This window comes from Curtobacterium sp. MCSS17_008 (genome assembly GCF_003234185.1).
Lineage (GTDB): Bacteria > Actinomycetota > Actinomycetes > Actinomycetales > Microbacteriaceae > Curtobacterium.
Map to the genome: position 1 here is coordinate 1 of NZ_QKSM01000015.1, position 57,336 is coordinate 57,336.

Consider the following 57,336-nt stretch of genomic DNA (forward strand, 5'->3'; position numbering starts at 1 on the left):
TAGCGAGAGGGAAACGCCCGGTCACATTCCGAACCCGGAAGCTAAGCCTCTCAGCGCCGATGGTACTGCAAGGGGGACCTTGTGGGAGAGTAGGACGCCGCCGGACTCAACCTTCGCAACACCAGGAAACCCCTGACCATCACCGGTCAGGGGTTTCCTGCGTTCCCGGGGGAGCATGATCCGTCGGAGGCGACGCCGGTAGGATCGGAGCGTCATGACTGCGCCATTCACCACCGCCACCGGCTCCGACATCCGAGTCCGTTTCTGCCCGAGCCCGACGGGGACCCCGCACGTGGGGCTCATCCGGACCGCGCTCTTCAACTGGGCGTACGCGCGCCACAACGGCGGCAAGCTCGTCTTCCGCATCGAGGACACCGACGCTGCCCGCGACAGCGAGGAGTCGTACCAGCAGATCCTCGATGCGCTTCGGTGGCTCCGGCTCGACTGGGACGAGGGCGTCGAGGCCGGGGGCCCCCACGGTCCCTACCGGCAGTCGGAGCGCTCGGATGTGTACGACGAGGTGATCGCGAAGCTGAAGGCCTCCGGTCACGTGTACGAGTCGTACGTCACCCCGGAGGAGATGGAGGCCCGCAACAGGGCCGCCGGACGGGACCCGAAGCAGGGCTACGACAACCACGAGCGCGACCTCACCGAGGCCGAGCGCCAGGCGTTCCGGGACGAGGGGCGGCAGCCCGCGCTGCGACTGCGTGTGCCCGACCGTGACCTCAGCTTCGACGACCTGGTGCGCGGCGAGATCACCTTCAAGAAGGGGACCTTCCCCGACTTCGTCGTGGTGCGCCCGAACGGCAAGCCCCTGTACACCTTCACGAACCCGGTGGACGACGCGCTGATGGGCATCACGCACGTGCTCCGCGGTGAGGACCTGCTCTCGTCGACGCCGCGGCAGATCGCCCTGTACGAGGCACTGTACGAGGTCGGCGTCGCCGAGTTCATCCCGCTCTTCGGGCACCTGCCGTACGTGATGGGCGAGGGCAACAAGAAGCTCTCGAAGCGCGACCCCGAGTCGAACCTCTTCCACCACCGCGCCGCGGGCATGGTGCCGGAGGGACTCCTCAACTACCTGGCGCTGCTCGGGTGGTCGATCGGCCCGGACCGCGACGTGTTCTCCTCCGAGGAGATGGTCGCCGCGTTCGACGTCGTCGACGTGAACCCGAACCCGGCCCGCTTCGACCACAAGAAGGCCGAGGCGATCAACGGGGACCACATCCGTCGCCTCGACGCGGACGACTTCCGGGGGCGCCTCGTGCCGTACCTGTCGGACTTCCTGTCCGAGCCCCTGACGGCCGAGCAGGAGCGTGTGCTGAGCGAGGCCGCCCCGCTGGTGCAGGAGCGCATGCAGCTCCTCGGCGAGGCCCCGGGCATGCTCGGCTTCCTGTTCACCGACGACGACGCCCTCGTCGTCGAGGACGACGCCCTCGTCACCCTCAAGGCCGACGCCGGCGACGTCCTCCGCGCCGGCGTGCGCGCGCTCGAGGACGTCACCGACTGGTCGACCGCGTCGATCGAGACCGCCCTGCGCGATGCCCTGATCGACGGCATGGGGCTCAAGCCGCGCCTGGCGTTCGGGCCGTTGCGCGTCGCGGTGTCGGGGCGTCGTGTGAGCCCGCCGCTGTTCGAGTCCATGGAGATCCTGGGCAAGGACTCCACGCTGACGCGACTCCGTCGCCTCGCGGGCCGCTGACGCGACCGTGGTGACCTCCGTGGGGGAACCCGCCGCCGACGCCGTCCTGTCGGTCGACGTCGCGGTGATCGGTGCCGGGCCGGCCGGGTTGAGCGCGGCGCTCAACCTGGTCCGTGCCCGCCGCACGGTGCTGCTCGTCGACGCCAACCGGCCGCGGAACGCCGCCACGCTGCGGTCGCACGGGTTCATCACGCGCGACGGCGTCTCCCCGCTCGAGCTCCGCAGGCTCGGGCGTGACGAGGTCGCCGGGTACCCGGAGGCCACGGTCGTGCAGTCCGTCGTCGACCGGGTGGCGCGCGAGGGCGGCGCATGGACCGTGCACGGCACCTGGCGTGGCACGGAGCTGGACGCCCGTGCGCGTTCCGTCGTGGTCGCGACGGGACTGCGCGAGGAGTTCCCCGCGTTCCCGTCCCTCAGGGCGTTCTACGGCACCTCCGTCCACAGCTGCGTGGAGTGCGACGGGTACGAGCACTCCGGCGCACCGCTGGCGTTCCTGTGCGAGACCGCCGACGTCGTCGACCGCGCCCTGCTGGTGGCGACGTGGACGGACGACCTGGTGGTCTACACGAACGCTGCTGCCGTCCTCGACGACCGTGCACGGGCTCGCCTGGCCGCCGCGGGGGTCGGCCTCGACGAGCGCCCCGTCGCCGACCTCGAGGGGGACCGCAACGGGCTGACGGGCGTCCGTCTGGCGGACGGCGACGTGCGGGCCCACACGGGCGCGTTCGTCCGGCCACGCTGGCACGCGGACCTCGACTGGATCGAGGCCCGGCTGGACCGCGACGCCGACGGACTCGTGCGCGTCGACCGGCTCGGTCGGACGGGTGTCGCCGGGCTGTACGCGGTGGGCGACGTCACGCCGCCGGGACCCGAACAGCTCGTCGTGGCTGCCGGTCACGGCGCGGTGACGGCCGCTGCGGTGCACCGCGACCTGGTGAGTGGTCTCGAAGACCTCCGGGATGCTGTACAGTAGTTGATCGTGCCCCGGACAACGGGGAACGAAGGCCGACAGGCCTTTTGGGGTATGGTGTAATTGGCAACACAGCGGTTTCTGGTACCGTCGTTCTTGGTTCGAGTCCAGGTACCCCAGCTCGAGAAAGGCCCCCGGGACATCCCGGGGGCCTTTCGCGTTGTCGGAGCAGGTGCCGGCGTCCGCGGGTGCGTCCGAGCGGCAGCGGACGGGCCGGGCGTCGTCCTGGCTCGTGACGCGACCGAGGCGACCGCACGCGGTCCCCGAGGGCCTGACACGCCCGAGTTGCTGACCGAGGCGGGATCCGACCGAGGTCGACCGAGGGCACCGACGCCGTGTGCTCAGCCGGCCTGCCGGTACGCGACCACCCAGTCGACGAGCACGTGCCCGTCCGACTCCACGGGGACCTGCTCGTCGTCGATGGTCGTCTCCGCCTGCAGGGTCACCCGCATCGGGACGGTCGGCACCGCTCCGGTCGTGCTGGCCACCAGGCGGTCGTCCCACCAGAAGCGGACGGCGTCGGCGGTCCACTCGACCGTGGCGACGTGCCAGTCGTGCTGGCCGCCGGGGAGCACCGGAGCGTCCTCGGGCAGGAAGGTCATCCTCCCCGTCGCGGTGTCGTAGCTGCCGGGCACGGCGGACACCGGCCGGACGCCCCCGCCCAGGTCGCCCTCGGGCCAGTCGATCTCGCCGTCGTTCCAGTCGCCGGACTCCGGCCAGAGGATCATCACGAACTTGTAGCCGGGGGCGTCGTCGGCCCGGTAGCGGATCGAGACACGCTGGTGCGCGTAGGACCGGTACCCGGCAGGCAGCACCGTCGCGACGAGCGGTTGGCCGCCCTCGGATCGCAGGTGGAGGTCGAGGACGGAGTCGTGCACCGAGACGACCTCGTCCGGGTGGTAGAGCCCCTTGCCCGAGGTGTCACGGATGCCGGTGTACTGGGCCATCGCCGGGTACACCGCGAGGAGCGATCCGTGCGCGGCGTCGCGGTCGAAGTCCTCCGCGAGGTAGGGGATCCAGCGCACGTCGCCGGACTCGTGGGGCCCGGTCGGCATGCGGTCCGCCCGGGCCTGCTCCGAGCGGCGTCCGGACGTCGGGAGCACGACGGCGGCCGTCCCGCCGAGCGCGGCGGCGCCGATGACGCCCGCGACGACCACGCCGCGCCGCAGCACCGCACGGCGCGAGGGCGTGTGGTGCCGGGCACCGGGCTCATGCTGCACGGGCGACCTCGTACACGCGCACCCCGTCGCGGTCGTAGCGGAGGACCCCCTCGGCGGCGACCGAGCGCTCCATGCCATCGACCTCGGCGCCGGTGAGGACGCCGCGTCCGACGACGTCGGCACGCTGGGCGTCGGAGAACACGAACCAGGCGTCACCGCCGTGCGAGCGGTCGACGACCGACCGGCCCAGGTCCGCCGGTGTCATGCCGTCGGGGAACCAGGCCGTCGTGTCCGCCAGGGACGCGACCTGCCCCCAGTGCTGCAGGTAGGCCGGGTAGTCGGCGCCGATGATCGCCGGGAAGGCGCCGACGGTGGTGAGCGTGTCGTCGGCGGTGAACCGACCGTCGAGCCAGCGTGCGGCGGCCACGTCGCCCGCCGGGGTCTGGTTGGCCTGCTCCGCCTGGAAGGTCGTGCCGACGAACAGCACCGTCGTCGCGGTCACCAGCGCGGCGGTCCCGGCGAGCCGCCAGCGGCGACCGTGCAGGGCGTGCGCCGCCGCGATCGCCAGGAACGGCGCCGAGAACAGGACGACGCGGAACTTCGCCTCGCCCCCGTAGCTCTGGCCGAGCACGAGCACGACGGGGCAGGCCGCGAGCCAGAGCACCAGGAGCGCACGGTGGCCGTGTCCGGCGCGGACCAGGCGGACGAGTCCGATGACGGCGACGAGCGCGACGATCGCGGTGAGCGCGAGCACGCCCCTGCTCTGCAGGGTGGTCGCGAGGGAGGGGATCGCGATCGACGTCGACGCGGCGGTGACGTTGCCCACCGGGTCGAAGCCCGTCGTCAGACCGAACTTCTCCTGCACGTAGTCGAGGTTCGGCAGCAGGTACAGCAGCGGGGCCGCCGCGACCGGGAGCGCCGTCCACCACGGCCGGACGACCCCGATGACGACGAGCGGCGCGAGCGCGGCGACGAGCACGAACGGGGTGAGCTGGTGCGACGCGGTGATGACGGCCTGCAGCAGGACGACGAGCACGACCGCCGTGACCGTCGCGGTCCGGGTGACCGGCGCCGCCGGTGGGACGACCGGTCCGCGTCGGGCACGGAGGAGCCTGCCGACACCGCCGACGATCCCCCGACCGATCGCGTTCGGGCTGCCGCGGAGCGTCGTGGTGACGACGAGCACGGCGGCGAGGAAGAGTGCGAACGCGAGGGCCTGGGGGGAGTAGTAGTCCTGCCCGACCCAGTTCGCGACGCTGAAGAGCACGGCGGCGGTGACGGCCCAGCGGCCGCGCAGACCCAGCGCCCTGGCGATCCCGTACACGAGGGCGCCGTCGAGCAGGGCGAACGCCACCTCGACGAAGCGCACCGGCGCAGCGGCGTCGAGGTGGCCGGTCGCGGACCCGAGGAAGGCGCTCACCGCGAAGAACCCCGGCCAGCGGTTGTAGATGTCGATCGTCGGGTCGACGGTGCCGTGCTGCTGGATGTACGCGGTGACCGCGATGTGCTTGAACACCCACGGGGGGCGCGGCTCGGCGGCCACGAGGTTCGCCGTGCCGTACACGACGACGACGAGCACGGCGGCCGATGCGGTGCGGAGCGCCGCGGGGAAGCGGCGGTCCACCAGCGCGACGACGGTCACGGCGAGGACCGCCCCGGCGCCGAGCCACCACGAGGGGCCGACGGCGGTGAGCAGCCCCCACTCGCCGAGGCCGGTCGCGTCGGTCCGCGCGGTCCCGACGGCCCAGAGCGCGACCCCGGTCGACAGGACGCCGCCACCGACCACGAGCCGCACGGCCGTGCCCTCGTGACGGGCCCGCCACGCGGCGCGGACGGCGCCGGTCGTCGTGACGCGCTCACCGGAGCGGACGGCGACCACCCCGTGCGCCAGGGCCGCCCACCCGCTCACGACGAGGACGAGGCCGGCGGCGGGAGCGGGGGCCCAGTGGTCCGCCCACACCATGGCGAGCGCGACGACGGCGTCCACGGCGACGCTCGTCGCGACGACGAGCGCGGCACGCCCGACCGGCTCCGTGCGCCGCAGCGGCCGCACGACGGCGAGACCCGGGACGACCAGGAGCGCGGTGAGCACGACGACCGTCTGCACGCCGCCCGTCGAACCCGTCGCCAGCAGGGCCGTCGCGACGAACGCGAGCGCCGCCGCGACCAGGGCCGGCGCGGGGGAGCGGGGGATCCGGTGTGCCTGCCGGAGCGACACCCGGGTCGGGGTGGTGGTCGCGGTCACAGTGCGACCGCCGGGGTCGTACGACGCATCGGGCGTTCCTTCGTGTCGGGTGCCGCTCGCCGCCGTCGGCGACGCGGTGCGACCGGCGGCGCCGGCGGCGCGGGCGGACCGACCCTGCGGGCAGGTCCGGCGGCGTGTGCTGGAACGGTAACCAGCGGCGCGACCGCCCGACGAGGGCCGCGACCGGGTTGTGCGGGTGCCCTGCGGCATTGCGGCATCGCGCACACGGCGAGCGGGCGGAGCGGGCGAAACCGCACGCTCGCCGCACCGGCGTTGACGACCGGTCGAGCCCCCGGTGACGGTGGGACCATGACCCACACCGCCCCGCGCCCGTCGCCGTCCCGCCTCGTGCTCGAGCGCACGATGGCGAGCCCGGAGCCGCCGACGTGGCCCGGCGCCGTCTGGGTCGGCGCCGTCGACGCGCAGGACGTGCCCGTCGGCCACGAGCGGATCGTGCTCGCCGACGCCTCCGGGCACCGGACGGCCCGGCTCCTCGTCCGCGAGGGCACCGCGCCCCGCGGGTTCGTGGACCTGTCCGTCGACGCGGACGGCACGGTCGACGCCGCCGAACTGCGCGCCGCGGTCGCCAGGCTCCCCGCCGCCGAGCACCCGCCGGTCCCCGTCCGGCTCCCGAGCACGAGCGTCGTGCTCTGCACCCGGGACCGTGCCGACCAACTCGCCGAGGCCCTGCGGTCCGTGCTCGCCCTCGACCACCCCGACCTCGAGGTCGTCGTCGTCGACAACGCCCCCTCGGACGACGCGACGCGCCGCCTCGTCACCGCACCCGGTACCGACCCCCGGGTCCGGTACGTGCTCGAGCCGGTCCCCGGGCTCTCGAGCGCCCGGAACGCGGGTGTCCGTGCCGCCCGGGGCGAGGTCGTCGCGTTCACGGACGACGACGTCGTGGTCGACCGGGGCTGGCTCCGTGCCGTCGCGTCCGGCTTCGCCCGCGGCGAGGACGTCGTCTGCGTGAGCGGGCTCGTCGCGAGCGGCGAGCTGCGCACGCCGGCCCAGCGCTGGTTCGACGAGCGCGTCACCTGGTCGCGGAACCTGGTGCCGCGCGTCTTCCGGCTCGCCACGCCACCGACGGACCGCCCACTGTTCCCGTTCTCGGTGGGGGACTACGGCACGGGCGCGAACTTCGCGATGCGTCGCGAGGCCGTCCTCGCGCTCGGCGGCTTCGACGAGGCGCTCGGCGTCGGCACGGCGACCGGCGGGGGCGAGGACATCGACATGTTCGCCCGCGTGGTCCTCGGCGGGGCCGCGCTCGTCGTCGAGCCCTCCGCGCTCGTCTGGCACCGCCACCGCGCCGACGTCGCCGCGCTGCGGACGCAGGCCGTCGGGTACGGCACCGGCCTCGGTGCGTGGCTCACCAAGACCGCCATGCGACCGCGGACGCTCGGCCTGGCGCTGGTCCGTGCGCCGCGTGCGCTCCGCCACCTCCTCGCCGGTCCCGTCACGCCGGTCGTCGACGCCGCGGGGGGCGCCGCCGCCACGGCTCCCGTCCGCACGGCCGGCGACGCCGCCTTCGACCGTGAGGTCGCCGCCGTGCGGGGCGTCGAGCTCCGCGCCGTCGTCCGTGGCGTCGTGCGGTACGCGCGGTCCCGTCGCACGGTCCGCGCACGTGCCGCGGCCGCCCGCCGGACCGCCTGACCACGCCCCCACGAGCGTCCGACTCCGCGGTCCGGACCGCGTACCGGACGGGAGGCCCGTAGCGCGCTCGGACCGTGCCTCCCGTCCGCCGGACACGCTGTCCGGAGGTGCGGCGCGGCGTCCGCGCGGCGCCGGGCGGACCGTTCCGTGCACCGGCGGGATCCGCGTCCTGTTGCGGGTTTCCGTATCCGCCGTGGCGGGTCCGCAACCCACTCCGCCCTGCATTGACCGACGGCGCCGGCCCCGACGAAGGTGGGAACGCCCAGGGAACGGCGTACCCCCGTTCCGGACGGCCGCCGAGGCCACCGAAGGACCTCGCCGCCGGAAGCTCCACGTCTCCCCGTCGCCCACCCAGCGCCGGGACCGCGAGACACCGCCACCGCAGCCTGAACCCGACAGGAGCACCATGACCACCACCGTCCGGCCCCGCGACCCCCGCGTCTCGGTCGTCATCCCCGCGAGGAACGAGGCCCGCAACCTCGAGATCATCCTCCCGATGCTGCCGCCCGTGTACGAGGTGATCCTCGTCGACGGCAACTCGGTCGACGACACCATCGCGACCGCGCAGCGCCTCATGCCGTCGATCACGGTCGTGCAGCAGACCCGCAAGGGCAAGGGCAACGCCCTGGCGTGCGGCTTCGAAGCCGTCACCGGCGACGTCGTCGTGATGTTCGACGCCGACTGCTCCGCCGACGCCGCCGAGATCCCGCGCTTCGTGGAGGCCCTCGTCGCCGGCGCCGACGTGGCCAAGGGCACCCGCTACGCCCCCGGTGGTGGCAGCGACGACATCACGATCGTCCGCAGCCTCGGCAACCGCGGGCTCAACCTGCTGTCCAACCTGCTGCTCCGCGCCCGGTACACCGACCTCTGCTACGGCTACAACGCCTTCTGGGCGGACACGCTGCCGACGGTGGGACTGCTGTCGTCGACCCTGCCGCAGCCGTCCGACGGTTCGATGCGCTGGGGCGACGGCTTCGAGATCGAGACGATCCTGACCTGCCGCTGGTCCGCGGCCGGCTTCGCGATCACCGAGGTGCCGAGCCACGAGAAGCTCCGCGTGCACGGCGCCAGCAACCTCAACGCGATCAGCGACGGCATCCGCGTGCTCACGTCGATCGTGCACGAGCGCCGCCGGGCCCGTGAGGCCGCCGCCCGGTCCCGCCTCGCCCCGGTCCCCGCCCGCGTGGTGCCGGAGCCCGTGGCGGTCCTCGACGAGGAAGCCGCGGCGTGACGCTCCCCACGGTCGCGGTCGTCATCTGCGCCTACACGCAGCAGCGCTGGGGCGACCTGCAGGCGGCCGTCGAGTCGGCGAAGCGACAGCCCGAGGCGACCGAGGTCGTCGTCGTCATCGACCACGAACCGGAGCTGCTGCTCCGTGCCGCGGCCCGCTGGCCCGAGCTGCGCGTGGTCGCGAACGCCGAGGAGCGCGGACTCTCCGGAGCGCGGAACACGGGTGTGGAGCTCGCAGGGTCCGACGTCGTCGCGTTCCTCGACGACGACGCGGCGGCCGACCCCGACTGGCTGGCGCACCTGGTCGAGGCGCTCGACCTGCCCGACGTCGTGGGCGTCGGCGGGCGTGCCACCCCGTCGTGGCCCGACGTCACCGGGGCCGGGCCGTACCCGGACGAACTGCTGTGGATCGTCGGCTGCAGCTACACCGGCCTGCCCACCGCGGCCGGCGACGTCCGCAACGTCATCGGGTCGAGCATGGCGTTCCGGCGGGACGTCCTGCTCGCCGCCGGAGGCTTCCGGTCCGGCATCGGTCGGGTCGGGAACCAGCCGCTCGGCTGCGAGGAGACGGAGCTCTGCATCCGGATCGCCCAGATGCGTCCGGAGGCGCGGATCCGCTACGAGCCGCGGTCGAACGTGTCGCACCGGGTCTCGCCGGACCGGGTCTCGATGCGGTACGTCCGTCGGCGCAGCTACTACGAGGGCATCTCGAAGGCCGTCCTGAGCCGTCGTGTCGGCGCGAAGGACTCGCTCTCGAGCGAGAGCACCTACCTGACCCGGGTGCTGCCGGGCGCGCTGCTCCGCGAGCTCGGGGCGGTCGGTCGGGGCGGCGGCGTCCGAGCCCTCGCGATCGTGACGAGCGTCGTCGCGACCGTCGCCGGGTACGCCGTCGGCCGGACCCTCGGCGCCGTCGTGGTCCGCACGCCGGCAGCGGCACCCGTGCCCGAACGCGTCGACGCCTGACGCGTCCCCCGGACCCCCCGCGCTGTGCACCCGGGGCGGCGGCACCGGCCCGGCGCCGGTGCCTCCGCGCGCTTCCCGGACGTCGGCGTCAGCGCCGCGCGTGCTCGCGCAGCGTGCGCAGCAGCGCCGTGACGTGCTGGTGCCGTCCGTGGTGGTCCCGCACGAACGCCCGGGCGCGCTCGCCGAGCGCGGGACTGTCGAGCGCCTCGTCGAGGGCGTCGACGACGACCCGCGCGAGGGCGTCGGTGTCCTCGGGGTCGACGGTGAACCGAGCCCACCCGTCGGCGAGGATCTCGCCGGTGCCCCCGGTGGCCGCGGCCACGACGGGGACGCCGGCGGACATCGCCTCGACCACCGTGCGGCCGAACCCCTCGGGCTCGATGGACGGTGCGACGACGAGGTCGGCGGCGTGCAGGAGCGGGACCACGTCGTCGCGCTCGGGCAGCACGAGCACGGAGCCCGACGGCAGCGCGGCCACGGCTCGGCGCACCGCCGCGTCCTCACCGGGCAGCATCGCGCCGGCCAGGACGAGCAACGGACGCTCCCGCTGGTCGTGCTGCGACCCGCCGGACCGGCCGACGGGGCCGGAGGCGACCGGCTGTCGGACGTCGGCGGCGTCGAGGACGTGTCGCCACGCCTCCAGGAGGGCGAGCACGCCCTTCGCCCGCGTGAGGCGCCCGTAGTACAGCACCGCTCGGGCGTCCGGCGCGATCCCGAACGTCTCGCGCGCGCGCAGGCGGTCCGCCGCGGACGCCGCGGGGAAGGCCGCGGCGTCGACGCCGTTCGGCACGACGCTGATCCGGTCCGTGGGCACCCCGACGTCCGCCCATGCGCGGGCCATCGTCCGCGACACGGCCGCGAAGTGCGTCCGTCCGCGAGCGAGCGGCGCGACCCGGCGGTAGTTGGGTGCGTGGTGCAGGTGCACGACGAGCGGGACGCCGGCCAGCACCGACACGACGCGTCCCCACGGCAGGTGCTCCGGCCGGTTCAACCAGACCACGTCGGGGCGCTCGCTCCGCAACCGCAGCCCGTCGCGGGCGAACCGGGCGACGTCGCGGAGCGCGCTGCGGACGCCGAAGCGCTGGTCCCCGATCGACCGCAGCGTCACGCCGAGGGCCCGGAACGGTGCCTCCGGCGCGTCAGTGGTCTCCGTCGCGTCGTCGGCGACCGGCCGGGAGGGACGGTGCCAGACCGACACGGTGTGTCCCGCCGCGACGAGCTCGCGGGTGTCCTCGAGGACGCACCGCTCGACACCGCCGGTGAGCGCGAGCCCGCCCGTGACGACCGCGACACGCAGCCGTCGGTCCGTGCCGTCGCCGGTGGGCGCGGAGCGGCTCGGCCGTGCTGCGGCGCTCACCGGGAGCCTCCGCGCGCTGCGCGGAGCCGCTGGACGAACCAGGGCAGGCACGCGAGGACGCCGACCACCCGCACGACGTTCCAGACGACGTCCTGCGGCGCGAGGAGGGACGCCGCGGCGAGGAGCACCGCGGGCACGACGACGAGGACCACCCGGCGTCCGGGCCCGCGCCACTCGCGTCGGTCGGGCAGTGCCGCCTGCTGGAGCACGGCGAGCACCGCGTAGGCCACGACCGTGGACAGTCCGGCACCGGCGATGCCGAGCGGCGGCACGAGGAGCAGGTTCGCGCCGATGTTCACCACGCCCGCGACGGCGGCGATGACCCCCACCGCGACGCCGCGGCGCTCGACCAGGAGCAGACGACCGGTGGCACCGCTCGCCACGACCGGGAAGGCGGTGAGGGCGACGACGAACACGACGACCGTGAGCTCCTGCACCCGGTACGACGCGGGCGCCAGGACCGGCAGCGCCACGGGGGAGACGAGGGTGACCGCGAGCAGCACCGGTGCCAGGAGCAGGTAGAGCTCGTCGCGGGCGTGCATCGCGAGCCGGCGTCGGGCGACGGCGTCGCGGAGCGCGGCGAAGTGCGGGGCCCAGGCACCGTTCGTGAAGGTCAGCAGCAGGATGACCGCGGAACCCACGACGTAGGCGATCTGGTAGCGGGCCACCTCGTCCGGTCCGAGCAACCGCTGCACGATGATGCGGTCGCCGGCGTTGAGCACGAAGTACGACAGGTTGCCGAGGGCGATCGGGACACCGAGCCGGAACGCCCGCGCCGTCGTGGCACGGTCGAACAGCCCGCGGAACCGCGGTCGGACGGCGATGACCCCGATCGTCATCGCGGCACCCTGGGCGACCACGCCGCCCCACGCGTAGGTCGTGGCGTCGGCCTGCACGAGCACGAGGAGCCCCAGGCCGACGAGGGAGCCGCCGACCGAGGACAGCAGGCTCGTGACCGCGAACACGCGGATGCGGTCCTGCGCGACCAGGAGGGCGAGGGACATCTGCACGACGGCGGCGGGCAGCGTCCAGAGCACCGCGACGAGGAGCAGCGGGTGCTCGCCGACGAAGCCGGCGGCGTCGCCCCAGAGCGGGACCGACCCGAGCGCGGCCAGCGTGACGACCGTCGCCAGGACGGCGCCGACGGCGACCAGGCCGCGGGCCTTCCGCTCGTCACCGTCCTCGGCGCGCTGGAGGACCGCGGCCTGGTCGAGTCCGGCCAGGGCGAGCACGCCGAGCGCCTGGTAGAGCGCGATCGCCGAGGCCAGCACACCGAACTCCGACGGCGGCATGAGGTGCGCGAGCACCGGTGAGACGAGCGAGCTGACGACGAGCTGCATCGACCACACGACGACGTAGAGCATGCCCCGGCCGAAGAGCACCGACGCCCCCTGCTGGACGGCGGTGCTGCCGGTGTCGGTGGCGGGCGCGGACGCGGCGCCGGCCGCGTGTCGACCGGAGGGCCGGACCCGTTCGGGTGCCGGGGTGGTGGCGGGCGAGGTGGTGTCGGGCGGGACGGTCACGGGGCGGTCACCTCCGGCTGACGGTGCCGCCGGTGGTGGCGCAGACCGACGGCCGCGTCGACGAGGTCGAGCAGGTCGGCGCTCCTGGCGGTCGAGAACTTGCGGGCGAACAGGTGGGGCGGGCCGTCGTGGCGTGCGGTCCACCGCTCGAGCAGACGTCCGGCGTCCTCGGTACCGAGCCACGGCGGACTCTTCATCCGTGTGCCGTCCCACCCGATGAACCACGGGGAGTGCTCGACGTGCTCCTCGGCGAACCCGGGCACGAGCGCGGGGGACCCCAGGATCGACGGCACGAGGGACTCGTCGGCGATCCACACCCGCCGCCAGAAGCGCACGAGGTCGGGGCGGGCGTCGACGACGTCGACCACGGCGCGGGCGTGCTCGCGGCTGATGAGCTTCATCTGCGACCCGCCGGTCAGGACGACGTCGCGGGGCAGCCGGCGCGGCACCGGCAGGCGCAGCATGTGCTTGCGCCAGGCCCAGTGGCGGTAGCGGAACCGCGCCCAGCCGCCGTTCCGCCAGTCCGGGTGCGGCAGCGGGTGCGTGATGAGGAAGGACCGGCCGCGGTGGGCGTCGAGCAGCGTGCCGATCTCCTCCGGCGTCGCGAGGGGGTAGTCGCTCCCGGTGAGGACGGCGATGTGGCTCGCATCGGTCTGCGCGAGGGCGGCCCGGTAGCCGTTCAGCTCGGCGGCGGCGTTCTCCCACCGGGCCCAGCCGGTCCGGCGGCGGGCGAGCAGGCGGACGCGGGACGGCAGGTCCTCGGTCATCGCTCGGTGCACCGCGTCCGTGGTGCGCACGTCGCAGTGCAGGAACACCGGGAAGGGGTCCAGCGCCTCGACGAGTCGGCGGACCTGCACGGGGTCCTCGTGGGCGAGGACGACGCAGGCGGGTGCCGCGGTGGGGGTGGCCATGACGCGACGCTAACGGCGGCGTTCCGGGGCGGACAAGGCGGTCCGGGGCGGCTGCGGGGATGCGGCGGTTTCCCGCACGGGCCCGCCGTCTGCGCCCGCGGGCCGTCGGTCGTCGGGCCGTCGGTCGTCGGGCCGTCGGTCGTCAGCGCTGCCGACGGAAGCGCGGGCAGTCGCAGAGCGCGCAGTCCGAGCCCGGGCGGTAGTGCTCGTGCGCCTCGTGCTGGTGCCCGCAGACGCACGTCGCGGTGTCGGCCGCGGTACCGGCGGCCTCGTCGCGTTCCTCCGGCACGGCGTCGCCGTGCGGCGGCACGAGCGTCAGCGCCGGGGTCACCGTGTCGAGGACTCCACGGCGCTCCGTGTCGGTGCCCAGCAGCATGCGTCCTCCTCGTGCCCGGCGCACGATCGCCGGGTCGTCCCGATCCTACGGGGACGACCGGGAGCACGACCGCACGGCTCAGCCGGCGTGGAAGCGACCGGCCTCCACGTCGCGCCACCGACGCCGGCTCCGGAACCAGGCAGCCGGTCCGGCGGGGAAGCCGCGCAGCTCGTGGTACGCCAGCGACCGCGGCAGGGGCCCCTGCGCCGGAGCGGTCACCGGGGCGGACCCGCGGCCGGCCGGTGCGGTTGCGCGACCACGTCGCAGCGTGGCGACCACGTCCTTCGCCTTCACCGACACGGCGAGCGGCACCAGCCGCGCCAGCACGGCCGCGTGCCGTCGGTCCTTCGCCACCAGGGCGCACATGAGCGCGGTGAACCCGACCCCGTTGCCGTGCAGCTGCCTGTGCAGCTCCTCGACGGTCCGGCGGTGCCGGTGGTGCACGACCGCCCGCGGCTCGAAGCCGATCCGGCCGCCCCGCCAGAGCGTCTCGACGAACATCGCCAGGTCCTCGCCTCCGCGGGCGGGCGACCCGGCGCCCAAGGTGGTGTCGAACCCGCCGACGGCCTCGAGGAGCTCCCGCCGGAACGCCATGTTCGCGCCGGCGCCGTAGGCACCGATGCCGTAGACGGCGAAGCGCTTCCGGACGGACCCGTCGCCACGCACGGCGGCGACACGTGCGTGACGCATGGTGCCGGGGACGTCGTCGGGCACGATCGTCACCGGGTCGAAGGTGCGCTCGCCGCTGAAGCCGCCGTAGTACGCCTCGTACCAGACCTGCGCGGGGGTGGCGAGCTCGGTCGGCAGGATCACCCCGCTGACGGCGTCGAGCTCGGGTTCGCGGACGAAGCGCTCGCCGAGGGCGCGGAGCCACCGGGGGTCGACCTGCACGTCGTCGTCGGTGAACGCCACGACGTCGCCCCGCGCCGCGGCCACCCCCGCGTTCCGACCGGCCGAGAGCCCGGGGCGGCGTTCGGTCACGAGCCGGACGCCGCGACCGATGAGCAGCGCCGGCAGCGGGTCGTCGGCGGGCACGCGGACGCGGTTGTCGACCACGAGCACCTCGTGCCTGGGGTAGTCGAGGTGCTCGAGCACGTCGAGCAGGCGACCGAGGTCGTCCACGCGGTCGACCACGGTCGACACGACGACGGAGACCGACGGCAGGGCGTCGTCCGGCACGGGCTCGGCCGACACGACGTGCGCCGAGGACGCGGTCGCGAGGGGCACGAGCACACGTGCGGCGTCGGCCGGGTCGCTGGTCAGGGCCACGTCGGCCGTGCACACCGGGTGCCCGTCGCGGTACCCGACGACGAGCGCCGAAGCGCCGGTGCCGTCGGCGACGAGCTCGGGCAGCGGCGCGTCGAGGTCGACCCGGACGACGCGGCGGGGTCCGGGCAGGGCGACGGCGGAGGTGGCGGCCATGGGCTGGACGCTACGGCCGTGCGCCGGCACGGACAACGGCCGGGCCGGACAGTGGCGGGGACGGTGCGGAACACCGCACGGCACGGCCTGACGGGGCCGTGGCGCGGGGACGGAGGGCGCGTGCTGCTCCCGCTCGTCCTCGGTCCGGCACGCCGGGCGTAGGGTCGCCGGCATGGAGGTCACCAAGCTCGAACACGCCTGCCAGATCGTCGCCGAGGGCGAGGCCCGGCTCGTCATCGACCCGGGCGGCTTCACCCGGCCCGTCGACGTCACCGGCGTCGTGGCCGTGGTCGTGACGCACGAGCACCCGGACCACGTGACCGCCGAGCAGCTGCACGGGATCCTCGCCAGGAACCCCGACGCGGTCGTCCTCGGTCCGGCCGGTGTCGCCCGAGCGCTCGCCGACGCCGGGATCGCGGTCGAGGTCGTCACCGACGGCGACCACCGCGAGGTCGGGCCGTTCGCCCTCGACCTGCACGGCGCGCGGCACCAGCTCATCCACTCCTCGGTGCCCGTCGTGGACAACACCGGCGTGCTCGTGAACGGACGGCTCTTCCACCCCGGCGACGCCTACACGGTGCCCGACGTCCCCGTCGAGGTCCTCGCCGCCCCGGTCGGCGCACCCTGGCTCAAGGTCGCCGAGATGATGGACTGGATCGCCGCGATCGGCCCGCGTCGCGCCTACCCGGTGCACGAGGCGACGCTGTCCGAGACCGGGTTCGCCGCGCACGCCGGCCGACAGCGCGAGGCGCTCGGCGACGGTGAGCTCGTGGTGCTGCGGCCCGGTGAGACCCTCACGATCTGACCTCGGCACCCCGGCCGGGAGGCACGCACCGCCGCCGGGGATCAGCCCCCGACGAGCCGCTGCAGTCGTCCGGCGTCCCACGGCGCGTGCTGCTCGGCGTCGTTGTCGAAGAACACCCACACGTCCCGCCCGGCGTCGACGTGCCGCCGCACCGTCCGCGCCCACGCGCCGAGCGCCTGCGGGGAGTACCCGTCGTGGTAGGTCCGCGGTGCCCCGTGCAACCGGAGGTAGGCGAGCGGAGCGCCGGTGTCGACCCGGAACCGCGGGAAGTCGCCCGCGTGCGAGTCCGCCAGCGCGGTCCGGTGCGCACGGAGCACGGCGAGGTGGTCGTCCGACACCGCGCCGGGGTTCCGGACCTCGAGCACGTGGTGGAGCGGACGCGCGGGGTCGTCCGTCGTCGTCGCCGGGTCACGCACCTTGTCGTCGTGCCCGGTCGCGACGGCGGCGGCCTCACCGTGCGTCCGGGGGAGTGCGGCGAGGAACCGGTCGAGGACGGCAGGCGTCGGGACGTCCCGCTCCGGCAGCTGCCAGAGCACCGGTCCGAGCGCTGCGCCGAGCTCCAGCGGACCGGACGCGAAGAAGTTCGCCATCGCGGTACCGGTGTCCCGGAGTCGCAGCATGTGTGTCAGGTACCGACCGCCCTTGAGTGCGAACCGGAACCCCTCCGGGACGGACCGCCGCCACGATCGGTACCGCTCCGGCCGCTGGAGCGCGTAGAAGGAACCGTTGACCTCGACCGTGGGGAAGTGCTCCCCGACGTACCCGAGCCAGAGCCGCTTCGCCAGTCCGGCGGGGTAGAAGTCACCGCGCCACGAGTCGTACTGCCAGCCGGACAGGCCCACGCGGACGGTCATCGACCCACCGTACGCGGGCGCACTCCTCCGCGGCACACCCGGGCGACACGCCCCGTTTTGGCAGTGTGCGAGCGCTGTGCCATACTTATCGGGTTGTCGGAACGGCCCCATCGTATAGCGGCCTAGTACGTCGCCCTCTCACGGCGGTAACGCGGGTTCGAATCCCGCTGGGGTCACCACAGGTGGCTAGCCTCCGAGTCCGACAACGAGTGTGCCCCGCTCTCGAGCGGGGCGTGCGGCCCCATCGTATAGCGGCCTAGTACGTCGCCCTCTCACGGCGGTAACGCGGGTTCGAATCCCGCTGGGGTCACCACACCGCAGAACCCCCGTCGAGCTCCGGCTCGGCGGGGGTTCCGTCGTCTCGGCCGGCCCCGCCTCGACCGCGTCACCGGTCGAGGGGTCCGGGGTGTTCGTCGAGCCAGCGGTCGAGGTCGCGTGCGGCGCTCCGTCCGGCCCGGTTGGCGCCGACCGTCGACTGCGACGGTCCGTAGCCGATCAGGTGCACGCGCGGCTCGCCGACCACCTGCGTGCCGACCACGGGCACGCCGCCGAGCGGACCGCGGAGGCGCATCGGCGCGAGGTGGTCGAGGTCGGCCCGGTAGCCCGTCGCCCACAGCACGACGTCGACGCTCGTGTCCGATCCGTCCGCCTCGACGACACCGTGCGGACGCATCCGCGTGAACATTGGTCGCCGGTCGAGCACGCCGCGGCGTGCGGCGTCGCGTGCGGCGTCGGTCCAGACGAGCCCGGTGTAGGAGACGATGCTCGCCGGAGGGCGCCCGGCCCGGACGTCGGCGGCGACGCGTCGCTCGACGTCGACCCCGTCGACCTCGTGGACGAACCCACCGGGCAGGAAGACGGGCTCCCGACGGGTGTACCAGACCGTCGAGGTGACGAGGCTGATCTCCCCGAGGAGTTGCACGGCCGAGACGCCACCGCCGACGACGGCCACCCGACGTCCGCGGAAGCGCTCGGCGGCTGTGTACCCGCGGCTGTGGAGCTGCTCACCGAGGAACGTCTCGGCGCCGGGGACGTCCGGCACCACCGGGGTGTTCCACGTGCCCGTGGCGTTCACGACCGTCCGGACGCGCCACGAGCCGTGGTCGGTGGTGACGAGGAGTGGGCCGTCGGGGCGGTCGTCGAGCGGTGCGACCGCGTCGACGCGCACGGGGCGCAGCACGGGGAGGTCCTCGTGCGACTCGTACGCGGCGAAGTAGCGGGGGACCGCGGAGTTGGCCGACTCGTCGGCGTCGACCGGCGGCAGGGGCATGCCGGGCAGGTCGTGGATGCCGTTCACCGTCGCCATCCGCAGCGGCGCCCACCGGTGCTGCCAAGCGCCTCCCGGCCGGGGGTTCGCGTCGAGGACCACGACGGTCCGGTCGACACCCGAGGCGGCAGTCCCGCCGGGCTCCCGGAGTGCGCGGAACCCGCGACGCCGCAGGTGGTGCGCTGCCGACAGGCCGGCCTGGCCCGCCCCGACGACGGCGACGGTGGCGGAACCGTCCGGCGTCTGGGTGGTCATCCGGCGAGCGTACCGTCCTCGCAGCGGCCGCCGGGTGGAACGAGCGGTCTTCCCCCGTTCGCGGTTCCGTTCCGGGCCCAAGTGAGGTTAGCCTTGCCTAACGTGAACAGCGATACACCACTGCTCGAGATCCTCACCTCCGACGCCGCCGACCGGTACCGCGTGGTCGTCGGGGGCGCCGTCGACCGGACCGCGGAACGCCTCGCAGGCGTCGTCTCCCCGACCACCGACACCCCTGCTGCGGTCCTCCGGGACCGTGTCGCGGGCGTCGACCTCGACCGGCCGCTCGGCAGCGCGGACGCCGCGCTCGCCGAGGTCGACGACCTCTTCACCGCCGAGGCGGTGTGGTTCCACGACCCCGGGTACCTGGCCCACCTCAACTGCCCGGTCGCGGTCCCCGCGGTCGCCGCCGAGGCCGTCCTCGCCGTCGTGAACCCCTCGGTCGACACCTGGGACCAGTCGCGGATCGGCACCGAGATCGAGCGTCGCGTCGTCCGGTGGGCGGCGGAGACCGTCGGCTTCCCGACGGGCGACGGGATCTTCACCTCCGGCGGGACGCAGTCGAACCTCCACGCCCTGCTGCTGGCCCGGCAGGCCGCGACCTCGGACGGGCGCACGGCGACCCCGGACGGGCGCACGGCGGCCGCGGACGGGCCTGCGGTGGCCTCGACCCGGCGCGTCCCCGTGCTCGACGACCTCGTCGTGCTCGCCACGGCGTCGAGCCACTTCAGCGTGCGGAAGTCCGCCATGCTCCTGGGGCTGCCGGAACGCGCGGTCGTCGACGTCGCCACCGACGCGGCCGGCCGGATGCGCCCGGACGCCCTGGCGCACGCGATCGCGGACGTCCGGCGCGAGGGCCGGACGCCGATGGCCGTCGTCGCGACCGCCGGCACGACCGATCGCGGCTGCATCGACCCGCTCGAGCCGATCGCGGACGTCTGCGACCTCGAGGACGTCTGGCTGCACGTCGACGCGGCGTACGGGTGCGGCCTGCTCGTGTCCCCGACGCGACGCGGCCTGCTCGACGGGATCGAGCGCGCCCGCACGGTGACGGCGGACTTCCACAAGTCGTTCTTCCAGCCGGTGTCGTCGAGTGCCCTCCTCGTGCGCGACCCCGCGGACCTCGGGCTGGCTGCCTGGCACGCGGACTACCTCAACCCCGAGGACGCCGACGAGCCGAACCAGGTCGACAAGTCGCTGCAGACCACCCGGCGGTTCGATGCCCTGAAGCTCTGGACGACGCTCCGCGCGAGCGGGGCGGATGCGATCGGACGGGCGTTCGACACCGTGCTCGACGTCACCGAGCGTGTGCACGACCACGTCGCGGGGCACGCCGACCTGGAGCTCGTCGCACCGACGCAGCTCAGCACGGTGCTGTTCCGGTGGCAGCCCGAGGGGGTGTCCGAGGCCGAGGCGGACGCGCTCGTGGCACCGATCCGCGCGGCGCTCCTCGCCGAGGGACGGGTGCTCGTCGCGAAGACGGTCGTCGACGGCCGGCCGTGCAACAAGCTCACCCTGCTCAACCCCTCCACGAGCGCCGAGCAGGTCGTCTCGGCACTCGACCACGTCGTGGCGACCGCCGAGCGCCTGCACGCGGCCCGCGCCACCCACACGACCTCGACGACGGGAGCGACCCGATGACCACCAGCACCGTCCACGACCTGCTCGCCATCGGCATCGGCCCGTTCAACCTCGGCCTGGCCTGCCTCACCGAACCGCTCGACGACGTCGACGCAGTCTTCCTCGACCAGGCCGACGGCTTCGCGTGGCACCACGGCATGATGCTCGACGACGCCACCATCCAGGTGCCGTTCCTCGCCGACCTCGTGACGATGGCCGACCCGACGTCGAGGTTCTCGTTCCTCGCCTGGCTCAAGGCGACCGGGCGCCTCTACCCCTTCTACATCCGCGAGGACTTCCACCCGCTGCGCGTGGAGTACGACGCCTACTGCCGGTGGGCCGCGGAGCGCCTCGACACCCTGCGGTGGGGTCGCCGGGTCGTCGCGGTCGAGCACGACGAGGACACGGACCTGTTCACGGTGCGCGCCGAGACGGCGCAGGGACCCGAGCAGTACGTCGCCCGGCACGTCGTGCTCGGCATCGGCACCGAACCCAGCGTGCCCGAGGCGCTGCGCAACCTCGACGGTCCGGTCGTGCACTCCGCCGGGTACCTGTCCGCGCGCGAGGACCTCCGCCGCGCCGACTCGATCGCCGTCGTCGGCAGCGGCCAGTCCGCCGCCGAGGTCTACCGCGACCTGCTCGAGGGCATCCGCGACGGCGGGTACCGCCTCGACTGGATCACGCGCTCGCCCCGGTTCTTCCCGATGGAGGACACCAAGCTCACGCTCGAGATGACGAGCCCCGAGTACACGGACCACTTCCACGCCCTGCCGCGCGAGGTCCGCGACCGCCTCGGCCGCGAGCAGCGCGGGCTCTACAAGGGCATCAGCGCCGACCTGGTCGACGAGGTCTACGACGCGCTCTACCGGATCAGCGCGCGCGGTCCGGTGCCGACGACACTCCGCACCGACACGAGCGTCGTCGCCGCCGCGTGGCTGCCCGACCGAGACCGCTTCCGCCTCACGCTCCGGCACGGGCAACTCGGCACCGAGGCGACGCACGAGGTGGCCCGCCTCGTCCTCGCCACCGGGTACCGTCCGCGCACGCCCGACTTCCTCGACCCCGTCGCGCACCTGGTCGCCCGCGACGACCTCGGCCGGCTCGCGGTCGCCCGCGACCTGCACGTCGACACGCTCGGAGGACGCATCTGGGTGCAGAACGCCGAGGAGCACACGCACGGCCTCACCGCGCCGGACCTCGGCATGGGAGCCTGGCGGAACGCGTCGATCATCCGGTCCGTCACGGGGCGCGCCGTGTACGGCCTGGAGGAACGGATCGCCTTCCAGGAGTTCGGCCTGCCCGGTGGGCGGCCGGCTCCCGACCCCACGGCGAGCGCCGACCCGCCGCGTGCGGCGAGCGCCGCCACGGACGCCGCGGGCGTGCCCGCCGCTGCGGCGGAGGTGTCCGCGTGAGCGCCCCGGTGGCCGTCACCGCTCCGGCGGACGCGACCACGGGCCTCCTGTCCGTCCACCCGGTGCACCCGGACCACGACGCCGCCGTCGTGCAGGCGTGGCTCGCGGACGCGGCATCCTCGTGGTGGGAGATGACGGACCACGACGTCGACGCCGTCCGCGCGTACCTGCGCGCCGTGCAGGACGACCCCGCGCAGGCGGGCTGGCTGCTCCGCCGGCACGGCGAGCCGATCGCGTACGCGGAGACGTACGACCCGGCCACCGTGCTGCTCACCGACGTGTGGGACGCCGAGCCAGGGGACGTCGGCATGCACCTGCTGGTCGCACCGCCACCGGCCGACCCGTCCCCGGTCGGCGGCCGCGTGCACGGGCTCACCAGCGCGGTGATACTGACGGTGGTCGAGCACTGCCGCGACGCGCTCGGTGCCCGGCGGGTCGTCGTCGAGCCGGACGTGCGGAACACGGCCGTGCAGCGGAAGAACACCGAGGTCGGGTTCCGGGCGCTGCGTGAGGTCGACGTGGACGGCAAGCGAGCACTGCTGTCCGTGCTCGACACCGAGCGGATCGGCGTGCCGGACGACGACGGACCCGCAGCGCACCTCCGGCCGGAGCACCTTGAGCCGGCGCAGCGACACCTCGTCGCGAAGGCGATCGCCGAGTTCACGCACGAGCGGCTGGTCGCGCCGCGTGCCGACGGTGACGGGTGGGCGCTCGACGCGGGGGACTCGACCTACCGGTTCCGAGCGCGGGTGCACGCGCTCGAGCACTGGACGCTCGACGAGGCCTCGCTGACCCGGACGCGGGCGGGCTCGCCGGCGCCGCTCGACGCGCAGGACCTCGTGCTCGCGCTGCACGACACGCTCGGCATCCCGGACGAGCTCCTCGGCACCTACCTCGAGGAGATCGCCTCCACCCTGGCGAGCGCCGCCGCGAAGGACCGGCGGGGCGGACCGTCCGCGGCGCAGCTCGCCCGCGGCCGATCCGACGGTGACGTGGTCGCGGCGTTCCAGGACGCCGAGGCCGCGATGACCGAGGGACACCCGGCGTTCGTCGCCGCCAACGGTCGCATCGGGTTCGGGCTCGACGAGTACCGCGCCTACGCCCCGGAGTCGGGCGGGCGCTTCCGCTACCGGTGGCTCGCCGCCCGGCGTGAGCACACCCACCTGGCGCTCGCCGGGGACCGCACCGAGCGGCAGCACTGGGACGCCGAACTCGACGCGTCGACCGTCGACCGGTTCCGCGACGTGCTCGAACGGCGGGGGCTCGACCCGTCGGAGTACACCTGGTTCCCGGTGCACCCGTGGCAGTGGCAGCACCGCATCGCCGTGACGTTCGCGCCGGACCTCGGGCGGCAGGACCTCGTCGACCTGGGCGAGGGACCGGACGACCACCAGCCGCAGCAGTCGATCCGGACGGCGTTCAACCGCTCCCGCCCGGAGCGCTCGTACGTCAAGACGGCGCTCGCCGTCCAGAACATGGGGTTCCTCCGGGGCATGTCGCCGGCGTACATGCGGACCGCGCCCGCGGTGAACGACTGGGTCGCCGGACTCGTCGAGGCCGATCCGGTGCTCACCGCTGCCGGGTTCGGGGTGCTCCGGGAACACGCGGCGATCGGCTACACCGGCGACGCGTACCACCGCGTCGACGTGCCCTCGCCGCAGCGCAAGATGCTCGCCGCGCTGTGGCGGGAGAGCCCGGTCCCGCGGTTGCGGACGGGGGAGCGGCCGATCACCATGGCGGCGCTGCTCCACCGGGACGCCCGCGGCCGCTCCGTCGCCGCCGCGCTGGTGGCTCGGTCGGGGCTCGACGCGGCCGAGTGGGTCCGTCGGTACCTCGACGCGTACCTCCGACCCGTCGTGCACTGCCTGACCGAGCACCAGCTGCTGTTCATGCCGCACGGCGAGAACCTCGTGCTCGTCCTGCGTGACGGGGTGGTCTCGCGCGTGTTCATGAAGGACGTCGGGGAGGAGGTCGTGGTCGTCGGGGACGTCGCGGTGCCCGCCGGGATCGAGCGCATCGTGCACCCTGTGGACGACGACGAGGCGGCGCTCGGGGTGTTCACCGACGTCTTCGACGGCGTGCTCCGGTACCTCGCCGCGATCCTGGACGAGGACGGCGTGCTGCCCGCGGCCGCGTTCTGGCGGCTCGTGGGCGCGTGCGTGGACGGTGCGGCCGCGGGTCGTGCCCGGGGGATCGACCTCCGGGCCCCGGACTTCGAGCACTCGTGCCTCAACCGGCTGCAGCTCCGGAACACCCTGCAGATGGTGGACCTGACGGCGCAGACCGACTCGCTCATCCGGGCGGGGCGGATGACGAACCCGATCGCCCGCTGAGGGTCCGCTCACGAACCAGGTCCGCGGGCGGTGGCGGCCACCCCCGCGGACCGGTTGTGCGAGGCTGACGGGGTGACCCGCGCCGACGACCGTCCACCGCACCGCCGCTGGCGGTACCTGGGCCTCGTGGCTGTCGGGGGAACGGTCGGGACCGGTGTCCGGGCAGCGCTCGCCGGGGCGTTCCCCGCCGTCGACGGCATCAGCTGGACGATCCTCGGCATCAACGTCGTCGGTGCGTTCTGCCTCGGTCTGCTCCTGGAGGCCCTCGCGCACGCGGGATCGGACCTCGGCCGGCGTCGGGCGCTCCGCCTGTTCGTCGGGACCGGCGTGCTCGGCGGCTTCACGACCTACTCGACGCTCGCCGACGACACCGCCCGGCTGCTCGACGTCGGCCGCTGGGGAGCCGGCACGGGGTACGCGCTGCTCTCGGTCGTGCTCGGGCTCGCCGCCGCGGCAGCGGGAGCGTGGCTCGCCGCCGCTCGGCGCGCCCGCGGCTCCCGGACGGGAGACGCCCGGTGAACCCGCTCGAGCTCCTGCTGGTCTCCCTCGGAGGCGGTGTCGGCGCTGCCCTGCGCTCCTGGCTCGACGGCGTCGTCAAGTCCTCGGTCCGTGGCACCGCGCTCGGGCGCTTCCCGCTCGGCACGCTCGTCATCAACGTGACGGGGTCCCTCGTGCTCGGGTTCCTCACCGGTCTCGGCGAGACCGGGTCGCTCGGTCCCTCCGTGGTCGCGGTGCTCGCAACGGGCATGATGGGCGGGTACACGACGTTCTCGACGGCGAGCGTCGAGACCGTGCAGCTCCTCCGGACCGGCAAGACCCGGCTCGCCGTCCTGTACGGCCTCGGGATGCTCGTCGTCTCGGTCGGCGCAGCCGCGCTCGGCCTGTACACCGGAAGGAACACATGACCTCGGAACGCCCCGGCGAACTCGTCCTCGTCCGTCACGGAGAGACGGAGTGGTCGAAGAGCGGGCAGCACACCGGCCGCACCGACATCCCGCTCACCGAGAACGGCATCGAGCAGGCGAAGCGCGCCGGCCGGTACCTCGCGGACCGCACCTTCGCGCTCGCGCTCTCGAGCCCGCTGCAGCGCGCTCGGGACACCGCCGAGCTCGTCGGCGTCGACCCGGAGCTCGACGAGGACCTGTACGAGTGGGACTACGGCGCGTACGAGGGCCTGACCACACCCCAGATCAAGGTGCAGCGCCACGGACCGTGGGACCTGTGGACCGACGGCGTGCCGGCGGGGGAGACCCCTGGTGAGAGCGCCGCCGAGGTCCGCGTCCGCGTCGAGCGCGTGCTGAACCGCGTCCGCCCGGTCCTCGCCGAGGGCGACGACGCCATCGTGGTCGCGCACGGCCACGTGCTCCGCGCGCTCGGAGCCGCCTGGATCCGGCTTGCGCCGCAGGACGGCGCCGTGCTCAAGCTCGGCACCGCGACGGTCAGCTCGCTCGGGTACGAGCACGGCCGCCCCGTCATCGACTCCTGGAACGTCGCGCCGCGCGACTGATCCCGCCGCGACACGCAACCCGGGCGGCTCCCCGCAGTGACACCGCACTGCAGGGAGTCGCCCGGGCTGGGTCCTGCGTGGGCGACCCGGACGTCCGCCGACCGTGCGGAGCGCGTCAGACGGTGCGGATCGCGCTCGTGGCACCCAGGGCGCGGCCCCGCCGCCGTTCGATGGCACGGCCCACCACCAGGAGTGCGACGCTCACCAGGGCACCGAGCAGCGTCTGCGCGATCCGGTCGAGGGCGAGGAGCTCCGGCGCCTCCGGCAGGCTGAGCCACGACACCGCCAGCGCGAGCGGTGTGAGGAACAGCAGCGTCACCGCGTAGTGCCGCGCGACGAAGATCTCCGCGAAGAACTGCCCGACGACGGCGATGACGACGATCCACCAGACGCTCGGCTCGAGCAGCAGGATGCCGACGGCGACCACGGTGCCGCCGATCGTCCCGACGAAGCGCTGCACCGCCCGGATGACCGTGTGCCGCTGTCGGATCGCCGGCAGGGTCGAGACCAGGGCGATGACCGCCCAGTACGGGTGTCCGAGCCACGGGACCGTCTCCGCGATCCCACCCGCGACGACCGAACCGACGACGTTGAGGCCGACGGTCTCCCACAGCGCGGGCGTCCGCAGCACCGCGAGCGAGCGGTGCTTCCGCGGCGCGATCGGCCGGAACACGTGCGGGGCGCGCGGGTGCAGGGCGAACCGGATCACCGCACCGGACATGGCGACGAGCCACGCCCACGCGACCGCGCACACGATGATCGTCGCCACCAGCGGCAGGTCGGCGGGCCGGACGGGCACGAGGGCCGACACGCAGAACGCGAACACGGGGAAGATCGGCTGCGCGGGGATCGTCTGCAGCGCACTGAGCGTGCACACGGCGACGACGAGGACGACCACGAGCCCGACACCCTGCAGCCACAGCGGCGACCCGGACAGCGAGACGCCGAGGCCGGCGAACATGCACGCCGCCTGCAGCGCCCCGGCCACGCCCGTGGTGACCATGCGCTGCCGGTACGGCTCGGTCGCGCCGAAGATCGCCGTGAAGCCGGCGAACATGGCGAAGGCCGCGTAGCCCGGCATCCCCAGGGCGACGAGCAACGCCAGCGGGACACCGCCGGCGATCGCGGCGCGTGCGGCGCCCTCGAGGTTGGTGGTCCGGGTCGAGTGCGCAGGCGTCGTCATGTCGCCCCCATCCTCCCACCGCGACAGGTGTCGTCGGCGCACGTCCCGTCGGCCGCACCCACCGCCGGGCGGGAGGCGCGCACCAGCCCCCGCGCCGCGCCTCCCGTCCGTCCCGCACCCCGGACGCGTGTTGGTATACCAACCTGCTAGACTCGCCGGACGAGCCGCGCCAGCGGCACCGCAACGTCGATGAGGAAGGGTCGGGCCGATGGGAAAGACGCTCGCCGAGAAGGTGTGGGACGACCACGTCGTGGTCAAGGGTGAGGACGGGAACCCGGACCTCCTCTACATCGACCTCCACCTCGTGCACGAGGTGACGAGCCCCCAGGCGTTCGACGGCCTGCGCCAGGCCGGCCGCCCGGTCCGCCGCCTCGACCTGACGATCGCGACCGAGGACCACAACACCCCGACCCTCGCGATCGACCGGCCCATCGCGGACCCGACGAGCCGCACCCAGATCGAGACGCTGCGCCGCAACTGCGAGGAGTTCGGCGTCCGGCTGCACTCGCTCGGTGACAAGGAGCAGGGCATCGTCCACGTGGTCGGCCCGCAGCTCGGCCTGACCATGCCCGGCATCACGGTCGTCTGCGGTGACTCCCACACGAGCACCCACGGCGCGTTCGGCGCGATGGCGTTCGGCATCGGCACGAGCGAGGTCGAGCACGTCCTCGCCACCCAGACCCTGCCGCTCAAGCCCTTCAAGACGATGGCGATCACCGTCGAGGGCACCCTGCGCCCGGGGGTCACGGCGAAGGACATCATCCTCGCGGTCATCGCGAAGATCGGCACCGGCGGCGGGCAGGGCTACGTGCTCGAGTACCGCGGCTCGGCGATCCGCTCGCTCTCGATGGAGGGCCGCATGACGATCTGCAACATGTCGATCGAGGCGGGGGCCCGCGCCGGCATGGTCGCCCCGGACCAGACCACCTACGACTACGTCCAGGGCCGCGACCACGCCCCGACGGGCCAGGACTGGGACGACGCCGTCGCGTACTGGGAGACGCTGCGCACCGACGAGGACGCCGTGTTCGACGCCGAGGTCTTCATCGACGCCGACGAGCTCGAGCCCTTCGTCACGTGGGGGACCAACCCCGGTCAGGGCGTGTCGCTCTCCGAGAACGTGCCGTCCCCGTCGGACTACACCGACCCGAACGACCAGGCGGCAGCCCAGCGCGCGCTCGAGTACATGGACCTGGAGGCCGGTACCCCGATGAAGGACATCGCGGTCGACGCGGTGTTCATGGGCTCGTGCACGAACTCGCGCATCGAGGACCTGCGCGCCTTCGCCTCGATCATCCGGGGACGCGAGAAGGCCGACGGTGTGCGCGTCATGGTCGTCCCGGGGTCCGCGCGGGTGCGGCTCGAGGCCGAGGCCGAGGGGCTCGACAAGGTCTTCACGGACTTCGGCGCCGAGTGGCGCTTCGCCGGCTGCTCGATGTGCCTCGGCATGAACCCCGACCAGCTCGCGCCGGGGGAGCGCTGCGCGAGCACCTCGAACCGCAACTTCGAGGGACGCCAGGGCAAGGGCGGTCGGACACACCTCGTCTCCCCGCTGGTCGCCGCCGCGACCGCGGTGCGCGGGACGCTCTCGAGCCCGTGGGACCTGGAGACCGACGACGCGCTGGCCTCCGTGACCGACACCGAGACCGCGACCGCCGAGGGGACCTTCTGATGGACAAGATCACCACCGTCACGGGCATCGCCGCACCGCTCAAGCGGTCGAACGTGGACACCGACCAGATCATCCCCGCGGTCTACCTCAAGCGCGTCACGAAGACCGGCTTCGAGGACGCCCTGTTCGCCGGGTGGCGCCAGGACCCCGAGTTCGTGCTCAACCAGCCCGTCTACCAGGGCGCCCAGGTGCTCGTCGCAGGGCCGGACTTCGGCACCGGGTCCAGCCGCGAGCACGCCGTCTGGGCGCTCCGCGACTTCGGCTTCCGGGTGGTCGTGTCCTCACGCTTCGCGGACATCTTCAAGGGCAACGCGGGCAAGCAGGGCCTGGTCACGGCGATCGTGACCGAATCGGAAGTCGAGCGGCTGTGGGCCGAGATCGAGCGGGACCCGGGAGCGCAGGCGACGGTCGACCTGGTCACCCAGCGCGTGTCGCTCGGCGCGGTGGACGTGCCCTTCGAGATCGACGCTTACACTCGTTGGCGGTTGATGGAAGGGCTCGACGACATCGGGCTCACCCTCCGTGACGAGACCGCGATCACGGAGTTCGAATCCCGCCGCTCCCGATGGCGGCCGAAGACATTGCCGGTGAAGTAAGTGAACTCTCTCGTACAGGACGCAGCAGCCGCAGGGGCCCGCGTGGGCCTCAAGTCGGACGAGATCGTCATCCGGGGCGGCAAGCCGCTCGTGGGGCGCATCGAGGTCCGCGGCGCGAAGAACCTCGCGACCAAGGCGATGGTGGCGTCCCTGCTCGGTGACACCCCGTCGATCCTCAAGGACGTGCCGGACATCTCCGACGTCAAGGTGGTCCGCGGGCTGCTCGAGGTGCACGGCGTGCGCATCACCGATCCTGCACGAGGCGAGCTCATCCTCGACCCGTCGAACGTCGAGTCGGCGCACTTCGCCGAGATCGACGCCCACGCCGGCTCGAGCCGCATCCCGATCCTGTTCTGCGGCCCGCTGCTGCACAAGCTCGGCGAGGCGTTCATCCCCGACCTCGGCGGCTGCCGCATCGGCGACCGTCCGATCGACTTCCACCTCGACGCCCTGCGCGCGATGGGCGCGGTCGTGGACAAGCAGCTGAACGGCATCCACCTGACGGCGCCGAACGGCCTCAAGGGCGCGAAGATCGAGCTGCCGTACCCCAGCGTCGGCGCGACCGAGCAGGTCCTGCTCTCGTCGGTCCTGGCGGAGGGCGTCACCGAGCTGCGCAACGCCGCGATCGAGCCCGAGATCATGGACCTCATCGCGATCCTGCAGAAGATGGGCGCGATCGTCACGGTCGAGCCGAGCCGCACGATCTTCATCGAGGGCGTCGAGTCGCTCCGCGGGTACACCCACCGTGCGATCAACGACCGCAACGAGGCCGCCAGCTGGGCCTCCGCCGCGCTGGCGACGAACGGCGACATCTTCGTCGAGGGCGCCGACCAGCAGGACCTCATGACGTTCCTCAACGTCTTCCGCAAGGTCGGCGGCGGGTTCGACGTCCAGGAGGACGGCATCCGCTTCTACCGCGAGCGCGAGGTCCTGCGCCCGGTCGTCGTCGAGACCGACGTCCACCCCGGCTTCATGACCGACTGGCAGCAGCCGCTCGTCGTCGCGCTGACCCAGGCCGAGGGCACGAGCATCGTGCACGAGACCGTCTACGAGAACCGCTTCGGCTTCACCGACGCGCTGAACGAGATGGGTGCCGACATCATCGTGCACAAGGAGGGGCTGCCCGGCCACGACCGCCGCGTCGCCCGTCGCCCGTTCGAGCAGGCCGCCGTCATCACCGGTCCGACGAAGCTGCACGCGGCAAACGTGCGCGTGCCGGACCTGCGCGGCGGCTTCAGCCACCTCATCGCGGCGCTGACCGCCGAGGGCGAGTCGCACATCACGAACGTCGGCATCATCAGCCGTGGCTACGAGCACTTCATCCCGAAGCTGCGCAAGCTCGGCGCCGACTTCGACTTCGCGGGCTAGGCGCGTGGCTGGCACGGCGAGCGGTGACGGTTCGGCGAGCGGGACGGGGGACGGCCTGGAGGCACGGCGCACCGCCGCCGCGGACGTCACCACGGGCCTCCCGAACCCGGGCCGCCGGTGGCGGCGCGGCGAGCTGAACACCGCCTTCCGCATCACCGCGTCGGTGGTGATCCCGGTCTTCCGCTTCACCGCCCGGTACCACTGGCACGGACCGAAGCGGCTGCCGGAGGGCGGCGCCTTCGTGCTCGCGCCGAACCACTTCACGAACATCGACCCGCTCGTGGTCGGGACGGCCGTCTGGCTGTCCCGACGTGCGCCGCGGTTCCTCGCCAAGGCATCGATCTTCCGGGTGCCGGTGGTCGGCAAGCTCATGGCGGGCATGGGGCAGATCCCCGTCGAGCGCTCCGGTCGCACGCGTCTGAACGACCCGCTCGGCGGCGGGAAGTCCGTCATCGAGCAGGGCGGGGCGATCATCGTCTACCCCGAGGGCACGCTCACCCGCGACCCCGACCTGTGGCCGATGCGCGGGAAGACCGGGGCGGTGCGGATCGCACTCGAGAACGACGTCCCGCTCATCCCGATGGCCCACTGGGGCACGCAGCGGATCATGGCGCGGTACTCGAAGAAGCTCCGGCTGTTCCCGCCGTCGCGGGTCGACGTGATCGTCGGCGACCCGGTCGACCTGTCGGCGTACCGCGGGAAGCCGCTCGACCAGAAGACCCTGCTCGCGGCGACCGACCTGCTCATGCAGCGCATCACCGAACTGCTCGAGGAGCTCCGCGGCGAGCCGGCCCCGGCGACCCGGTGGGACCCCGCCGCGAACAACCAGAAGGAGACCGGGAAGTTTGAGTAGCGACCGCCCGGGCCTGCGCCCGCACGACGACCACCCGGACCCCGCCGTCGCCGCTCCCGGCGCCGTCGACACGGCGGCCATCCGCGTCGTCATGCAGTCCACCGACAAGCCGCGCGTCGCCGTCATCGGCGCGGGCAGCTGGGGGACCACGTTCGCGAAGGTCCTCGCCGAGGGCGGCGCCGACACCGTCGTCTGGGCGCGACGGCCGGAGGTCGCTCGGGAGATCACCGAGACGAAGCGGAACTCGGACTACCTGCCCGGCATCAACCTGCCGCGCACCCTCACCGCGTCGACGTCCCTGTCGGCCGTGCTCGACGGGGCCGAGCAGGTCTACGTCTCGGTGCCGTCGCAGTCGCTGCGGTCGAACCTGTCGGCCATCGCGTCCCTGCTGCCCGAGGGCGTCCCCGTGGTGAGCCTGATGAAGGGCGTCGAGAAGACCACGGGCTTGCGGATGAGCGAGGTCCTGCACGAGGGTCTCGGCATCGACCGCGACCGGATCGCCGTCGCCAGCGGGCCGAACCTCGCCCTCGAGATCGCCCGCCGGCAGCCGACCGCAGCCGTGGTCTCGTCGACCTCCATCGACACCGCGACGGCCGTGGCCGCGGTCGCCACGAACCCGTACTTCCGCTCGTTCACGAACACCGACGTCATCGGCACCGAGTTCGGCGGCGTGCTCAAGAACCTCATCGCGGTGGCCATCGGCATCGTCGACGGGGTCGGCTACGGCGAGAACACGAAGGCGTCGATCATCACCCGCGGCCTGGCCGAGATGACCGACTTCGCGGTGTCGCTCGGCGCGCAGCCCTCGACGCTGGCCGGTCTCGCGGGCCTCGGCGACCTGATCGCCACGTGCCAGTCGCCGCTCTCGCGGAACAACACCGCCGGCCGACTGCTCGGCCAGGGGTACCGGTTCGACGAGGTCGTGCGGCAGATGGACCAGACGGCCGAGGGCCTGGCGTCGGTCGCCCCGATCCTCGAGCTCGCGTCGGCGAACGGCGTCGACATGCCCATCGTCGGTCAGGTGGCCGAGGTCCTCGCCGGTAGGCTCGATCCGCGCAACATCGCGCCGCACCTCACCGAGACCGACGAGCCCCAGGGCGAGTGACCGGTCCGGTCCCGACACACGAGAGGGCCGCCGTGCCGACCATCGCCGAAGGCGCACCCACGACCACGACCACCGTCGCCGTCCTGTTCGGCGGACGGTCGAGCGAGCACGAGATCAGCTGCGTGACCGCCGGCGGGATCATGGACGTGGTCGATCGCTCCGAGTACGAGATCGTCCCGATCGGCATCACGAAGGACGGCGCGTTCACGCTGCAGTCCGACGACCCGGCGCAGTGGACGCTCCGTGACGGCGTGCTGCCCACCGTGCCGGACAACGGCACGCGCGTGGCGTTCCCGACCTCGCCCGCGACCCGCGACCTGGTCGTGTCGCACCCCGACGGCACCGTCACCACGATCGCGGACGTCGACGTCGTGTTCCCGATCCTGCACGGCCCGTTCGGCGAGGACGGCACGGTGCAGGGCATGCTCGAGGTCGCCGGTCTGCCCTACGTCGGGGACGGCGTGCTCGCGAGCGCCCTGGCGATGGACAAGCACACCGCGAAGGCCGTGCTCGAGCACGCCGGGCTGCGGGTCGCGCCCTGGACGACGGTGCTCCGTCGCGAGTGGGCGGCCGACCCCGTCGGGGTCGCCGAGACCGTCGCCGCCCACGGCTGGCCGCTCTTCGTCAAGCCGGCCCGCGCGGGATCGAGCATGGGCGTCTCCCGCGTCGACGAGCCGTCGCAGCTCGGCGCCGCGATGGACCTGGCGTTCGAGCACGACGCGAAGGTCGTCGTCGAGCCGCGGATCGTCGGGCGCGAGGTCGAGGTCGCGGTGCTCGAGGGTCGGGACGGGGTCCCGCGCACGAGCCTGCCCGGCGAGATCGTCGTCCCCGAGGACGGCTTCTACGACTTCGCCTCGAAGTACCTCGGTGGCGACGAGGCGCTGCTGTGCCCCGCCCCGCTCACCGACGACGAGACCGAGGCGATCCGGTCGATCGGAGCCCGCGCCTTCGAGGCCATCGGCGGCGCCGGGCTCGCCCGCGTCGACTGCTTCCTGACCGACGACGGCTTCGTCGTCAACGAGGTCAACACGATGCCGGGCTTCACGCCGCTGTCCATGTACCCCCGCTGCTGGGCGGCGTCCGGGGTGTCCTACGGGGAGCTCGTGACGGAGCTCATCGAGTTGGGACGCGCCGCCGAGCGCTGAGCCGTGCGGGCCGGCCGGTGCGGGCAGGCGCGGACCGCTGCGCGGCCGGGTGTCAGCCCTGCACGTCCGCGGGGTCGAGGCACGCGTGCCCGTCCTCAGGCAGCGTCGAGACCACGTCGGACAGGTCCTGCACGACCTGGTTGGTGGTCCTCGTCGAGTCGATGACGACCTGCACCGCGGGCGACCGGCCGAACGTCGTGTAGACGACGCGGTCGCCGCGGTCGTCGCGGATCCAGTCGACACCGCCCTGACTGAAGCACGGCAGGTCGGACACGGTCGGCACCGCGACGCCGCAGCGGTAGAGCGCCGCGGCCGGGTCCCCCCAGGCCGCCGTCGACTGCGCGTCGGTGTTCCGCAGCTGCAGGTCGTTGCCGACCACCGCGGGCAGCCGGACCTGCACGGCCGCGCACTCGACGGCGTCGGCCGACGGCGCGGGAGCCATCGCGACGGCGTTGGTGCAGCCCGTCAGCCCGGCGGCGAGTGCGGCGGCGACACCCGCGATCGCGGTCCAGCGGAGGGGGCGGCGCACGGTGTCCATCGACGTCCAGGCTACCGTTGCGCGTGTGGACGAGATGCACGACGCCTGGGCCGGACCGACCGTGGGCGAGACCGGCGAGCTCGCGGTCCTCGACCGCATCGTCCGTCGGCTGCCCTCCGGCGCGCCGGTGCTCGGCCCCGGCGACGACTGCGCCGTCGTCGCCGCTCCGGACGGCCGCTTCGTCGTGACGACCGACATGATGGTCCACGGCCCGGACTTCCGGTGGGCGTGGTCGTCGCCGTCGGACGTGGGCTGGAAGGCCGCGGCGACGAACCTGTCCGACGTCGCCGCGATGGGCGCGGAGCCGACCGGGCTCGTGATCGCCCTCGCGGCGCCCCCGGACACCCCCGTGGCGGTGCTCGAGGCCTTCGCCGACGGGGTCAGCGACGCGGTGGACGCCCTGGCACCCGGATGTGGCGTGGTCGGTGGCGACCTGTCCACCTCCGCGACCTTCACGGTCTCGGTGACCGCGTTCGGCGACCTCGGGGGGCGCCGGCCCGTGCTCCGGTCCGGTGCCCGCGTCGGCGACGTGCTCGCGGTCTCCGGGGAGCTCGGCCGAGCGGCGCGCGGGCTCGCCCGGCTGTTCCGCGACGGGGTCGACGAACACGGTGAGCCCTCGCGGGCGGCGACGGCAGCGAGCGGCGCGGACGCCGATCCGGACGTGGACCGGCAGCGTCGGCCGGTGCCCCCGATCGCCGACGGTCCGACCGCAGCCGACGCGGGCGCCACCGCGATGCTCGACCTGTCGGACGGCCTCGCGATCGACGCCGGGCGACTGGCCCGCGCCAGCCGGGTGTCGCTCGCGCTCGACGACGTCCCGCCCCTGGACACGCTGGCCCTGCACGGCGGCGAGGACCACGGCCTGCTCGCCACCTTCCCGCCCGGTACGGCGCTGCCCGGCGGCTTCCGCCGGATCGGCGAGGTGCTCGAGCGCCTCGACGCCGACCTGGTCCGCGGTGGCGAGCCGGTCCCGACGACCGGCTGGGACCCCTACGCCGACTGGGACGGCGCCGCGGGCTGACCGCCGGACGTGCGTCACGCCTCCCGGCCGTCGTGCGACGCGACCGGGACCCCACCCGCGCTCAGGAGGGGGTGACCGCCTCCCACGCCACGGTCTCGCCGTAGCTGCGCTTGCTGAACGGCTCGAGCCCGACCGGCCACGTCGGCTCCGGGGACCGCTTGCTCCGCTCGACCACGACGACGGCACCCGCCGTGAGCCGTGGCACGAGTGCCTCGAGCACGTCCGCGACCTCCTGCTCGGCGACGTCGTACGGCGGGTCGATGAAGGCCAGGTCGAAGGTCCGCACCGTGTTCCGCAGGTAGCCGAGCGCCGGCTGCGGCTGGACGTCGATGCGCACCCCGGGGACCCGCTGCTGCACCGCCTTCGCGTTCGCGCGACAGGCCTGCGCGGCCGCCGCCGCCCGGTCGACCAGGACGACCTCGACGGCGCCGCGCGACGCCGCCTCGAGCCCGAGCGCACCCGTCCCCGCGTACAGGTCGGCGACGGCGGCGTCGTCGACCAGCCCGCGTGCCTCGAGCGACGAGAAGAGGGCCTCGCGGACACGGTCGCTCGTCGGCCGGGTGCCGGACCTCGGCACCCGGAGCGCGGTGGAACCGGCGGCGCCGGCGATGATGCGGGTCATGCAGCCACCGTAGCGGCGCAGGCGCCGTCCACAGGCCTGCTGCGCGACCCGCTGTCCTCGGCCGGTCCGGTCCACAGGCCGGCCGGGAGGCACCCGGTGCGTCGGACGCGCCCGGTACCGTGGTCGCGTGGTCACCTCCGACGCCCCCGACACCGCGGCCCCGCCGGTGCGGCCCGACCTCGGTCCCGCGCCCCTCGACGCCCGCCTGGGCGGCGTGCTCGGTGGGCGGACGGCGAACGCCGTGGAGAAGGCGTTCGGGTACCGCACCGTGGGCGAGTTCCTCGAGCACGCGCCCCGGCGCTACGCCGAGCGCGGGGCGCTGACGGCGCTCGACTCGCTCGCGATCGGCGAGTCGGTGACGATCGTGGCCGAGGTGATCGACGTCCGCGAGCGGACCATGCGGGCCCGTCGCGGCTCGATCCTCGAAGCGAAGATCGGCGACGGCAAGGGCCTGCTCACGCTGACGTTCTTCAACCAGGGCTGGCGGACGAAGGACCTGGTCCCCGGTGCCCGCGGGATCTTCGCCGGCAAGGTCAGCGACTACCGCGGCGCCCGGCAGCTGGCCCACCCCGACTACGAGCTCTTCGACCGCGACGACCCGCGGGCCACCGCCGACCCCGAGGACGAAGAGGCGATCCGCTGGTCACGCCAGCCGATCCCGATCTACCCGGCGACGGCGTCGCTCACCTCGTGGCAGATCGCGAAGGCGATCGCGGTCGTGCTCGACACCCTGCCCGACCTGCCGGACCCGATCCCGGCCTCGGTCCGGACCCGACTCGGCTTGGTCCCGTTCCGGCGCGCGCTCGAGCTCCTGCACCGTCCGGAGAAGGTGGCCGACTTCAAGCGCGCGCAGGACGCGCTCCGGTACCGCGAGGCGTTCGTGCTGCAGACCGCGCTGGTGCAGCGGCGCATCGCCGCCCGTGCGACGGCGGCGACCCCGCGGTCCGCGTCCGCAGGCGGGATCCTCGAGCGGTTCGACGCCGCGCTGCCGTTCACCCTGACGGACGACCAGCAGGCCGTCGGGGCCGAGATCGCGCACGACCTGGCCGGGGACTGGCCGATGCACCGGCTCGTGCAGGGCGAGGTCGGCTCCGGCAAGACCCTCGTGGCGATCCGGGCGATGCTGACCGTCGCCGAGTCCGGCGGGCAGTCGGCGCTCATCGCCCCGACCGAGGTGCTCGCCGCACAGCACCTCCGCTCGATCGTGAAGTTCCTCGGTCCCGACCTGGCGGCGGAGCTCCGGCCGGTCATCCTCACCGGGTCGCAGTCGACCGACGAACGCCGACGAGCCCTGCTCGCGGCGGCGTCCGGCAGCTCGCGGCTCGTCGTCGGCACGCACGCACTCCTCGGCGACCGGGTGGACTTCGCCGAGCTCGGTCTGGTCGTGGTCGACGAGCAGCACCGCTTCGGGGTCGAGCAGCGCGAGGCCCTGCGCACCAAGGGCGCAGCACCGCCGCACGTGCTCGTCCTCACCGCGACGCCGATCCCCCGCACGGTCGCGATGACCGTCTTCGGCGACCTCGACGTCTCGACGATCACCGGGCTGCCGTCCGGCCGTGCGGGGGTCGAGACCTTCGCCGTCGGGCTCGCCGAGCACCCCGGGTGGGAGGGTCGCATCTGGACCCGGATGGCGGAGGAACTCGCCGCCGGCCGACAGGCGTTCGTCGTCTGTCCCGCGATCGACGACGCCCACGCCGAGGACGACGGCGGCCCCGAGGCGGCGGCCGACGACGACACCCCGGCGCGTGCCCCGACGACGGTCCTCGCGACGGCCGAGCGGATGCGGGCGATGCCGGTGCTGCAGGACCGCCGCATCGAGGTGCTGCACGGGCGGATGACGGCGGAGGAGAAGGACCGCGTGATGACCGCCTTCGCCGCGGGCGACGTCGACGTCCTCGTCGCCACGACGGTGATCGAGGTCGGTGTCGACGTGCCGAACGCGTCGATGATGGCGGTGCTCGACGCCGACCGGTTCGGCGTCTCCCAGTTGCACCAGCTCCGGGGCCGCATCGGCCGCGGGCAGTACGCGGGCGTCTGCCTCCTCGTCACCGCGGCCGAGCAGGAGACGACCGCGCGCGAACGGGTCGACGCGGTCGCGGCGTCGGACGACGGCTTCGAACTCGCGCGCGTGGACCTCGAGCTCCGGCGCGAGGGCGACGTCCTCGGCGAGCGGCAGTCGGGTGGCCGGTCGTCGCTCAACCTGCTGCGGGTCGTCGAGCACGCCGACCTCATCGTGGACGCCCGGGGCGAGGCCGAGCGGGTGCTCGGACCGGACCCCGAGCTGCGGGACCACCCGGCCCTGCGTGAGGCCCTGGCCCGACGCCTCGACGAGTCGGACGCCGCGTTCCTCGGCAAGAACTGACGAGCGGTCCCGGTAGCGTGACGGGCATGGCACAGATCGCGGTCGTCCCCGGCTCCTTCGACCCCGTCACGCTCGGGCACCTCGACGTCATCGGCCGCGCTGCCCGGCTGTTCGACGAGGTGCACGTGCTCGTCGTGCACAACCCCGACAAGCAGCCCGCCATGTTCGCCGCGGCCGACCGGGTGCGGCTCATCGAGCGGTCCCTGACCGAGACCGGCGTGCCCGACACGGTGCGGGTGGGGGAGTGGACGTCCGGTCTGCTCGTGGACTACTGCCGCCAGGTCGGAGCAGGGGTGCTCGTCAAGGGGGTCCGCTCGGGCGAGGACGTCGCCTACGAGACGCCCATGGCGATCATGAACCGGCACCTGGCCGACGTCGAGACGGTGTTCCTGCTGCCGGAGGCGTCGCGGGCCCACGTCTCGAGCTCGCTCATCCGCCAGGTCGCCACCCTCCGCGGCGACGTGACGCCCTACGTGCCGCGGGTCGTCGCCGACGCGCTCGCGGAGCACCTCGGGCGCTGACACGCCGCGTCCGGAGCGTCCTCGACGTCCGGGCAGGATCGCGCTAGGCTTGACGATCGTGTCTTCCCCCGTGAACAGCCCCTACGCCCTGCGTGTGCGCGATCTCGCGCACCGTCCGGGCGAGATGCGCGAGCACTCGCTCGACATCGAGGTGCCGGACGCGATGGGCGCCGGCGTGATCGCCGTGCGCGAGGGCTCGACGCTCCACCTGGACGTCAAGCTCGAGGGCCTGCACGAGGGCGTCCTCGTGTCCGGCCACGCGTCGGCCGAGGCCACGGGGGAGTGCTCGCGATGCCTCATCGACATCAGCGAACCTGTCGAGGTCGATTTCGCCGAGCTGTTCGCGTATGATGCCTCGGAGGATTTCGACTTCTTCGTTCACGATGACCACGTGGATTGTGAACCGGTCGTTCGAGATGCGGTGGTGCTGTCGCTGCCGTTCCAGCCGGTCTGCCGACCGGACTGCCCCGGCCTCGACCCCGTGACGGGCGAGCGGCTGGCTGACATCGGCGAGCGTCACGCTCCCGAGGTCCTGGACCCGCGCTGGGCCGCCCTGAGCGGTTTCCAGGGCGCCGGCGACGACACCGACGACACCCCCACCCAGAGCCCCGAGGGCGACGGCCGCACGGCCTGACGCTCCTCGCCCTGACCACCGACCAACCGAAAGAGAACCACCATGGCCGTTCCCAAGCGCAAGCAGTCCCGTGCCAACACGCACGCCCGTCGTTCGCAGTGGAAGGCCGCGCCGGTCCAGCTCGTGAAGACGATCGAGAACGGCAAGGTCACCTACAGCCTCCCGCACCGCGCGAAGGTCGTCGAGGACTCGGCCGGCACCGCCCTGTACATGGAGTACAAGGGCCGCAAGGTCGCCGACGTCTGATCGGACACCGCACATGACAGCGACGTCCGGCGCCGCGGGGTCCCGCCCCGTGGGGCCGGACGTCGTTCGTCTGCAGGGCATCCTCGGGGTCGACATCGACCCCGAGCTGCTCCAGCTCGCCCTGACCCACCGCTCGTACGCGTACGAGCACGGTGGCATCGGGCACAACGAACGCCTCGAGTTCCTCGGGGACTCCATCCTCGGCCAGGCCGTGACCGTGAAGCTCTTCCGGTCCTTCCCCGACCTCGACGAGGGCGAGCTCGCCAAGCGGCGTGCCAGCCTCGTCTCGACGGTCGCCCTGGCCGAGATCGCCCGCATCATCGGGCTCGGCTCCTACCTCCGCCTCGGCAAGGGCGAGGAGCAGACGGGCGGACGCGACAAGGCGTCGATCCTGGCCGACACGGTCGAGGCCGTCATCGGCGCGACGTACCTGTCCGCCGGCCCCGACGACGCGACCGCGCTCGTGCTGCGCCTGGTCGAGCCGCTGCTGGTCGATCCCGACCGCTTCGGCGCCGCGATGGACCCGAAGACGAGCCTGCAGGAGCTCGCCGCGAGCCTGTCGCTCGGCAACCCGGCCTACCGGGTGACCGAGGAGGGTCCGGACCACGACAAGACGTTCCACGCCACGGTCGTGCTCCAGGGCGGGGACGTCGCGACGGGCTCCGGCTCGAGCAAGAAGACCGCCGAGATGGCCGCCGCGCTCGAAGCGTGGACGCGGTTGTCCGGCCGGGCGGCCTGACCGGATGCCCGAACTCCCCGAGGTCGAGGTGGTCCGCGCGGGCCTCGAGCCCGCCGTCACCGGTGCCCGGGTGCTGCACGTCAACGTCGTCGACGGCCGGGCGCTCACCCGGCACGACGGTCCCGCCGAGGACTTCGTCGAGCGGCTGACCGGCCGGACGATCGCCGCCGCGGTGCGTCGCGGCAAGTTCATGTGGTTCCCCCTGGTGAGCGACGGCAGCGACGGCAGCGTCGGCAGCGACGGCAGCGTCGGCAGCTCGCGCCCCGAGGCGCTCGTCGCCCACCTCGGCATGAGCGGCCAGGTGCTGCTCGGCCGCGGGCGTGAGGCCGCGAGGCACCGGCGCATCCTCATCGACGTGCAGCCGTCGGGCACCGACCGGGGCGGACGCGGCGAGCAACCGGTCGAGCTCGAGTTCGTCGACCAACGCACCTTCGGCTCGATGGCGATCGACACGATGGTGCCGACCGTCGACGGTGCTCCGGCCGGGTCCGCCGGTGCGGCGGACACCCGCGACCCGGGGGCCGTGTGGCGCCGGAGCATCCCGACGCAGGTCTCGCACATCGCGCGGGACCCGCTCGACCCGGCGTTCGACGACGACCGCTTCGTCGCGATGGCGCGGAAGCGCTCGAGCGGCATCAAGCGCGTCCTGCTCGACCAGGGCGTCGTGAGCGGCATCGGCAACATCTACGCCGACGAGTCGCTCTGGGCGGCGAAGCTGCACTTCGACCGACCGGCGGACCGCCTGCCCCGCGCCGACCTGCACCGGCTGCTCGCCGAGGTCCGCAGTGTGCTCCGGCGTGCGCTCGAGGACGGCGGGACGAGCTTCGACGCGCAGTACGTCAACGTGAACGGGCAGTCCGGGTACTTCTCGCAGCGTCTCGCCGTGTACGGCCAGCAGGGCAAGCCCTGTCCGCGCTGTGGCACGACGATCGTGCGCGAGGCCTTCATGAACCGGTCGAGCCACCGCTGCCCCGTGTGCCAGCCCGCTCCGCGCCAGCGCAGGCGTTAGCCTGACGCGCAGCAGCACGCGCACGCAGCAGACCGCCCGGAGACCCGCATGTACTTGAAGAGCCTGACCATCAAGGGGTTCAAGTCCTTCGCGCAGCCGACGACGTTCGCGTTCGAACCCGGGGTCACCTGCATCGTCGGTCCGAACGGCTCCGGCAAGTCGAACGTGGTCGACGCGCTCGCCTGGGTGATGGGGGAGCAGGGGGCGAAGACGCTCCGCGGCGGGAAGATGGAGGACGTCATCTTCGCCGGCACCTCGACGCGCGGACCGCTCGGGCGCGCGCAGGTGCTCCTGACGATCGACAACACCGACGGGCTGCTGCCGATCGAGTACGCCGAGGTGACGATCTCCCGCACGCTGTTCCGGAACGGGGGCAGCGAGTACGCCATCAACGGCGAGAACTGCCGACTCCTCGACGTGCAGGAGCTCCTGAGCGACACCGGGCTCGGCCGCGAGATGCACGTGATCGTCGGGCAGGGGCAGCTCGACAAGGTGCTGCACGCCACCCCGGAGGACCGCCGCGGCTTCATCGAGGAAGCGGCCGGCATCCTGAAGCACCGGCGCCGCAAGGAGAAGACCCTGCGGAAGCTCGAGGGCATGCAGACGAACCTGACGCGACTGTCGGACCTGGCGGGGGAGATCCGGCGGCAACTCAAGCCGCTCGGGCGCCAGGCCGAGGTGGCACGCAAGGCGCAGTCCGTCGCCGCCGTCGCCCGCGACGCCAAGGCCCGCATCCTGGCCGACGACGTGGTCCGCCTGCGCCGGGAGCTCCACGAGCACCAGGAGGTCGAGGCCGGTCGGAAGTCCGAGCGGATCGTCCTGCAGGAGCGCCTCGACCAGACCCGCGCACGGCAGCAGCAGGTCGAGCAGAGCATGGTCGGCGACGACGTCGACCGGGCCCGGACCGTGGTGCACCGGCTCGAGAGCGTGCAGGAACGGCTGCGCGGACTCTCCAGCCTGGCGAACCAGCGCCTCATGTTCCTCGCCCAACAGGCCGAGGCGCCGCAGCAGGGGCCGACCATCACCCCCGAGCGCGTGCAGGGCGTCCGTGCCGAAGCCGAGCGGCTCGAGGCCCGCGCGGCCGAGATGGCCGCCGGGTCCGGCGCCGCCGCCGAGACGGTGCGGCAGGCCCGTGCTGCCCTCGACGCGCTCGACGAACGGATCGCCGCGCAGGCCGCGCTCGTCTCGCAGCACGACCTCGAGGCACAGCGGCTCGGCAGCGCGGTCGACGCCGCCCGCTCCCGGCGCGGGGCCGTCGTGGCCGACCGCGATCGCCGTGCCCGCGCACTGGCCGAGGCCGAGGAACGCGCGTCCGGTGCCGCGGTGGCGCTGAGCGACATCGGTGTCGACCCGGGCGACGGGGTCGACGAGGGCGTCCTCGCGGCCGCGCACGACGCCGCGCGGCAGCAGCTCGAGCTGGCCCAGACCGCCCGCGACGGCCTGCGGGACCGGCTGCACGCCCTCGAGCGCGAGCGGGACGCCCTCGACGCCCGCGTCGCCGCCCTCGGCATGTCCATCGACGTCCGTGACGGCTCGCAGGCGGTGATCGACGCCGACCGGGACGGCGTGCTCGGACGCCTCGCCGACGCACTCACCGTCGAGGCCGGGTACGAGGCGTCGATCGCCGCGGCCCTCGACGGCCTCGCCGACGCGGTCCTCGCGGCGGACCGCGACACGGCCCTCGCCACGGTCGCGCACGCGCGGGAGGCGGACCTCGGCCGGGTGGACGTGGTCGTCGCCGACGCGCTCGTCGACGGTCCGGCGCTGCCCGGGACCCTGTCGGCCGGCGTCCGTCGGGCCCTCGACCTGGTGCAGGGGCCTCCGGCGCTCACCGCGGTGCTCGGTTCGACCCTGGTCGCGGTGGACGACGACGTCGACCTGGAGGCGGTGCTCGCCGCCGCCCCGCAGGCGACGGTCGTGACGCGCTCCGGCGACCTCGTGCGCGCCGTCCGCGTGACGGGTGGCGGCGCTCGCGCCGTCTCCCGCATCGAGCTCGTCGCGGAGCGCGACGACGCGCAGGCCCGGCGGGACGCGGTCGCTGCGGATGCCGCGGACGCAGCCACGGGCCTCCAGGCCGCGCGCGCGGCGGTCGACGACGCACGCCGCGCCGCGGACGAGGCGGACCGGGTGCTGCGCGCGCACACGGCGGCCGTCGCGGAGTACGACCGGTCGAGTGCCGCGGCGCGGGCGAAGGCGGAGAACGCCGCGGCCGAGGTCGAGCGGCTCCGCGCCGCGCTCGGCGAGACGGACGGTGGCGTGGAGGCGGCCCAGGGTGCCCTCGCCGAGGCGGAGGACGCCCTGCGGGTGTTCGGCGAGCGACCGCGACCCGTGGTCGACGCGTCGGAGCGGCCCGCGCTGCAGGAGGCGCTCGAGGCGGCCCGTGCCGCGGAGATCGAGCAGCGCATCCAGGTCGAGACCGTCCGGGAGCGCGCGCGGTCGGAGCGGAGCCGCGCAGCGGGGCTGCAGCGGCAGCTCGAGGCGGAGCGGGCCGCCGCCGAGGAAGCGGCGCGGCTCGCCGTCATCCGGCGGGGGCAGATCGCGGTGGCCGAGGGCGTGCTCGCCGACCTGCCCGGTGTGCTCGGGGCGGTCGACCGCTCGCTCGCCGAGGCACGGGTGCGGCTCGCGACGGAGGAAGCCGAGCGCACGAAGCGCAACACCGAACTGCAGGTGATCCGGAACGAGGAACGCGAGCTCCGCGACCGGTTGCAGACCATCACCGACGGCGTGCACTCGCTCGAGATGGAGATCTACGAGAAGAAGCTGCACGTGTCCGGCGTGCTCGACCGGGCGCAGAGCGAGCTCGGGCTGAACGAGTCCGTGCTCGTGGCGGAGTACGGGCCGAACGTCCCCGTACCGGTCGACGTGCTCGTCGACCCGCGGGTGCTCGCCCGGCGGCACCGCGAGGCCGAGCGGGCGCGGGCGGCGGCCGCTGCGGCACCCGAGGGGGCAGCCGCCGCGGAGACCGACGCCGACGCCGACACCGACGCCGACGTGCCCGAGCTCGTCGACGCGGAGTCCACGCTGCCCGGTGGTCCGGCCCTGCCGGAGTTCGACGCCACCGACGAGGTCGATGCGGCCGACGTCGAGACGGTGCCCTACGTCCGCGCCGAGCAGGAGCAGCGCCTCGCCGCGGCGGAGCGCGACCTCGGCCGGCTCGGGAAGGTCAACCCGCTCGCGCTCGAGGAGTTCCAGGCGCTCGAGCAGCGACACGCGTTCCTCGCCGAGCAGCTCGACGACCTGCAGAAGACCCGGACGGACCTCCTGACGATCATCGAGGAGCTCGACACGAAGATGCAGACGATCTTCGAGTCGGCCTTCCACGACACCCGCGCGGCCTTCGACGTCATCTTCCCGATCCTGTTCCCGGGCGGGACGGGATCGATCACGCTGACGAACCCCGACGACCTGCTCACCACCGGCATCGAGGTGCAGGTCAAGCCCGCGGGCAAGAAGATCGACCGCCTGACGCTGCTGTCCGGCGGGGAGCGGTCCCTCGCGGCGGTGGCGCTCCTCGTCGCGATCTTCACCGCGCGGCCGTCGCCGTTCTACATCATGGACGAGGTCGAGGCGGCGCTCGACGACGCGAACCTCGGGCGGCTGCTCACCGTGTTCGAGCGGCTGCGTGCGTCCTCGCAGCTCATCGTGATCACGCACCAGAAGCGCACGATGGAGATCGCGGACGCGCTCTACGGCGTCTCGATGCGCCAGGACGGCGTCTCCGCCGTCGTGGGCCAGCGCGTGCAGCGGCGGGAGCCCGCCGACGCGGTCGCGTAGCCGGTCGCCCGGGTCTCGCGTTCAGCGACGTTCCTCGCGCTCCCGAGCCCGAGGAACGTCGCGGAGGACGAGTCCCGCCTGCGCGGGGCGCGCGCTGACGCACGGGAGGCGCGGTGCCAGCTGGCACCGCGCCTCCCGTCCGGTCCGTCCGGTGGTCGCGACTACTTCGCGTCCGCCTCCACGGGCTCCTTCGGCTCGCCGGTCGGGGTGAGGCCGCGCTCCTGGCGCTTCTTCGAGACGACGAGCGACGCAGCGGTGGCGACCGCGATCGTCAGCGCGATGAAGCTCAGCGAGAACCAGATCGGGATCTCCGGAGCCCACTCGATGTGCTCACCGCCGTTGATGAACGGCAGCTCGTTGACGTGCATCGCGTGGAAGACGAGCTTCACGCCGATGAAGGCGAGGATGACGGCCAGGCCCTGACCGAGGTAGATGAGGCGCTCCAGCAGCCCCGCGATGAGGAAGTAGAGCTGACGCAGACCCAGGAGCGAGAACGCGTTCGCGGTGAACACGATGAAGGCGTCCTGCGTCAGACCGAAGATCGCGGGGATCGAGTCGAGCGCGAAGAGCACGTCGGTGAGGCCGATCGCGACCATGACGAGCAGCATCGGCGTGAACAGGCGCTTGCCGTCGATGCGGGCGGTGAGCTTGTCGCCGTGGTAGTCGTCGGTCGTCGGGATCACGCGGCGCAGGGCTCGGATGAGCTTCGAGTCGCCCTCGGACTCGTCGTGGCCGCCGCCACGCGCCTGCGACCAGGCGAGCCAGAACAGCAGCGCCCCGAACAGGTAGAACACCCACGAGAAGTTCTCGATGATCGTGACGCCGAGCGCGATGAACACACCGCGGGCGACGAGGGCGATCGCGACGCCGACCAGCAGGACCTTCTGCTGGTACTCCTTCGGCACCGCGAAGCTCGACATGATGATGAGGAAGACGAACAGGTTGTCGACGGACAGCGCCTTCTCGGTCAGCCAGCCGGCGAAGTACTCACCACCGGCCTGTCCACCGCCGAAGACCAGGATGCCGACACCGAACAGGATCGCGAGGCCGACGTAGAACGCCGACCAGAACGCGGACTCCTTGATGTGCGGGACGTGCGGCGTGCGCACGTGCGAGTAGAAGTCGAACACCAGCAGCGCGAGGATGCCCGCGATGGTGATGAGCCAGACGTAGAGGGGGACGTCCACCGGATTCCTTCAGGGTCAGGGGCGCCCGCGGGGTGCGGGTACGCCGAGGCCTGAAGGTCTCCTCCGCCGTGTCGACCGTGATCGGACACGACCGGCGCCCCGGGTCCGGACCGTTCCAGACCGTACTGACGGGTGCGCCGCGCGGGAGTACTCCCCTTCAGGACCCGAGCATACCGGGCGCGCCCCACACCCGCCGCGCCGTAAGCTGGGAGCATGGCGAGTTCCTGGTCACTGTCCACCCGTCTCCGCGGCCTGTTCCAGCGGAAGACCATCGACGAGACCACCTGGGACGACCTCGAGACCGCGTTGATCGGTGCGGATTTCGGCCCCGACATCGCGGACGAGATCATCGAGGACCTGCACGCGCGGGTGGACCGGTACGGCACGACCGACCCCGCCGACCTGCAGCGCATGCTCCGCGAGGTCCTCGAGGAACGGCTGTCGAAGCTCGACACGACGCTCAAGCTCAGCAACCGGCCGGCCGTCGTCCTGGTCGTCGGCGTCAACGGCGTCGGCAAGACCACCACGATCGGCAAGTTCGCCAAGTTCCTCCGGACGTACGACCGCTCGGTGCTCGTCGGGGCGGCCGACACCTTCCGCGCGGCCGCGGTGGAGCAGGTCGCGACGTGGGCACAGCGCGCGGGCGTCGACGTCGTCCGTCCCGCCCAGCCCGGGCAGGACCCGGCGTCGGTGGCGTACCAGACGGTCGAGAAGGCGATGCGCGACGGCACCGAGATCGTCGTCATCGACACCGCCGGCCGGCTCCACACCAAGGCGGGGCTCATGGACGAGCTGTCGAAGATCAAGCGCGTGGTCGAGAAGCAGACCGAGATCGCCGAGGTCCTGCTCGTGCTCGACGCCACCACGGGCCAGAACGGCCTCGCGCAGGCACAGGCGTTCATCGAGGGTGCCGGGGTCACCGGTCTCGTCATCACGAAGCTCGACGGCTCGGCGAAGGCCGGCTTCGTGCTGAGCGTGCAGGAGAAGACCGGCATCCCGATCAAGCTCATCGGACAGGGCGAGGGCATCAACGACCTCACCGGCTTCACCCCGCACGTGTTCGTCCAGAACCTGGTCGGTTGAGCGCCCCCGTCCACGGTGGGCTCGTGGCGAGGGGGCGCCGCGCGGTCGGCGCGGTCGAGCTCGTCGTCATGTGCGTCGTCTCGGTCGCGCTGACGATCGGCAGCCTGCTCCACAAGCTGCAGTGCGCCGGGCCGGGGCTCGGTCTCGCGGACGTCACCCGCCGCGCCTGTCTCGGTGACACCCTGAGCCTCTGGGGCCTCCGGGACCTCGACTCGCACGTGTTCCCCTACGTCGGCGCGCTCCGTGGTGACCCGCCGCTCCCGCCCGGCACCCTCGAGTACCCGACGCTCACCGGGCTCTGGGCATGGCTCAGCGCACTGCCGGTCGGCTCCCTCCCCGGGTTCCTCGTCGTCACGGCGATCACGTTCGTCCCGGTGGTGGTCGTCGTGACCGTGATGCTCGCGAAGATCGCGGGGCGTCGGGCGTGGATCTTCGCCGCGACACCGCCGCTGTTCCTCTACGCCCTCTACAACTGGGACCTCCTCACCGTGCTCTGCACCGTCGCGGCGCTCTTCGCAGCGGTGCGCTGGCCGTCGGGCCGGGCGCCGCTCTGGCGGGCCGTCGTGGTCGGTGCGCTGTTCGGGCTCGGCGGGGCCTTCAAGCTGTACCCGGTCGCGTTCGTGGCCCCCTTCGCGCTCGCGTTCCTGGTCGACGCCGGACTGGCCTGGTCCGACCGCGTCCGTCGTGCAGCGGGGGCGGTCGGGGGCGCGGTCGCCGTGCTCCTCGCGGCCAACCTGCCGTTCGCGCTCGTCGCGCCCGCCTCGTGGTTCTCGGTGATCCGGTTCCAGGGCACACGGGACATCGATGCCAGCACGCTGTCCGTCTGGTTCTGGGGGCTGCAACCCTGGTCCGCGACGACGGACCCCGCTGTCCAACACCGGCTGAACCTCCTCGCGACCGGCGCGACGGCCCTCACCGTCCTGACGGTGCTCGTCGTCGGCCTCGTGCTCGGGGTGCGCCGTGGCCGCATGCCCTGGATCGAGACGAGCGCGGCGCTGCTCTGCGCCTACCTCGTGTCGAACAAGGTGGACTCGCTGCAGTACATCCTGTGGCTCACACCGTTCTTCGTGGTGGTGCGGGTCCGGCTGGGATGGGTCATCGCGTACACGGCCGCGAACCTGCTGCTCTTCGCGGGCTGGTTCCGGTCCGTCTTCCTGCACGCGGTGGGGACCACCGGCCGGACCTACGCCGACGAGGCGCTGTCGATCGGGCTCTGGGGGCAGATCATCCTGCTGCCGATCCTGGCGTTCGTCTTCCTGAAGAGCCGAGCAGTGGACCAGGACGAGCAGGAGCCGGTGCCCGATCAAACCGCTCGTCTGGAAGCAGGCCGAGCAAGTGCTGTGTGAGCGGTGTACCGTACGGGCTCGTACCGCCCGTGAGAGAAGGAGTCCACCATGCCCGCCCTGCTGATCATCGCGATCATCGTCGGCCTCGTCCTGCTCTTCAGCGGCATCTTCGTCGGTGCCCTGAAGTTCCTGCTGTGGGTCGGCATCGTCCTCATCCTGCTGGCCGTCATCGGCTGGCTGCTGCGGAGCATCCGCGGTCGCGCGTAGCGACCGCTGGTCACGCCGAGACGTGACCACGTGACTGACGGGAGGCCCGGTACCAGCTGGTACCGGGCCTCCCGTCCGTCGTCCGGTCGATCCTGCCCCGGTCAGACCGCCTGGCGACCCGGCGTCGCGTCGAGCAGGTGGGACAGGTGCGGGGGCACGGCCCCGCCGCGCGCGACCGTCGCGCGAGCCCACAGTCGACCGGCACGGTACGAGGAACGCACGAGCGGCCCGGCGAGGACGCCCGCGAACCCCATGCGTTCGGCGAGCTCGCGGAGCTCGACGAACTCCTCTGGTCGTACCCAGCGCGCCACGGGCAGGTGTCGGGGTGACGGGCGGAGGTACTGCGTGAGGGTGATGATGTCCGTGCCCGCGTCGCACAGCTGCTGGAGGGCGTCCTCGACCTCCTCGCGCTCCTCGCCCATGCCGAGGATGAGGTTCGACTTCGTGACGAGCCCGGCGTCGCGGCCCTGCGAGATGACGTCGAGCGAGCGCTCGAAGCGGAACGCCGGCCGGATGCGCTTGAAGATCCGGGGCACCGTCTCGACGTTGTGTGCGAACACCTCGGGCCGGGCGTCGAAGACCTGGCCGAGCTGGTCCGGACGGCCGGTGAAGTCCGGCACGAGGATCTCCACCCCGGTGCCGGGCGAGTGCGCGTGGATCGCCCGGATGGTCTCGGCGTAGAGCCAGGCACCACCGTCCTCGAGGTCGTCCCGGGCGACGCCGGTCACCGTCGCGTACCTGAGCCCCATCTCGGCGACCGAGTCCGCGACGCGGCGGGGCTCGTCGCGGTCGAGCGGCTCGGGCTTCCCTGTGTCGATCTGGCAGAAGTCGCACCGCCGGGTGCACTGTGAACCGCCGATCAGGAAGGTGGCCTCGCGGTCCTCCCAGCACTCGAAGATGTTCGGGCAGCCGGCCTCCTGGCAGACGGTGTGCAGCTGCCTGTCGCGGACCAGGCCGGAGAGCTCGCGGAACTCCGGGCCCTGCGTCGCCCGGGTCTTGATCCACGCGGGCTTGACCTCGATCGGGGTCTCGGCGTTCCTGGCCTCGACGCGGAGCATCCGCCGGCCGTCCGGGGCGAGGGTCATGCGGGGATCTCCTGTCGGGTGCTGCTGCTGTGGCTGATGCGGGTGCCGGCGAGCATGCCGTCCACCGCCTGCTGGATCCGGGGGCCGACGACGGCGGCGACCTCGTCGACGGTGACCCGACGACCGGCGGCTCGGCTCAGCGTGGTGACGCCCGCGTCCGCGATGCCGCAGGGCACGATCGCCGCGTAGGCGTCGAGGTCGTTGTCGCAGTTCACCGCGATGCCGTGGCTCGAGACGCCCTCGGCCACGTGCAGGCCGATCGCCCCGACCTTGTCGTGCGTGCCGCCGTCCGGCCGGGGGAGCCAGACGCCGCTCCGGCCCGCGACGCGTTCTGCGTCGAGGCCGACGGCCGCGGCCGCGTCGAGGACGACCTGCTCGAGGTCGCGCACCCACGCCACGACGTCCAGCGGCTCCGCCAGCCGGACGATCGGGTACGCCACGAGCTGACCCGGTCCGTGCCATGTGATGCGCCCACCGCGGTCGACCTCGACCACGGGGGAGCCGTCGGTGGGCAGGTCGGTCGGCTCGGTGCGGCGCCCGGCGGTGTAGACGGACGGGTGCTCGCAGAGGACCACGGCGCCGGGGGACCGACCCGTGACCACGTCGGCGTGGTACGCCCGCTGGACGGCGAGGCCCTCCTCGTAGTCGAGGAGGCCGGGCCAGCGGATGATCTCGAGTTCCGGCACGTCGAGCACGCTACCCCCGTTCCTGGACGCAGTCCAACAACCTGTCCACAGCCCGTCGGGGGCGGTCGGAGGTGGCCCTGTAGAATCGTCGGACCATGGCACAATTCGGCTCACTCTCCGATCGGCTGACCGAGACCTTCCGCAACCTGCGGAGCAAGGGTCGTCTGTCCCCGTCCGACGTCGACGGCACCGTCCGCGAGATCCGCCGGGCACTGCTCGACGCGGACGTCGCGCTCGAGGTCGTCAAGGCGTTCACCGCCTCCGTGCGGGAGCGCGCGCTCTCGGACGAGGTCAACAAGGCGCTCAACCCCGCGCAGCAGGTCGTCCAGATCGTCAACGAGGAGCTCGTCGGCATCCTCGGCGGGCAGCAGCGTCGGCTCGAGTTCGCGAAGCGGCCGCCGACGGTCATCATGCTCGCGGGGCTCCAGGGTGCCGGCAAGACGACGCTCGCGGGCAAGCTCGGCAAGTGGCTCAAGAAGGACGGCCACACCCCGATGCTCGTCGCGGCGGACCTCCAGCGTCCGAACGCCGTGCAGCAGCTCCAGGTCGTGGGTGAACAGGCCGGCGTGCACGTCTTCGCGCCGGAGCCCGGCAACGGCGTCGGCGATCCGGTCAAGGTCGCGAAGAACGCGATCAAGGCCGCCGTCGACCAGCAGTACGACACGGTCATCGTCGACACCGCGGGCCGACTCGGCGTCGACGCCGAGCTCATGAAGCAGGCCGCGAACATCCGCAAGGCGGTCGACCCGGACGAGGTCCTGTTCGTCATCGACGCGATGATCGGTCAGGACGCGGTCGCGACGGCCCGCGCCTTCCAGGAGGGCGTCGACTTCACCGGTGTCGTCCTGTCGAAGCTCGACGGTGACGCCCGCGGTGGCGCGGCCCTGTCGGTCGCCAGCGTGACCGGCCGGCCGATCATGTTCGCGTCCACGGGCGAGGGCCTCGACGACTTCGAGCCGTTCCACCCGGACCGGATGGCGAGCCGCATCCTCGACCTCGGCGACATCCTGTCGCTCATCGAGCAGGCGCAGCAGGCGTTCGACGAGGACGAGGCGCGCAAGGTCGCCGAGAAGATCGCGACCGACTCGTTCACGCTCAACGACTTCCTCGCGCAGATGCAGCAGCTGCGGAAGGCCGGTTCGATCAAGGGCATGCTCGGCATGCTCCCGGGCGCGAAGGGCATGCGTGAGGCGCTCGACAACTTCGACGAGAGCGAGATCGTCCGCACCGAGGCGATCATCCAGTCGATGACGAAGCAGGAGCGCGAGCTCCCGAAGCTCCTCAACGGCTCGCGTCGCCTCCGCATCGCGAAGGGCTCCGGCACCACGGTGACCGAGGTCAACGCGCTCGTGAACCGGTTCGAGCAGGCGGCGAAGATGATGAAGACCGTCGCCCGTGGCGGCGTGCCGCAGATGCCGGGCATGGGCCCGATCCCGGGCATGCACGGCGGCAAGAAGAAGCAGCAGCAGGGCGGCGCGAAGAAGAAGAAGGTCGGGAACCCGGCCAAGCGCGCGGCGCTCGCGTCGGGTGCCGCGGCGCAGCCGCAGCAGCAGGCACCGAGCGGGTCGGGCTTCGGCTTCGGCGGTGGCAAGGGCGGCAAGGCCCCCACCGAGGAGGAGCTGGCCAGCCTGCAGAAGTTCCTGGGTCGCTAGGACCGACAGGCTGGGTGACGGGAGGCCCGTGGCGGACCCGCCACGGGCCTCCCGTCCGTCGTCCGGTGTGCCTAGAGCGACTCGCGCAGCTCGGTGACCAGGTGGCGGACCACCGCGCGGAGGTCACCGCCGTTCTCCTGCGCCACGCGTAGCTGCCGCTGGTACGACGCGCCCTCCGCGATCATCGTGTCGAGGTGGTGCAGTTGCTGCTGGCACCCGAGGCGCTCGGCGATCGGGTCCAGGCGCTCCACCAGGTCGTGCACCTCGTCGGTGACCAGGCGCTCGTCGCCGGCGGCGTTCGTGATGATCTCGGCCTCCATGCCGTAGCGGGCAGCGCGCCACTTGTTCTCACGGATGAACCACGGCTGCATCGACGGCAGGGTCTCCCCGCGGTCGAGCCGGTCCGACAGGGCGGTGACCAGGCACTGGACGAAGGCGGTGACCGCACCGACCTCGTGCAGCGTCGAGATGCCGTCGGAGACGCGGTTCTCGAGCGTGCCCCAGCCCGGCGAGGGGCGGATGTCCCACCGCAGGTCCTTGACCCCCTCGATGACACCGGTCTTCGTCAGGTCGTCGACGACCGTCTCGAAGTCGCCCCAGCCGGCGACGGCGGGCGGGATGCCGCCGGTGGGGAGCTGCTGGAACATGAGGGCACGGTTGGACGCGTAGCCGGTGTCGGTGCCGCCCCAGAACGGGCTCGACGCGGTGAAGGCCTGCAGGTGCGGCACGTACGCGAGCATGGCGTTCATGATCGGCACCGCCTTGTCACGGTGGTCGATCCCGACGTGCACGTGCACACCCCAGATGAGCATCTGGCGCCCCCACCAGCGCGTGCGGTCGATGAGCGTGTTGTAGTGCTCGCTGTCCGGCGTGATCTCCTGCTGGTCCCAGACCGCGAACGGGTGGGTGCCGGAGCACATGACCTGCGCGTCGAGCGGCTCGGCGGCGTCGACGACCTCACCGATGATGCCCGCGAGCTCGCTCGTCGCGCCGCCGACGGTGTCGTGCACGCCCGTGACCACCTCGACCGTGTTCGTCAGGAGTTCCTCGGTGACCCGGTCGGGATCGCCGAGGCGTTCCTGCACGGCGGCGATCACGGCGGGGGCACGGGGCGCGAGGTCGCCGGTGCCGCGGTCGACCAGCGGGAGCTCCCACTCGACGCCGAGGGTCGACGGGCGGGACTCGGTGAAGCGGATGTCCATGGGGCCATCCTGCCCGTCGGGTTGGAGGGTCGGCACAAGGAGTTCGGTCGCGGTGCGGCCGTCGGGCAGAGTGGTGCCATGAGCAGCGTCGCTTCCGTGCCCGTGGTCCCCGAGTCCGTCCGGACCGTCGCGTCCCCGTGGACCCTCGGACCGCTCCACCTGCGGAACCGGGTCGTGATGGGTTCGATGCACACCGGGCTCGAGGTCCTCGACGACGGCGGCGCGGCGATGGCGGCGTTCTACCGCGAGCGCGCAGCCGGGGGTGTCGGGTGCATCGTCACCGGCGGGATCGCCGTCAGCGACGAGGCCCGCGGCGGTCCGGACTTCGCGGTGTTCGGCGCGGGGGGAGCCGACGAGCGCTTCCGCGTCGCCGTCGACGCCGTGCACGAGGAGGGCGCGGCCGTCCTCGCGCAGCTCTTCCACGCCGGCCGGTACGCGCTCGTGCAGGGCGTGCTCGACCGGCACGGGCGCCCACAGCGGGCCGTGGCGCCGTCGTCCCTGCCCTGGGCGGCTGCGCGCGGGGTCGTCCCCGCGGAACTGACGGGTGCCGAGGTGGAGCGGACCATCGAGGACTTCGCGGCTGCGGCCCGGTCAGCGCGGGACATCGGCTTCGACGGCGTCGAGATCATGGCGTCCGAGGGGTACCTCGTCAACCAGTTCCAGTCGCCGCTCACGAACCTGCGCGACGACGAGTGGGGCGGCGACGCCGTGCGCCGTCGCCGGTTCGCGATCGAGGTCGTGCGGGCCGTGCGGTCGGCGGTGCCGGACCTCGCGGTGACGATCCGGCTCTCCGGCACCGACCTCATGCCGCGCTCGACCACCGACGACGAGGTCGACGCGCTCGTGCAGGGCCTGTTGCCGCTGGGGCTCGACGGCATCTCGGTCGGCATCGGCTGGCACGAGTCGCGGACCCCGACCGTGCAGGCCGCGGTGCCGCACGGCGCGTGGCTCGCGTACGCGGAGCGCGTCGCACGGGTGGTGCGGGCGTCCGATCACCCGGAGGTGCGGGTCATCGCCTCGAACCGGATGACGGACCTGCGGGACGGCGAGGCGGTGCTCGGGGACGGCCTCGTCGACGCGGTGGCCCTGGCCCGACCGTTCCTGGCCGACCCGGAGATCGTGCAGCGCTCGTTCGCGGGTCGGTTCGAGGTCGTGAACACCTGCATCGGCTGCAACCAGGCGTGCCTCGACCGCTCGATCGTCGGGCAGCCGGTGTCGTGCCTCGTGAACCCCCGTGCCGCCCGTGAACTCGCCTTCCCCGCGCGCCCGACGACGGAGCCGAAGCGGGTCGACGTCGTCGGCGGCGGGCCGGCCGGGCTCGCCGCCGCCGTGGACGCCGCTCGACGCGGGCACACCGTGACGCTCTGGGAGGCCGCCCCGACGCTCGGGGGGCAGTTCGCCCTGGCCGCCGAGATCCCGGGCAAGGAGGACTACGCGGCCACCGTCCGGGCAGCGCGTGCCGAGCTCGACGAGCGCGGGGCGACGGTCCACCTCGGACGGGCCGCGACCGCCGCCGACCTGCTCGACAGCGACGCGGTGGTGCTCGCCCCGGGCGTCGTACCGCGTCCGATCGACGTCCCGGGCGCCGAGCTGCCGCACGTGGTGTCGTACGAGGCCGCCCTGCGCGACGGTGTGCCACCGGGCACGGTCGCGGTGATCGGCGGTGGCGGGATCGGGGTCGACACGGCGGCGTTCCTGGTCGAGTCGCCCGACGAGGTCGTCCGGGCCGCGGCGTTCGCCGCCCGGTGGGACGTCGACGTCGCCGACGAGGTCATCGGCGACGTGCCGCAGCGCCTGCCGGCCGCCGAGCGCGTGCTCCGACCCGGGTCCGAGGTCACCGTGCTCCGACGGACGGGCAAGTTCGGCCAGGGCGTCGGCATCACCTCGCGCTGGGTGGCGCTCGGTCGGCTGCGCGACGCCGGCGTGCGGATGCTGGGCGGCGTGCAGGAGTACCTGCGGATCGAGCCGGGCGCGCTCTGGATCCGCGACGAGGACGGCGCCGAACGTGCAGTGCCGGCGGACCACGTCGTGGTGTGCGCCGGGCAGGAGCGGGCTCCCGGGGCGGACGGGACGGCGGGCGACGGGCTCGTGCCGGGCCTCCGGGCAGTCGGCGTGCCGTTCGCCGTCGTGGGCGGTGCGCGCGACGCCCGGAGCGTCGACGCGGTCCGCGCGACGAGCGAGGCACTCGAGGCGGTGCGGCGACTCGCGCCGTGAGGTGTCGACCCCGCCGGCGCGTCCTGACTCGCTTCTCGGGCGGAAACCTGCAAGAATGAACGGTCGAATCGCGTCCGCTCGACCCTCTATCCAGCGGATCGCGAATCTCTCAGAGCTTCCACCGCGCGTGCCCCCACGCCCGCGGTTCCGGTTCAACCACAACAACACGCAACAGGAGCAATTGTGGCTGTCAAGATCCGTCTCAAGCGTCTCGGTAAGATCCGTGCGCCGTACTACCGTGTCGTCGTCGCCGACTCGCGCACCAAGCGCGACGGTCGCGTGATCGAGGAGATCGGCAAGTACCACCCCACCGAGGAGCCCTCGGTCATCGAGATCAACTCGGACCGTGCGCAGTACTGGCTCGGCGTCGGCGCGCAGCCGACCGAGCAGGTCGCGGCGCTCCTCAAGCTGACCGGCGACTGGGGCAAGTTCAAGGGCGAGGGCAACACCGAGTCCGCCGTCAAGGTCGCCGAGCCGAAGGAAGCCTTCGTCGCCGACTCGGCCAAGAAGCCGGTCCTCAAGCCGAAGTCGGAGAAGAAGGCCCCCGAGGCCCCCGCCGCCGACGAGTCGGCCGACGCCGCTGAGACGACCGAGGCCTGATTCCTTGCTCGAATCCGCGCTGACGCACCTCGTCAAGGGGATCGTCGATCACCCGGACGACGTGCGCGTCGCCAGTTCCACCTCCGCGCGGGGCGAGGTCCTCGAGGTGCGTGTGCACCCCGAGGACCTCGGCCGCGTGATCGGTCGCGCCGGACGGACCGCAAAGGCGCTCCGCACCCTCGTCTCGGCTCTCGCCGACGGCGGGCGGGTGCGGGTCGACGTGGTCGACACCGATTCCTAGGGAGACGACCCAGCTCCGGGTGGGTCGCATCACGAAGGCGCACGGGCTCAAGGGCGGCATCAAGCTCGAGCTCTACACCGACGACCCGGATCGTCGGTTCACGCCAGGAGCGGAGTTCACGCTCCAGGTCCCCGCGGACTCCCCGTGGTCGGGCAGGTCGATCACGCTGGACGAGCTCCGCTGGTACAACGGCCACCCGGTCGCCTTCTTCGAGGGCGTCGCGGACCGCACCGCCGCTGAGACACTCGCGCGGGCGATCCTCTGGGTCGAGCAGGACGCCGACGCCGAGACCGGCGAGGACGAAGCCTGGTACGACCACCAGCTGGTCGGACTCCGCGTGCTCCGCGACGGCGTCGAGGTCGGCACCGTCGCACGCGTCGACCACCTGCCGGCGCAGGACCTGCTCGCCATCGACACCCCCTCGCGCGGCGAGGTCCTGGTGCCGTTCGTCTCGGCGATCGTGCCGACGGTCGACATCGCCGCCGGGACCGTCACGGTGACGCCGCCCACGGGCCTGTTCGAGGAGCCCGAGGACACCTCGCGCCCCGAGACGGTCACGCCGACCGACCCCGAGGGCTGATCGTGCGCATCGACATCGTCACGATCTTCCCGGAGTTCTTCTCCGTCCTCGACGTCTCGCTGCTCGGCAAGGCCCGGCAGGAGAAGCTCCTGGACGTGCACGTGCACGATCTGCGGAACTGGACGACCGACCGGCACCGCACCGTCGACGACACCCCGTACGGCGGCGGCGCGGGCATGGTCATGAAGCCCGAACCGTGGGCACAGGCGCTGTCGTCGATCCTCCGCGAGGACGGATCGTCGACACTCGTCGTGCCCACCCCGGCCGGAACGCCGTTCCGACAGCCGATCGCCCGGTCGC

At 73.1% G+C, this 57,336-nt stretch carries 51 protein-coding genes, 3 tRNA genes and 1 rRNA gene (1 of these 55 only partly in view); 39 read left to right on the plus strand and 16 right to left on the minus strand.

The genetic code is table 11. The features are described 5' to 3' along the window. The 4 genes from rrf to DEJ23_RS13015 all read left to right on the plus strand — a co-directional run. A 5S ribosomal RNA gene (gene rrf, locus DEJ23_RS13000) occupies positions 1-106 on the plus strand; the annotation flags it as partial. 108 nt (positions 107-214) lie between these two features. Next, positions 215-1,702 carry a glutamate--tRNA ligase gene (gltX, locus tag DEJ23_RS13005; protein WP_111240673.1) on the plus strand — a complete coding sequence of 496 codons (1,488 nt, stop codon included), beginning with the start codon at positions 215-217 and terminating at the stop codon, positions 1,700-1,702. 10 nt (positions 1,703-1,712) lie between these two features. Then, complete coding sequence (locus DEJ23_RS13010) at positions 1,713-2,675, plus strand: NAD(P)/FAD-dependent oxidoreductase (protein ID WP_375342280.1); 963 nt, start codon at positions 1,713-1,715, stop codon at positions 2,673-2,675. Between the two features lie 45 nt (positions 2,676-2,720). Next, a tRNA-Gln gene (locus tag DEJ23_RS13015) sits at positions 2,721-2,792 on the plus strand. 221 nt (positions 2,793-3,013) lie between these two features. Here DEJ23_RS13015 and DEJ23_RS13020 read toward each other — a convergent pair. Both DEJ23_RS13020 and DEJ23_RS13025 read right to left on the minus strand, forming a co-directional pair. Continuing rightward, on the minus strand, positions 3,014-3,892 hold the full coding sequence (locus DEJ23_RS13020; RefSeq protein ID WP_181429261.1) for a glycoside hydrolase family 16 protein: 879 nt from the start codon (positions 3,890-3,892) through the stop codon (positions 3,014-3,016). Beyond that, positions 3,882-6,077: a hypothetical protein gene (locus tag DEJ23_RS13025; RefSeq protein ID WP_111240675.1), complete on the minus strand. Its 2,196-nt coding sequence runs from the start codon at positions 6,075-6,077 to the stop codon at positions 3,882-3,884. The genes DEJ23_RS13020 and DEJ23_RS13025 overlap by 11 nt, the downstream gene beginning before the upstream one ends. 309 nt (positions 6,078-6,386) lie before the next feature. Between DEJ23_RS13025 and DEJ23_RS13030 the strand changes: the two genes are divergently transcribed. The 3 genes from DEJ23_RS13030 to DEJ23_RS13040 all read left to right on the plus strand — a co-directional run bounded on the left by DEJ23_RS13030 (position 6,387) and on the right by DEJ23_RS13040 (position 9,923). Continuing rightward, positions 6,387-7,730 (plus strand): glycosyltransferase family 2 protein, encoded by a 1,344-nt coding sequence (locus DEJ23_RS13030; protein ID WP_258375533.1) that lies wholly within the window; start codon positions 6,387-6,389, stop codon positions 7,728-7,730. 406 nt (positions 7,731-8,136) lie between these two features. Continuing rightward, a complete protein-coding gene (locus DEJ23_RS13035; protein WP_111240676.1) occupies positions 8,137-8,961 on the plus strand; it encodes a glycosyltransferase family 2 protein in 825 nt (274 codons plus the stop codon). After that, on the plus strand, positions 8,958-9,923 hold the full coding sequence (locus tag DEJ23_RS13040) for a glycosyltransferase family 2 protein (protein ID WP_111240677.1): 966 nt from the start codon (positions 8,958-8,960) through the stop codon (positions 9,921-9,923). The genes DEJ23_RS13035 and DEJ23_RS13040 overlap by 4 nt, the downstream gene beginning before the upstream one ends. A gap of 88 nt (positions 9,924-10,011) precedes the next feature. On the opposite strand, the gene DEJ23_RS13045 is transcribed toward DEJ23_RS13040, so the two are convergent. From DEJ23_RS13045 to DEJ23_RS13065, 5 genes are all read right to left on the minus strand, one after another. Next, positions 10,012-11,280 carry a glycosyltransferase family 4 protein gene (locus tag DEJ23_RS13045; RefSeq protein ID WP_181429262.1) on the minus strand — a complete coding sequence of 423 codons (1,269 nt, stop codon included), beginning with the start codon at positions 11,278-11,280 and terminating at the stop codon, positions 10,012-10,014. Continuing rightward, entirely contained in the window at positions 11,277-12,803 is a 1,527-nt protein-coding gene (locus DEJ23_RS13050) for a lipopolysaccharide biosynthesis protein (RefSeq protein WP_111240679.1), read from the minus strand. Before DEJ23_RS13050 ends, DEJ23_RS13045 begins: the two co-directional genes overlap by 4 nt. Next, the gene (locus DEJ23_RS13055) at positions 12,800-13,714 is read right to left on the minus strand and encodes a beta-1,6-N-acetylglucosaminyltransferase (RefSeq protein ID WP_111240680.1); all 915 of its coding nucleotides are present in this window, start codon (positions 13,712-13,714) and stop codon (positions 12,800-12,802) included. Before DEJ23_RS13055 ends, DEJ23_RS13050 begins: the two co-directional genes overlap by 4 nt. Positions 13,715-13,856: 142 nt before the next feature. Beyond that, positions 13,857-14,090 carry a hypothetical protein gene (locus DEJ23_RS13060; RefSeq protein ID WP_111240681.1) on the minus strand — a complete coding sequence of 78 codons (234 nt, stop codon included), beginning with the start codon at positions 14,088-14,090 and terminating at the stop codon, positions 13,857-13,859. Between the two features lie 78 nt (positions 14,091-14,168). Next, positions 14,169-15,512, minus strand: a complete 1,344-nt coding sequence (locus tag DEJ23_RS13065) for a glycosyltransferase family 2 protein (protein WP_181429263.1) — start codon at positions 15,510-15,512, stop codon at positions 14,169-14,171. A gap of 172 nt (positions 15,513-15,684) precedes the next feature. Here DEJ23_RS13065 and DEJ23_RS13070 point away from each other — a divergent pair, with 172 nt between their 5' ends. Further along, complete coding sequence (locus DEJ23_RS13070; RefSeq protein WP_111240720.1) at positions 15,685-16,317, plus strand: MBL fold metallo-hydrolase; 633 nt, start codon at positions 15,685-15,687, stop codon at positions 16,315-16,317. Between the two features lie 41 nt (positions 16,318-16,358). On the opposite strand, the gene DEJ23_RS13075 is transcribed toward DEJ23_RS13070, so the two are convergent. Next, positions 16,359-17,171 (minus strand): DUF72 domain-containing protein, encoded by an 813-nt coding sequence (locus DEJ23_RS13075; protein WP_111240683.1) that lies wholly within the window; start codon positions 17,169-17,171, stop codon positions 16,359-16,361. Positions 17,172-17,274: 103 nt separating this feature from the next. On the opposite strand from DEJ23_RS13075, the gene DEJ23_RS13080 reads away from it, so the two are divergent. Then, a tRNA-Glu gene (locus tag DEJ23_RS13080) sits at positions 17,275-17,350 on the plus strand. 58 nt (positions 17,351-17,408) lie between these two features. Beyond that, positions 17,409-17,484, plus strand: a tRNA-Glu gene (locus tag DEJ23_RS13085). Between the two features lie 72 nt (positions 17,485-17,556). On the opposite strand, the gene DEJ23_RS13090 is transcribed toward DEJ23_RS13085, so the two are convergent. Then, on the minus strand, positions 17,557-18,693 hold the full coding sequence (locus DEJ23_RS13090; protein WP_111240684.1) for an NAD(P)-binding domain-containing protein: 1,137 nt from the start codon (positions 18,691-18,693) through the stop codon (positions 17,557-17,559). Positions 18,694-18,795: 102 nt separating this feature from the next. On the opposite strand from DEJ23_RS13090, the gene DEJ23_RS13095 reads away from it, so the two are divergent. From DEJ23_RS13095 to DEJ23_RS13120, 6 genes are all read left to right on the plus strand, one after another. Then, positions 18,796-20,334, plus strand: coding sequence for a pyridoxal-dependent decarboxylase (locus DEJ23_RS13095; protein WP_258375534.1), 1,539 nt, complete (start codon positions 18,796-18,798; stop codon positions 20,332-20,334). Beyond that, the gene (locus DEJ23_RS13100; RefSeq protein ID WP_111240685.1) at positions 20,331-21,725 is read left to right on the plus strand and encodes a lysine N(6)-hydroxylase/L-ornithine N(5)-oxygenase family protein; all 1,395 of its coding nucleotides are present in this window, start codon (positions 20,331-20,333) and stop codon (positions 21,723-21,725) included. Before DEJ23_RS13095 ends, DEJ23_RS13100 begins: the two co-directional genes overlap by 4 nt. After that, positions 21,722-24,058: a GNAT family N-acetyltransferase gene (locus tag DEJ23_RS13105; protein WP_111240686.1), complete on the plus strand. Its 2,337-nt coding sequence runs from the start codon at positions 21,722-21,724 to the stop codon at positions 24,056-24,058. Before DEJ23_RS13100 ends, DEJ23_RS13105 begins: the two co-directional genes overlap by 4 nt. A 72-nt stretch (positions 24,059-24,130) precedes the next feature. Then, positions 24,131-24,577 carry a CrcB family protein gene (locus DEJ23_RS13110; RefSeq protein ID WP_258375535.1) on the plus strand — a complete coding sequence of 149 codons (447 nt, stop codon included), beginning with the start codon at positions 24,131-24,133 and terminating at the stop codon, positions 24,575-24,577. Then, positions 24,574-24,963 carry a fluoride efflux transporter CrcB gene (gene crcB, locus DEJ23_RS13115; protein ID WP_111240688.1) on the plus strand — a complete coding sequence of 130 codons (390 nt, stop codon included), beginning with the start codon at positions 24,574-24,576 and terminating at the stop codon, positions 24,961-24,963. Before DEJ23_RS13110 ends, crcB begins: the two co-directional genes overlap by 4 nt. Beyond that, on the plus strand, positions 24,960-25,565 hold the full coding sequence (locus DEJ23_RS13120) for a histidine phosphatase family protein (RefSeq protein WP_111240689.1): 606 nt from the start codon (positions 24,960-24,962) through the stop codon (positions 25,563-25,565). The genes crcB and DEJ23_RS13120 overlap by 4 nt, the downstream gene beginning before the upstream one ends. Positions 25,566-25,680: 115 nt before the next feature. Here the strand turns inward: DEJ23_RS13120 and DEJ23_RS13125 are convergent, their stop codons facing one another. Continuing rightward, positions 25,681-26,748, minus strand: a complete 1,068-nt coding sequence (locus DEJ23_RS13125; protein WP_111240690.1) for an FUSC family protein — start codon at positions 26,746-26,748, stop codon at positions 25,681-25,683. A gap of 208 nt (positions 26,749-26,956) precedes the next feature. Between DEJ23_RS13125 and leuC the strand changes: the two genes are divergently transcribed. The 6 genes from leuC to DEJ23_RS13155 all read left to right on the plus strand — a co-directional run bounded on the left by leuC (position 26,957) and on the right by DEJ23_RS13155 (position 33,487). Continuing rightward, the gene (gene leuC / locus DEJ23_RS13130; protein ID WP_111240691.1) at positions 26,957-28,420 is read left to right on the plus strand and encodes a 3-isopropylmalate dehydratase large subunit; all 1,464 of its coding nucleotides are present in this window, start codon (positions 26,957-26,959) and stop codon (positions 28,418-28,420) included. Beyond that, positions 28,420-29,016 carry a 3-isopropylmalate dehydratase small subunit gene (leuD, locus tag DEJ23_RS13135; RefSeq protein WP_111240692.1) on the plus strand — a complete coding sequence of 199 codons (597 nt, stop codon included), beginning with the start codon at positions 28,420-28,422 and terminating at the stop codon, positions 29,014-29,016. Before leuC ends, leuD begins: the two co-directional genes overlap by 1 nt. Then, the gene (gene murA / locus DEJ23_RS13140) at positions 29,017-30,384 is read left to right on the plus strand and encodes a UDP-N-acetylglucosamine 1-carboxyvinyltransferase (RefSeq protein ID WP_111240693.1); all 1,368 of its coding nucleotides are present in this window, start codon (positions 29,017-29,019) and stop codon (positions 30,382-30,384) included. 4 nt (positions 30,385-30,388) lie between these two features. Next, entirely contained in the window at positions 30,389-31,237 is an 849-nt protein-coding gene (locus DEJ23_RS13145; RefSeq protein WP_258375538.1) for a 1-acyl-sn-glycerol-3-phosphate acyltransferase, read from the plus strand. Between the two features lie 91 nt (positions 31,238-31,328). Then, positions 31,329-32,342 (plus strand): NAD(P)H-dependent glycerol-3-phosphate dehydrogenase, encoded by a 1,014-nt coding sequence (locus DEJ23_RS13150; RefSeq protein ID WP_111240722.1) that lies wholly within the window; start codon positions 31,329-31,331, stop codon positions 32,340-32,342. A gap of 32 nt (positions 32,343-32,374) precedes the next feature. Next, positions 32,375-33,487: a D-alanine--D-alanine ligase family protein gene (locus tag DEJ23_RS13155; protein WP_309147086.1), complete on the plus strand. Its 1,113-nt coding sequence runs from the start codon at positions 32,375-32,377 to the stop codon at positions 33,485-33,487. A 52-nt stretch (positions 33,488-33,539) separates the two neighbouring features. Here the strand turns inward: DEJ23_RS13155 and DEJ23_RS13160 are convergent, their stop codons facing one another. After that, complete coding sequence (locus DEJ23_RS13160; protein ID WP_111240694.1) at positions 33,540-34,025, minus strand: DUF3515 family protein; 486 nt, start codon at positions 34,023-34,025, stop codon at positions 33,540-33,542. 34 nt (positions 34,026-34,059) lie between these two features. On the opposite strand from DEJ23_RS13160, the gene thiL reads away from it, so the two are divergent. Further along, positions 34,060-35,046, plus strand: coding sequence for a thiamine-phosphate kinase (gene thiL, locus DEJ23_RS13165; RefSeq protein WP_111240725.1), 987 nt, complete (start codon positions 34,060-34,062; stop codon positions 35,044-35,046). A gap of 61 nt (positions 35,047-35,107) precedes the next feature. Here thiL and DEJ23_RS13170 read toward each other — a convergent pair whose 3' ends face one another. Then, the gene (locus DEJ23_RS13170) at positions 35,108-35,668 is read right to left on the minus strand and encodes an RsmD family RNA methyltransferase (RefSeq protein ID WP_111240695.1); all 561 of its coding nucleotides are present in this window, start codon (positions 35,666-35,668) and stop codon (positions 35,108-35,110) included. A gap of 166 nt (positions 35,669-35,834) precedes the next feature. On the opposite strand from DEJ23_RS13170, the gene DEJ23_RS13175 reads away from it, so the two are divergent. From DEJ23_RS13175 to DEJ23_RS13205, 7 genes are all read left to right on the plus strand, one after another. Then, positions 35,835-38,030 carry an ATP-dependent DNA helicase RecG gene (locus DEJ23_RS13175; RefSeq protein WP_111240726.1) on the plus strand — a complete coding sequence of 732 codons (2,196 nt, stop codon included), beginning with the start codon at positions 35,835-35,837 and terminating at the stop codon, positions 38,028-38,030. A 26-nt stretch (positions 38,031-38,056) separates the two neighbouring features. Continuing rightward, the gene (gene coaD, locus DEJ23_RS13180; RefSeq protein ID WP_111240696.1) at positions 38,057-38,551 is read left to right on the plus strand and encodes a pantetheine-phosphate adenylyltransferase; all 495 of its coding nucleotides are present in this window, start codon (positions 38,057-38,059) and stop codon (positions 38,549-38,551) included. Positions 38,552-38,621: 70 nt separating this feature from the next. Further along, positions 38,622-39,185 carry a DUF177 domain-containing protein gene (locus DEJ23_RS13185; RefSeq protein ID WP_111240697.1) on the plus strand — a complete coding sequence of 188 codons (564 nt, stop codon included), beginning with the start codon at positions 38,622-38,624 and terminating at the stop codon, positions 39,183-39,185. A gap of 42 nt (positions 39,186-39,227) precedes the next feature. Next, the gene (gene rpmF, locus DEJ23_RS13190) at positions 39,228-39,431 is read left to right on the plus strand and encodes a 50S ribosomal protein L32 (protein ID WP_058728177.1); all 204 of its coding nucleotides are present in this window, start codon (positions 39,228-39,230) and stop codon (positions 39,429-39,431) included. Positions 39,432-39,444: 13 nt separating this feature from the next. Beyond that, entirely contained in the window at positions 39,445-40,170 is a 726-nt protein-coding gene (rnc, locus tag DEJ23_RS13195; protein WP_258375539.1) for a ribonuclease III, read from the plus strand. A gap of 4 nt (positions 40,171-40,174) precedes the next feature. Beyond that, on the plus strand, positions 40,175-41,179 hold the full coding sequence (gene mutM, locus DEJ23_RS13200) for a bifunctional DNA-formamidopyrimidine glycosylase/DNA-(apurinic or apyrimidinic site) lyase (protein WP_111240698.1): 1,005 nt from the start codon (positions 40,175-40,177) through the stop codon (positions 41,177-41,179). Between the two features lie 48 nt (positions 41,180-41,227). Next, on the plus strand, positions 41,228-44,953 hold the full coding sequence (locus tag DEJ23_RS13205; RefSeq protein WP_111240699.1) for a chromosome segregation SMC family protein: 3,726 nt from the start codon (positions 41,228-41,230) through the stop codon (positions 44,951-44,953). A gap of 161 nt (positions 44,954-45,114) precedes the next feature. On the opposite strand, the gene DEJ23_RS13210 is transcribed toward DEJ23_RS13205, so the two are convergent. Beyond that, the gene (locus DEJ23_RS13210; RefSeq protein WP_111240700.1) at positions 45,115-46,140 is read right to left on the minus strand and encodes a TerC family protein; all 1,026 of its coding nucleotides are present in this window, start codon (positions 46,138-46,140) and stop codon (positions 45,115-45,117) included. Between the two features lie 213 nt (positions 46,141-46,353). Here DEJ23_RS13210 and ftsY point away from each other — a divergent pair, with 213 nt between their 5' ends. Genes ftsY through DEJ23_RS15510 form a run of 3 tightly spaced genes read left to right on the plus strand, consistent with a single transcriptional unit; the run spans position 46,354 to position 48,776 of the window. Next, positions 46,354-47,223, plus strand: coding sequence for a signal recognition particle-docking protein FtsY (gene ftsY / locus DEJ23_RS13215; RefSeq protein ID WP_111240701.1), 870 nt, complete (start codon positions 46,354-46,356; stop codon positions 47,221-47,223). Between the two features lie 23 nt (positions 47,224-47,246). Next, complete coding sequence (locus tag DEJ23_RS13220) at positions 47,247-48,569, plus strand: hypothetical protein (protein WP_111240702.1); 1,323 nt, start codon at positions 47,247-47,249, stop codon at positions 48,567-48,569. Between the two features lie 48 nt (positions 48,570-48,617). Beyond that, complete coding sequence (locus DEJ23_RS15510) at positions 48,618-48,776, plus strand: DUF4175 domain-containing protein (RefSeq protein ID WP_137767577.1); 159 nt, start codon at positions 48,618-48,620, stop codon at positions 48,774-48,776. Between the two features lie 101 nt (positions 48,777-48,877). On the opposite strand, the gene lipA is transcribed toward DEJ23_RS15510, so the two are convergent. Then, positions 48,878-49,861: a lipoyl synthase gene (lipA, locus tag DEJ23_RS13225; RefSeq protein ID WP_111240703.1), complete on the minus strand. Its 984-nt coding sequence runs from the start codon at positions 49,859-49,861 to the stop codon at positions 48,878-48,880. Next, positions 49,858-50,547, minus strand: a complete 690-nt coding sequence (lipB, locus tag DEJ23_RS13230; protein WP_111240728.1) for a lipoyl(octanoyl) transferase LipB — start codon at positions 50,545-50,547, stop codon at positions 49,858-49,860. Before lipB ends, lipA begins: the two co-directional genes overlap by 4 nt. A gap of 95 nt (positions 50,548-50,642) precedes the next feature. On the opposite strand from lipB, the gene ffh reads away from it, so the two are divergent. Then, positions 50,643-52,199 carry a signal recognition particle protein gene (gene ffh / locus DEJ23_RS13235; protein WP_111240704.1) on the plus strand — a complete coding sequence of 519 codons (1,557 nt, stop codon included), beginning with the start codon at positions 50,643-50,645 and terminating at the stop codon, positions 52,197-52,199. Between the two features lie 71 nt (positions 52,200-52,270). Here the strand turns inward: ffh and DEJ23_RS13240 are convergent, their stop codons facing one another. Then, positions 52,271-53,401, minus strand: a complete 1,131-nt coding sequence (locus DEJ23_RS13240) for a glutamate--cysteine ligase (RefSeq protein WP_111240705.1) — start codon at positions 53,399-53,401, stop codon at positions 52,271-52,273. Positions 53,402-53,479: 78 nt separating this feature from the next. Here DEJ23_RS13240 and DEJ23_RS13245 point away from each other — a divergent pair, with 78 nt between their 5' ends. The 5 genes from DEJ23_RS13245 to trmD all read left to right on the plus strand — a co-directional run. Continuing rightward, on the plus strand, positions 53,480-55,615 hold the full coding sequence (locus tag DEJ23_RS13245; protein ID WP_111240729.1) for an FAD-dependent oxidoreductase: 2,136 nt from the start codon (positions 53,480-53,482) through the stop codon (positions 55,613-55,615). 183 nt (positions 55,616-55,798) lie between these two features. Continuing rightward, complete coding sequence (gene rpsP / locus DEJ23_RS13250) at positions 55,799-56,215, plus strand: 30S ribosomal protein S16 (protein ID WP_111240706.1); 417 nt, start codon at positions 55,799-55,801, stop codon at positions 56,213-56,215. A gap of 4 nt (positions 56,216-56,219) precedes the next feature. After that, positions 56,220-56,456, plus strand: coding sequence for an RNA-binding protein (locus DEJ23_RS13255; RefSeq protein WP_111240707.1), 237 nt, complete (start codon positions 56,220-56,222; stop codon positions 56,454-56,456). A gap of 19 nt (positions 56,457-56,475) precedes the next feature. Further along, positions 56,476-57,036, plus strand: a complete 561-nt coding sequence (gene rimM / locus DEJ23_RS13260) for a ribosome maturation factor RimM (RefSeq protein ID WP_111240708.1) — start codon at positions 56,476-56,478, stop codon at positions 57,034-57,036. A 2-nt stretch (positions 57,037-57,038) separates the two neighbouring features. Then, a protein-coding gene (gene trmD, locus DEJ23_RS13265; RefSeq protein WP_111240709.1) for a tRNA (guanosine(37)-N1)-methyltransferase TrmD crosses the window boundary here: on the plus strand, positions 57,039-57,336 show its 5' portion. The gene runs 392 nt beyond the window's last position; the window shows 298 of its 690 coding nt (coding positions 1-298); its start codon is at positions 57,039-57,041; its stop codon lies off the right edge, out of view.

Coding starts and splice junctions, on each gene's coding strand:
- gltX (WP_111240673.1), top strand. CDS start 215: ATGACTGCGCCATTCACCACCGCCACCGGCTCCGACATCCGAGTCCGT.
- DEJ23_RS13030 (WP_258375533.1), top strand. CDS start 6,387: ATGACCCACACCGCCCCGCGCCCGTCGCCGTCCCGCCTCGTGCTCGAG.
- DEJ23_RS13035 (WP_111240676.1), top strand. CDS start 8,137: ATGACCACCACCGTCCGGCCCCGCGACCCCCGCGTCTCGGTCGTCATC.
- DEJ23_RS13055 (WP_111240680.1), bottom strand. CDS start 13,714: ATGGCCACCCCCACCGCGGCACCCGCCTGCGTCGTCCTCGCCCACGAG.
- DEJ23_RS13060 (WP_111240681.1), bottom strand. CDS start 14,090: ATGCTGCTGGGCACCGACACGGAGCGCCGTGGAGTCCTCGACACGGTG.
- DEJ23_RS13065 (WP_181429263.1), bottom strand. CDS start 15,512: ATGGCCGCCACCTCCGCCGTCGCCCTGCCCGGACCCCGCCGCGTCGTC.
- DEJ23_RS13070 (WP_111240720.1), top strand. CDS start 15,685: ATGGAGGTCACCAAGCTCGAACACGCCTGCCAGATCGTCGCCGAGGGC.
- DEJ23_RS13075 (WP_111240683.1), bottom strand. CDS start 17,171: ATGACCGTCCGCGTGGGCCTGTCCGGCTGGCAGTACGACTCGTGGCGC.
- DEJ23_RS13090 (WP_111240684.1), bottom strand. CDS start 18,693: ATGACCACCCAGACGCCGGACGGTTCCGCCACCGTCGCCGTCGTCGGG.
- DEJ23_RS13100 (WP_111240685.1), top strand. CDS start 20,331: ATGACCACCAGCACCGTCCACGACCTGCTCGCCATCGGCATCGGCCCG.
- DEJ23_RS13120 (WP_111240689.1), top strand. CDS start 24,960: ATGACCTCGGAACGCCCCGGCGAACTCGTCCTCGTCCGTCACGGAGAG.
- DEJ23_RS13125 (WP_111240690.1), bottom strand. CDS start 26,748: ATGACGACGCCTGCGCACTCGACCCGGACCACCAACCTCGAGGGCGCC.
- leuC (WP_111240691.1), top strand. CDS start 26,957: ATGGGAAAGACGCTCGCCGAGAAGGTGTGGGACGACCACGTCGTGGTC.
- leuD (WP_111240692.1), top strand. CDS start 28,420: ATGGACAAGATCACCACCGTCACGGGCATCGCCGCACCGCTCAAGCGG.
- DEJ23_RS13150 (WP_111240722.1), top strand. CDS start 31,329: ATGCAGTCCACCGACAAGCCGCGCGTCGCCGTCATCGGCGCGGGCAGC.
- DEJ23_RS13160 (WP_111240694.1), bottom strand. CDS start 34,025: ATGGACACCGTGCGCCGCCCCCTCCGCTGGACCGCGATCGCGGGTGTC.
- thiL (WP_111240725.1), top strand. CDS start 34,060: ATGCACGACGCCTGGGCCGGACCGACCGTGGGCGAGACCGGCGAGCTC.
- DEJ23_RS13170 (WP_111240695.1), bottom strand. CDS start 35,668: ATGACCCGCATCATCGCCGGCGCCGCCGGTTCCACCGCGCTCCGGGTG.
- coaD (WP_111240696.1), top strand. CDS start 38,057: ATGGCACAGATCGCGGTCGTCCCCGGCTCCTTCGACCCCGTCACGCTC.
- rpmF (WP_058728177.1), top strand. CDS start 39,228: ATGGCCGTTCCCAAGCGCAAGCAGTCCCGTGCCAACACGCACGCCCGT.
- rnc (WP_258375539.1), top strand. CDS start 39,445: ATGACAGCGACGTCCGGCGCCGCGGGGTCCCGCCCCGTGGGGCCGGAC.
- mutM (WP_111240698.1), top strand. CDS start 40,175: ATGCCCGAACTCCCCGAGGTCGAGGTGGTCCGCGCGGGCCTCGAGCCC.
- DEJ23_RS13205 (WP_111240699.1), top strand. CDS start 41,228: ATGTACTTGAAGAGCCTGACCATCAAGGGGTTCAAGTCCTTCGCGCAG.
- ftsY (WP_111240701.1), top strand. CDS start 46,354: ATGGCGAGTTCCTGGTCACTGTCCACCCGTCTCCGCGGCCTGTTCCAG.
- DEJ23_RS15510 (WP_137767577.1), top strand. CDS start 48,618: ATGCCCGCCCTGCTGATCATCGCGATCATCGTCGGCCTCGTCCTGCTC.
- lipA (WP_111240703.1), bottom strand. CDS start 49,861: ATGACCCTCGCCCCGGACGGCCGGCGGATGCTCCGCGTCGAGGCCAGG.
- ffh (WP_111240704.1), top strand. CDS start 50,643: ATGGCACAATTCGGCTCACTCTCCGATCGGCTGACCGAGACCTTCCGC.
- DEJ23_RS13240 (WP_111240705.1), bottom strand. CDS start 53,401: ATGGACATCCGCTTCACCGAGTCCCGCCCGTCGACCCTCGGCGTCGAG.
- DEJ23_RS13245 (WP_111240729.1), top strand. CDS start 53,480: ATGAGCAGCGTCGCTTCCGTGCCCGTGGTCCCCGAGTCCGTCCGGACC.